Source organism: Streptomyces sp. NPDC058646, assembly GCF_042716875.1.
Classification (GTDB): Bacteria; Actinomycetota; Actinomycetes; order Streptomycetales; family Streptomycetaceae; genus Streptomyces.
Window position 1 is genome coordinate 107,724 of the sequence record NZ_JBHXRK010000016.1, and the last position, 52,868, is coordinate 160,591.

55 protein-coding genes, 1 pseudogene and 1 riboswitch (2 of these 57 cut by a window edge) are annotated in these 52,868 nt (G+C 73.4%); of the genes and pseudogenes, 27 read left to right on the forward strand and 29 right to left on the reverse strand.

The genetic code is table 11. From position 1 onward, the window contains the following. On the forward strand, positions 1-535 hold the 3' portion of the coding sequence (locus tag ACFWUZ_RS20685; protein ID WP_384374598.1) for a CBM35 domain-containing protein. 515 nt of this gene lie to the left of the window's left edge; only the last 535 of its 1,050 coding nucleotides appear in the window; its start codon lies beyond the left edge, outside the window; the stop codon is at positions 533-535. A 66-nt stretch (positions 536-601) separates the two neighbouring features. On the opposite strand, the gene ACFWUZ_RS20690 is transcribed toward ACFWUZ_RS20685, so the two are convergent. The 3 genes from ACFWUZ_RS20690 to ACFWUZ_RS20700 form a co-directional block, all read right to left on the reverse strand. Then, a complete protein-coding gene (locus ACFWUZ_RS20690; RefSeq protein ID WP_384374601.1) occupies positions 602-1,522 on the reverse strand; it encodes a 1-phosphofructokinase family hexose kinase in 921 nt (306 codons plus the stop codon). Between the two features lie 99 nt (positions 1,523-1,621). Beyond that, positions 1,622-2,785 (reverse strand): N-acetylglucosamine-6-phosphate deacetylase, encoded by a 1,164-nt coding sequence (gene nagA, locus ACFWUZ_RS20695; RefSeq protein ID WP_384374605.1) that lies wholly within the window; start codon positions 2,783-2,785, stop codon positions 1,622-1,624. After that, a complete protein-coding gene (locus tag ACFWUZ_RS20700; protein ID WP_384374816.1) occupies positions 2,785-3,717 on the reverse strand; it encodes an ROK family protein in 933 nt (310 codons plus the stop codon). The genes nagA and ACFWUZ_RS20700 overlap by 1 nt, the downstream gene beginning before the upstream one ends. 211 nt (positions 3,718-3,928) lie before the next feature. Here ACFWUZ_RS20700 and ACFWUZ_RS20705 point away from each other — a divergent pair, with 211 nt between their 5' ends. The 3 genes from ACFWUZ_RS20705 to otsB all read left to right on the forward strand — a co-directional run bounded on the left by ACFWUZ_RS20705 (position 3,929) and on the right by otsB (position 6,444). After that, a complete protein-coding gene (locus tag ACFWUZ_RS20705) occupies positions 3,929-5,227 on the forward strand; it encodes an extracellular solute-binding protein (protein WP_384374608.1) in 1,299 nt (432 codons plus the stop codon). 57 nt (positions 5,228-5,284) lie between these two features. Further along, on the forward strand, positions 5,285-5,521 hold the full coding sequence (locus tag ACFWUZ_RS20710; RefSeq protein WP_030031449.1) for a DUF3263 domain-containing protein: 237 nt from the start codon (positions 5,285-5,287) through the stop codon (positions 5,519-5,521). 74 nt (positions 5,522-5,595) lie between these two features. Further along, on the forward strand, positions 5,596-6,444 hold the full coding sequence (otsB, locus tag ACFWUZ_RS20715) for a trehalose-phosphatase (protein WP_384374611.1): 849 nt from the start codon (positions 5,596-5,598) through the stop codon (positions 6,442-6,444). Positions 6,445-6,858: 414 nt separating this feature from the next. On the opposite strand, the gene ACFWUZ_RS20720 is transcribed toward otsB, so the two are convergent. Continuing rightward, positions 6,859-8,313, reverse strand: a complete 1,455-nt coding sequence (locus ACFWUZ_RS20720) for a trehalose-6-phosphate synthase (protein ID WP_384374614.1) — start codon at positions 8,311-8,313, stop codon at positions 6,859-6,861. A 46-nt stretch (positions 8,314-8,359) separates the two neighbouring features. Continuing rightward, entirely contained in the window at positions 8,360-9,310 is a 951-nt protein-coding gene (locus ACFWUZ_RS20725) for a glucosyl-3-phosphoglycerate synthase (protein ID WP_384374617.1), read from the reverse strand. A 185-nt stretch (positions 9,311-9,495) separates the two neighbouring features. After that, positions 9,496-9,652, forward strand: a riboswitch (SAM riboswitch). A gap of 17 nt (positions 9,653-9,669) precedes the next feature. Here ACFWUZ_RS20725 and thrC point away from each other — a divergent pair. The 4 genes from thrC (at position 9,670) to groL (ending at position 13,830) form a co-directional block, all read left to right on the forward strand. Continuing rightward, positions 9,670-10,959 (forward strand): threonine synthase, encoded by a 1,290-nt coding sequence (gene thrC, locus ACFWUZ_RS20730; RefSeq protein WP_384374620.1) that lies wholly within the window; start codon positions 9,670-9,672, stop codon positions 10,957-10,959. A 36-nt stretch (positions 10,960-10,995) separates the two neighbouring features. Next, positions 10,996-11,271: a MoaD/ThiS family protein gene (locus ACFWUZ_RS20735; RefSeq protein ID WP_384374623.1), complete on the forward strand. Its 276-nt coding sequence runs from the start codon at positions 10,996-10,998 to the stop codon at positions 11,269-11,271. Between the two features lie 397 nt (positions 11,272-11,668). Continuing rightward, a complete protein-coding gene (locus ACFWUZ_RS20740) occupies positions 11,669-11,875 on the forward strand; it encodes a cold-shock protein (protein WP_030009783.1) in 207 nt (68 codons plus the stop codon). A 332-nt stretch (positions 11,876-12,207) separates the two neighbouring features. Beyond that, on the forward strand, positions 12,208-13,830 hold the full coding sequence (gene groL, locus ACFWUZ_RS20745) for a chaperonin GroEL (protein ID WP_266935216.1): 1,623 nt from the start codon (positions 12,208-12,210) through the stop codon (positions 13,828-13,830). Positions 13,831-13,952: 122 nt separating this feature from the next. On the opposite strand, the gene ACFWUZ_RS20750 is transcribed toward groL, so the two are convergent. After that, positions 13,953-14,204: a hypothetical protein gene (locus tag ACFWUZ_RS20750; protein WP_384374626.1), complete on the reverse strand. Its 252-nt coding sequence runs from the start codon at positions 14,202-14,204 to the stop codon at positions 13,953-13,955. 205 nt (positions 14,205-14,409) lie between these two features. On the opposite strand from ACFWUZ_RS20750, the gene ACFWUZ_RS20755 reads away from it, so the two are divergent. The 3 genes from ACFWUZ_RS20755 (at position 14,410) to ACFWUZ_RS20765 (ending at position 16,684) form a co-directional block, all read left to right on the forward strand. Then, the gene (locus ACFWUZ_RS20755) at positions 14,410-15,027 is read left to right on the forward strand and encodes a phosphoribosylanthranilate isomerase (RefSeq protein WP_384374629.1); all 618 of its coding nucleotides are present in this window, start codon (positions 14,410-14,412) and stop codon (positions 15,025-15,027) included. A gap of 69 nt (positions 15,028-15,096) precedes the next feature. Beyond that, positions 15,097-15,834, forward strand: a complete 738-nt coding sequence (locus tag ACFWUZ_RS20760) for a beta-glucanase (RefSeq protein ID WP_384374632.1) — start codon at positions 15,097-15,099, stop codon at positions 15,832-15,834. Between the two features lie 247 nt (positions 15,835-16,081). Beyond that, positions 16,082-16,684: a Uma2 family endonuclease gene (locus tag ACFWUZ_RS20765; protein WP_384374635.1), complete on the forward strand. Its 603-nt coding sequence runs from the start codon at positions 16,082-16,084 to the stop codon at positions 16,682-16,684. A 32-nt stretch (positions 16,685-16,716) separates the two neighbouring features. Here ACFWUZ_RS20765 and ACFWUZ_RS20770 read toward each other — a convergent pair whose 3' ends face one another. Further along, positions 16,717-17,049, reverse strand: coding sequence for a protease inhibitor I9 family protein (locus ACFWUZ_RS20770; protein WP_384374638.1), 333 nt, complete (start codon positions 17,047-17,049; stop codon positions 16,717-16,719). Between the two features lie 365 nt (positions 17,050-17,414). Between ACFWUZ_RS20770 and ACFWUZ_RS20775 the strand changes: the two genes are divergently transcribed. Both ACFWUZ_RS20775 and ACFWUZ_RS20780 read left to right on the forward strand, forming a co-directional pair. Further along, the gene (locus tag ACFWUZ_RS20775) at positions 17,415-18,617 is read left to right on the forward strand and encodes a S8 family serine peptidase (RefSeq protein WP_384374641.1); all 1,203 of its coding nucleotides are present in this window, start codon (positions 17,415-17,417) and stop codon (positions 18,615-18,617) included. Positions 18,618-18,929: 312 nt separating this feature from the next. Continuing rightward, a complete protein-coding gene (locus tag ACFWUZ_RS20780) occupies positions 18,930-20,111 on the forward strand; it encodes a S8 family serine peptidase (protein ID WP_384374644.1) in 1,182 nt (393 codons plus the stop codon). A gap of 4 nt (positions 20,112-20,115) precedes the next feature. Here the strand turns inward: ACFWUZ_RS20780 and ACFWUZ_RS20785 are convergent, their stop codons facing one another. Both ACFWUZ_RS20785 and ACFWUZ_RS20790 read right to left on the reverse strand, forming a co-directional pair. Next, positions 20,116-20,370 carry a DUF397 domain-containing protein gene (locus ACFWUZ_RS20785; RefSeq protein ID WP_384374647.1) on the reverse strand — a complete coding sequence of 85 codons (255 nt, stop codon included), beginning with the start codon at positions 20,368-20,370 and terminating at the stop codon, positions 20,116-20,118. Next, positions 20,354-21,190: a Scr1 family TA system antitoxin-like transcriptional regulator gene (locus ACFWUZ_RS20790; RefSeq protein WP_384374650.1), complete on the reverse strand. Its 837-nt coding sequence runs from the start codon at positions 21,188-21,190 to the stop codon at positions 20,354-20,356. Before ACFWUZ_RS20790 ends, ACFWUZ_RS20785 begins: the two co-directional genes overlap by 17 nt. 113 nt (positions 21,191-21,303) lie before the next feature. Here ACFWUZ_RS20790 and ACFWUZ_RS20795 point away from each other — a divergent pair, with 113 nt between their 5' ends. From ACFWUZ_RS20795 to ACFWUZ_RS20805, 3 genes are all read left to right on the forward strand, one after another. After that, positions 21,304-21,522, forward strand: a complete 219-nt coding sequence (locus tag ACFWUZ_RS20795) for a hypothetical protein (protein WP_384374653.1) — start codon at positions 21,304-21,306, stop codon at positions 21,520-21,522. Further along, entirely contained in the window at positions 21,519-22,037 is a 519-nt protein-coding gene (locus ACFWUZ_RS20800; RefSeq protein WP_384374655.1) for an amidase, read from the forward strand. Before ACFWUZ_RS20795 ends, ACFWUZ_RS20800 begins: the two co-directional genes overlap by 4 nt. A 114-nt stretch (positions 22,038-22,151) precedes the next feature. Further along, positions 22,152-22,487 carry a hypothetical protein gene (locus ACFWUZ_RS20805; protein WP_384374658.1) on the forward strand — a complete coding sequence of 112 codons (336 nt, stop codon included), beginning with the start codon at positions 22,152-22,154 and terminating at the stop codon, positions 22,485-22,487. 45 nt (positions 22,488-22,532) lie between these two features. On the opposite strand, the gene ACFWUZ_RS20810 is transcribed toward ACFWUZ_RS20805, so the two are convergent. Genes ACFWUZ_RS20810 through ACFWUZ_RS20820 form a run of 3 tightly spaced genes read right to left on the reverse strand, consistent with a single transcriptional unit; the run spans position 22,533 to position 26,079 of the window. After that, positions 22,533-24,098, reverse strand: a complete 1,566-nt coding sequence (locus ACFWUZ_RS20810) for a PTS transporter subunit EIIC (protein ID WP_384374661.1) — start codon at positions 24,096-24,098, stop codon at positions 22,533-22,535. 23 nt (positions 24,099-24,121) lie between these two features. After that, complete coding sequence (gene murQ / locus ACFWUZ_RS20815; RefSeq protein ID WP_384374664.1) at positions 24,122-25,069, reverse strand: N-acetylmuramic acid 6-phosphate etherase; 948 nt, start codon at positions 25,067-25,069, stop codon at positions 24,122-24,124. Between the two features lie 23 nt (positions 25,070-25,092). Next, entirely contained in the window at positions 25,093-26,079 is a 987-nt protein-coding gene (locus ACFWUZ_RS20820) for a MurR/RpiR family transcriptional regulator (protein ID WP_384374667.1), read from the reverse strand. A gap of 100 nt (positions 26,080-26,179) precedes the next feature. Between ACFWUZ_RS20820 and ACFWUZ_RS20825 the strand changes: the two genes are divergently transcribed. After that, positions 26,180-26,551 (forward strand): hypothetical protein, encoded by a 372-nt coding sequence (locus ACFWUZ_RS20825; protein WP_384374670.1) that lies wholly within the window; start codon positions 26,180-26,182, stop codon positions 26,549-26,551. Next, on the forward strand, positions 26,548-26,814 hold the full coding sequence (locus tag ACFWUZ_RS20830) for a DUF4031 domain-containing protein (RefSeq protein WP_384374672.1): 267 nt from the start codon (positions 26,548-26,550) through the stop codon (positions 26,812-26,814). Before ACFWUZ_RS20825 ends, ACFWUZ_RS20830 begins: the two co-directional genes overlap by 4 nt. Positions 26,815-26,836: 22 nt before the next feature. On the opposite strand, the gene ACFWUZ_RS20835 is transcribed toward ACFWUZ_RS20830, so the two are convergent. Together ACFWUZ_RS20835 and ACFWUZ_RS20840 are read right to left on the reverse strand one after the other, a co-directional pair. Next, positions 26,837-28,051: a Cmx/CmrA family chloramphenicol efflux MFS transporter gene (locus ACFWUZ_RS20835; protein WP_384374819.1), complete on the reverse strand. Its 1,215-nt coding sequence runs from the start codon at positions 28,049-28,051 to the stop codon at positions 26,837-26,839. 74 nt (positions 28,052-28,125) lie between these two features. Further along, complete coding sequence (locus ACFWUZ_RS20840) at positions 28,126-28,791, reverse strand: hypothetical protein (RefSeq protein WP_384374675.1); 666 nt, start codon at positions 28,789-28,791, stop codon at positions 28,126-28,128. 109 nt (positions 28,792-28,900) lie between these two features. Here ACFWUZ_RS20840 and ACFWUZ_RS20845 point away from each other — a divergent pair, with 109 nt between their 5' ends. Continuing rightward, a complete protein-coding gene (locus ACFWUZ_RS20845) occupies positions 28,901-29,596 on the forward strand; it encodes a copper homeostasis protein CutC (protein WP_384374678.1) in 696 nt (231 codons plus the stop codon). A gap of 165 nt (positions 29,597-29,761) precedes the next feature. On the opposite strand, the gene ACFWUZ_RS20850 is transcribed toward ACFWUZ_RS20845, so the two are convergent. After that, the gene (locus tag ACFWUZ_RS20850) at positions 29,762-31,735 is read right to left on the reverse strand and encodes a HelD family protein (RefSeq protein ID WP_384374822.1); all 1,974 of its coding nucleotides are present in this window, start codon (positions 31,733-31,735) and stop codon (positions 29,762-29,764) included. 433 nt (positions 31,736-32,168) lie between these two features. On the opposite strand from ACFWUZ_RS20850, the gene ACFWUZ_RS20855 reads away from it, so the two are divergent. After that, complete coding sequence (locus tag ACFWUZ_RS20855) at positions 32,169-32,354, forward strand: hypothetical protein (protein ID WP_384374681.1); 186 nt, start codon at positions 32,169-32,171, stop codon at positions 32,352-32,354. A gap of 316 nt (positions 32,355-32,670) precedes the next feature. After that, positions 32,671-33,057: pseudogene (locus tag ACFWUZ_RS20860) on the forward strand (glycosyltransferase 87 family protein); the annotation flags it as partial. Between the two features lie 165 nt (positions 33,058-33,222). Here ACFWUZ_RS20860 and ACFWUZ_RS20865 read toward each other — a convergent pair. Continuing rightward, on the reverse strand, positions 33,223-34,866 hold the full coding sequence (locus tag ACFWUZ_RS20865) for a DNA repair helicase XPB (protein WP_384374685.1): 1,644 nt from the start codon (positions 34,864-34,866) through the stop codon (positions 33,223-33,225). A gap of 176 nt (positions 34,867-35,042) precedes the next feature. Between ACFWUZ_RS20865 and ACFWUZ_RS20870 the strand changes: the two genes are divergently transcribed. Next, entirely contained in the window at positions 35,043-35,615 is a 573-nt protein-coding gene (locus tag ACFWUZ_RS20870) for a peroxiredoxin-like family protein (protein WP_384374688.1), read from the forward strand. Then, complete coding sequence (locus ACFWUZ_RS20875; protein ID WP_384374691.1) at positions 35,612-36,076, forward strand: N-acetyltransferase; 465 nt, start codon at positions 35,612-35,614, stop codon at positions 36,074-36,076. The genes ACFWUZ_RS20870 and ACFWUZ_RS20875 overlap by 4 nt, the downstream gene beginning before the upstream one ends. Here the strand turns inward: ACFWUZ_RS20875 and ACFWUZ_RS20880 are convergent. Together ACFWUZ_RS20880 and ACFWUZ_RS20885 are read right to left on the reverse strand one after the other, a co-directional pair. Then, positions 36,061-36,654: a DUF4291 domain-containing protein gene (locus ACFWUZ_RS20880; RefSeq protein WP_384374694.1), complete on the reverse strand. Its 594-nt coding sequence runs from the start codon at positions 36,652-36,654 to the stop codon at positions 36,061-36,063. The two genes, ACFWUZ_RS20875 and ACFWUZ_RS20880, sit on opposite strands and share 16 nt — an antisense overlap. A 164-nt stretch (positions 36,655-36,818) precedes the next feature. Further along, entirely contained in the window at positions 36,819-39,350 is a 2,532-nt protein-coding gene (locus tag ACFWUZ_RS20885; RefSeq protein WP_384374697.1) for a helicase-associated domain-containing protein, read from the reverse strand. An 86-nt stretch (positions 39,351-39,436) separates the two neighbouring features. Between ACFWUZ_RS20885 and ACFWUZ_RS20890 the strand changes: the two genes are divergently transcribed. Next, the gene (locus tag ACFWUZ_RS20890; protein WP_384374700.1) at positions 39,437-40,453 is read left to right on the forward strand and encodes a hypothetical protein; all 1,017 of its coding nucleotides are present in this window, start codon (positions 39,437-39,439) and stop codon (positions 40,451-40,453) included. Positions 40,454-40,498: 45 nt separating this feature from the next. On the opposite strand, the gene ACFWUZ_RS20895 is transcribed toward ACFWUZ_RS20890, so the two are convergent. Both ACFWUZ_RS20895 and ACFWUZ_RS20900 read right to left on the reverse strand, forming a co-directional pair. Next, entirely contained in the window at positions 40,499-41,356 is an 858-nt protein-coding gene (locus ACFWUZ_RS20895; protein WP_384374703.1) for a hypothetical protein, read from the reverse strand. Positions 41,357-41,365: 9 nt separating this feature from the next. Then, on the reverse strand, positions 41,366-41,866 hold the full coding sequence (locus ACFWUZ_RS20900) for a SigE family RNA polymerase sigma factor (protein ID WP_384374706.1): 501 nt from the start codon (positions 41,864-41,866) through the stop codon (positions 41,366-41,368). 201 nt (positions 41,867-42,067) lie between these two features. On the opposite strand from ACFWUZ_RS20900, the gene ACFWUZ_RS20905 reads away from it, so the two are divergent. Then, positions 42,068-42,685, forward strand: coding sequence for an HAD family hydrolase (locus ACFWUZ_RS20905; RefSeq protein ID WP_384374709.1), 618 nt, complete (start codon positions 42,068-42,070; stop codon positions 42,683-42,685). 13 nt (positions 42,686-42,698) lie between these two features. Here the strand turns inward: ACFWUZ_RS20905 and ACFWUZ_RS20910 are convergent, their stop codons facing one another. Then, positions 42,699-42,950, reverse strand: a complete 252-nt coding sequence (locus ACFWUZ_RS20910) for a hypothetical protein (protein ID WP_384374711.1) — start codon at positions 42,948-42,950, stop codon at positions 42,699-42,701. 239 nt (positions 42,951-43,189) lie between these two features. On the opposite strand from ACFWUZ_RS20910, the gene ACFWUZ_RS20915 reads away from it, so the two are divergent. Next, positions 43,190-43,573 carry a cold-shock protein gene (locus ACFWUZ_RS20915; RefSeq protein WP_384374825.1) on the forward strand — a complete coding sequence of 128 codons (384 nt, stop codon included), beginning with the start codon at positions 43,190-43,192 and terminating at the stop codon, positions 43,571-43,573. A gap of 74 nt (positions 43,574-43,647) precedes the next feature. Here ACFWUZ_RS20915 and ACFWUZ_RS20920 read toward each other — a convergent pair whose 3' ends face one another. From ACFWUZ_RS20920 to ACFWUZ_RS20935, 4 genes are all read right to left on the reverse strand, one after another. Continuing rightward, positions 43,648-44,514 (reverse strand): 1,4-dihydroxy-6-naphthoate synthase, encoded by an 867-nt coding sequence (locus ACFWUZ_RS20920; protein WP_384374714.1) that lies wholly within the window; start codon positions 44,512-44,514, stop codon positions 43,648-43,650. Then, a complete protein-coding gene (locus ACFWUZ_RS20925) occupies positions 44,501-45,226 on the reverse strand; it encodes a futalosine hydrolase (RefSeq protein ID WP_384374717.1) in 726 nt (241 codons plus the stop codon). The genes ACFWUZ_RS20920 and ACFWUZ_RS20925 overlap by 14 nt, the downstream gene beginning before the upstream one ends. A gap of 13 nt (positions 45,227-45,239) precedes the next feature. Further along, positions 45,240-45,725, reverse strand: a complete 486-nt coding sequence (locus tag ACFWUZ_RS20930; RefSeq protein ID WP_384374720.1) for a DUF2771 domain-containing protein — start codon at positions 45,723-45,725, stop codon at positions 45,240-45,242. Positions 45,726-46,255: 530 nt separating this feature from the next. Then, entirely contained in the window at positions 46,256-47,638 is a 1,383-nt protein-coding gene (locus ACFWUZ_RS20935) for an MFS transporter (RefSeq protein ID WP_384374723.1), read from the reverse strand. A gap of 360 nt (positions 47,639-47,998) precedes the next feature. Between ACFWUZ_RS20935 and ACFWUZ_RS20940 the strand changes: the two genes are divergently transcribed. Beyond that, positions 47,999-48,916: a DUF3027 domain-containing protein gene (locus ACFWUZ_RS20940; protein WP_384374726.1), complete on the forward strand. Its 918-nt coding sequence runs from the start codon at positions 47,999-48,001 to the stop codon at positions 48,914-48,916. An 82-nt stretch (positions 48,917-48,998) separates the two neighbouring features. Here the strand turns inward: ACFWUZ_RS20940 and ACFWUZ_RS20945 are convergent, their stop codons facing one another. The 4 genes from ACFWUZ_RS20945 to ACFWUZ_RS20960 form a co-directional block, all read right to left on the reverse strand. Further along, a complete protein-coding gene (locus ACFWUZ_RS20945; RefSeq protein ID WP_384374729.1) occupies positions 48,999-50,273 on the reverse strand; it encodes an acyltransferase family protein in 1,275 nt (424 codons plus the stop codon). A gap of 140 nt (positions 50,274-50,413) precedes the next feature. Continuing rightward, positions 50,414-51,370, reverse strand: a complete 957-nt coding sequence (locus ACFWUZ_RS20950; RefSeq protein ID WP_384374732.1) for an NAD-dependent epimerase/dehydratase family protein — start codon at positions 51,368-51,370, stop codon at positions 50,414-50,416. Between the two features lie 70 nt (positions 51,371-51,440). After that, the gene (locus ACFWUZ_RS20955) at positions 51,441-52,337 is read right to left on the reverse strand and encodes a glycosyltransferase family 2 protein (protein ID WP_384374735.1); all 897 of its coding nucleotides are present in this window, start codon (positions 52,335-52,337) and stop codon (positions 51,441-51,443) included. A 40-nt stretch (positions 52,338-52,377) separates the two neighbouring features. Then, positions 52,378-52,868 carry the 3' portion of a dTDP-4-dehydrorhamnose 3,5-epimerase family protein gene (locus ACFWUZ_RS20960; protein WP_384374737.1) on the reverse strand. It continues 115 nt past the right edge of the window, so 491 of the gene's 606 nt are visible here — the last part of the coding sequence; its start codon lies beyond the right edge, outside the window — the gene reads right to left on this strand; the stop codon is at positions 52,378-52,380.

A 52,868-nucleotide genomic window follows, 5' to 3' on the forward strand; every position in this document is an offset into this window, starting at 1 on the left:
CGGCAAGACCAAGGACGAGGGGAAGACCGAGGGCACGGGCCAGAACCCGTCGTCGGCCCCGCAGAACCCCTCCAGCCCGCCCCCGAGCGGCTCCCCGCAGCCTTCGGAGGCCCCGCTGCCCAAGGCGGACGCCTCGGGCGCCGGGATGGACCTCACCGGTGGCGCGACGCTGCTGGCCGCGGTGCCGGGCGCGAAGAGCGCGGGCGGCCAGTACGTCGGCAACTTCAACCAGGTCGGCGCGGCCGTCACCTGGACGGTCGAGGTGCCCAAGGACGGCGAGTACACCTTCCGGATGATCTACGGGGTGCCCGGCAAGGACGCCAACACGACGCTGACGGTCAACGGCACCGCGCAGAACCGTGCGCTGAACATGAAGAACTTCGCGAAGGCCGCCGAGGGCGACTGGGCGAAGGGGTGGACCAACACCTACGCCTACGTGAACCTCAAGAAGGGCACGAACACGATCAGGATCTCCTGCGAGCAGGGGAACTCGTGCGACGCGGCCATCGACCAGTTCGCGCTGGAGAAGCGCTGACCGGGCGCTGATCCGGCGTCGGTCCGGCGCTGACGCGGAGGCCGGCAAGGCCGCTTCCGCGGTCGGCTACTGAGGCTGCGTCACCTTCACCGACCCCCGTACCTCCTCGTAGGTGCGGGGGTCGAACTCTCCCGCCGCGGGGGCGGCGACCGTGGCCGCCGAGAGCGCGACCGCGCGGGTCAGGCGCTCCGGCCAGTCCACGCCCTCCACCAGGGCGGACAGCAGCCCGGCGACCGCGGAGTCGCCGGCTCCGGTGGGGTTGCCGGCCACGGTGCGGGGCGGGGCAGCCTGCCAGGTGCCCTGGGCGGTGGCGGCCAGCAGGCCCGCGGGGCCCAGCGAGGTGACCACCGCGTGGGCGCCCCGGCGGCGGGCGTCGCGGGTGGCGGGGAGCGGGTCGCGGGAGCCGGTCAGCTCGGCCAGTTCGGCGCCGTTCGGCTTGATCATCTCGGGGCGGGCGGCGACCCCGCGGCGCAGGGCCTCGCCGCTGGTGTCCAGCAGGACCGGGACCCCGGCCGCGTGGGCGGCCCGTACGAGCACGGCGTACGCCCCCACCGGGACGCCGGGCGGGAGGCTGCCGCACAGGGCCACCGCGCGGGCCCCGGCCAGCAGCTGCCCGTACCGGACCAGGAACGAGGACCACTCCTCGGCGGTGATCAGCGGCCCCGGCTCGTTGAACTGGGTCGTGTCGCCCGAGGCGTCGTCGACGACGGCCACGGTGCGGCGGGTGGTGCCCGCGCAGGGGACCAGGGCGTCCACCACCCCGGGGGAGGCGGCCAGCAGCTCCCGTACGAGGGAGCCGGCCGGGCCGCCCGTGAACCCGGTGGCCGTCACCTCGTGGCCGAGGGCGGCCAGGACCCGGGCGACGTTGATCCCCTTGCCGCCGGGGCGTTCGGAGACGGCGGTGATCCGGTGCGAGGCGTGCGGGAGCAGCCGCGGCACGCGGTACGTGACGTCGAGCGCGCTGTTGAGCGTCACGGTCAGGATCATGGGCTCCCCCGGGTCTGTCGCTGCCGGGATCATGCCAAAGAGAAGGCGGCCGGCCCAGTCCTGGGGCCGACCGCTCCGGTTCTTCCAGCCGCTTGGCCGTCAGATCGCGGCCCGCACCGCAGGGCTGACGACCCATTCGCCGCGCCGCATGACGCCCCGGACCCCGAACTCGGCGTCGAGGACGACGAGGTCCGCGTACTTGCCGGGCTCCAGCGAGCCGATCTCGTCGTAGAGGCCCAGCAGCTTGGCCGGGTTGGCGGAGATCGCCTGGACCACCGATTCCACCGGCAGCCTGTCGAGGGTGACCGAGCGCTTGAACGCGGTGTCCAGGGTCAGGGTCGAACCCGCGATGGAACCGCCCTCGACGAGCCGGGCCACACCCTGCCTGACCTCGACCTCCAGCTGGCCGAGGCGGTAGGTGCCGTCGCCGAACCCGGCGGCGTCCATCGCGTCGGTGATCAGCGCCACGCGGTGCGCGCCCGCGTGGTGGAAGGCCAGCTCCAGCATGGCCGGGTGCAGGTGGGTGCCGTCGTTGATCAGCTCGACGGTGATCCGCTCGTCCTCCAGCAGGGCCGCGATGGGGCCCGGGGCACGGTGCTCCATGCCCGGCATCGCGTTGTAGAGGTGGGTGGCCACGGTCGCGCCCGCGTCGATGGCCTCGCGCGTCTGCTCGTACGTGGAGTCCGTGTGGCCGATCGCGGCGATCACCCCGTGCTCGGCGAGCAGCCGTACGGAGTCCAGCCCGCCCGGCAGCTCGGTGGCGAGGGTGAACATGCGGGCGGCGCCGTGCGAGGCGTCGATCAGCTTGCGGACCTCCGCCGGGTCGGGGTCGCGCAGCAGGTCCTCCTCGTGCGCGCCCTTGCGGCAGGGGTTGATGAAGGGGCCCTCGAAGTGGATGCCCGCGATCTCGCCCTGCTGGGTCAGTTCGGCGAGGAGTCCGGCGCGCCGGGCGAGTTCGGCGAGGTCGCCGGTGACGGTGGAGGCGACCAGGGTGGTGGTGCCGTGCTCGCGGTGGGTCCGTACGCCCTTGAGGATCTCCTCGGCGGTGCCGGAGGTGAAGGAGGCGCCGCCGCCGCCGTGGTTGTGCATGTCCACGAAGCCGGGGACGATCCAGTGCCCGGAGAGGTCGACGACCTGCGCACCCTCCGGGGCGCTGCCGGCGATGCGGTCGCCCTCGACGATGACCCGTCCGTCGGCCACGGTTCCGGTGGGCAGCACCACCCTGGCGCCGGAGAGAACAGTGCTGTGCGCGCTTCCGGACATCAGGCAGGTACCTCCGTGGCGAGTAGGTCCCAGGCGAGCAGCCCTGCGCCCAGGCATCCGGCGGTGTCCCCGAGGGCCGCCGGAACGATGTGGGGGAGCCGCTGGAACGTCACGCGCTCCTCCACGGCCTTCCGTAGTGGTGTGAACAAGGTTTCCCCCGCCTCGGCGAGCCCGCCCCCGATGATCAGCGTGCGCGGGTCCAGCAGGGTGATCGCGGTGACCAGCCCGTCGGCGAGGGCGCCGACCGCGGCCAGCCAGACCTCGCGGGCGCGTGCGTCGCCGTCCTCGACGGCCTTGGCGCAGTCCGCGGCGTCCGCCTCCGGGTCGCCGCAGGCGGCGGCCCAGGCGCGGCTGACGGCGGAGGCGGAGGCGAGGGTCTCCAGGCAGCCGTGCTGCCCGCAGCCGCAGGCGGGGCCGCCGGGGCGGACCACGATGTGCCCGATCTCGCCCGCGTAGCCGTGGGCGCCCGCCTCGATGCGGCCGGCGATGCCGATGGCTCCGGCGATGCCGGTGCCCAGGGGGACGAAGAGGAAGCGGTCGGCGCCGCGGCCCGCCCCGATGCGGCCTTCGGCGAGCCCGCCCGTGCGGACGTCGTGGCCGAGGGCGACGGGGATCGAGCCGAGGCGCCTGCTGAGCAGCTCCCGCATCGGCACGTCGCGCCAGCCCAGGTTCGCCGCGTAGACGGCGATCCCGTTCTCGGCGTCCACGATGCCGGGTACGGCGACACCGGCGGCCGAGGCGGGGCGCCCGAAGCGCTCCCGGCCGGTGTCGAGCAGCTCGGCGGCGAAGGCCTGGATCGTCTCGACGACGGCGTCGGGGCCCCGCTCGCGGCCGGTGGCGCGGCGCGCCTCGTGGAGCAGGGTGCCGTCGGCGGCGACCAGGGCGGCCTTCATCCCGGTGCCGCCCACATCGAGGGCGATGACGTGTTTCACGGGTTTCACAGAGGACAGTCTCGCGTGCTCGACGGGGAAAGGTCTAGTCCATTGAGAGGGATTGTTGAGTGACCATACAAATTCGGGGCCGTGGTCGGGACGGGGGTCCGGACACGAACCGGACACGGGAGGGATCCGGATGTGGACGAGGCGCCAAAGTGGTGTAGACCTTACGTGGATCGTACGTACAACAAGGGGTGGATGGAGAACTGTGAAGGGCCGTTACCTGAGGCCGGCCGCGTCCGGTGCCGCACTGTGCCTGACCGCGACGCTCACCGGCTGCGGAGCCCTCGGCGGACTCACCGGGGACAACGAGGTGACCCTCCGGGTCGTGGCGGCCGATTACGGGGACAATCCGCAGAACTCGTCGGCGACGTACTGGAAGGGTCTCGCCGACGCCTTCGAGAAGGACCACCCCGGCACGAAGGTCGAGGTCAGCGTCTACAACTGGTCCGAGGTCGACGCCAAGGTCGCCGAGATGGTCAAGGCGGGCAAGGCCCCCGACATCGCGCAGATCGGCGCCTACGCCGACTACGCGGCCGACGGCAAGCTGTACTCCGTGGACGAGCTGCTCTCCGTCAAGACGGAGGCCGACTTCCTCGGCCCGCTCGCCGAGGCGGGCAAGGTCAAGCGCGTCCAGTACGGCATGCCCTTCGTGGCCAGCACCCGGCTGCTCTTCTACAACGAGAAGCTGCTCACCGACGCCGGCGTGCTCGCCAAGGACGCCAAGAGCGGCTGGCAGCCCAAGAGCTGGGCGGAACTGGAAGCCGCCGCGAAGAAGCTCAAGGGCGCCGGCGTCCAGACCCCCTTCGCGCTGCCGCTGGGCCGCGAGGAGGCGCAGGCCGAGACGATGATGTGGATGCTGGCGGGCGGCGGCGGCTACACCGACAACGAAGAGAGCTACTCGATCGACTCGCCCGACAACGTCAAGACGCTGGAGTTCCTCCGCGACAAGATGGTCGGCCAGGGCCTGACGGGCCCCGTCGAGCCGGGCAAGCTGGACCGCCGGGCCGCCTTCGAGGCCTTCACCCGCGGAGAGGTCGGCATGCTCAACGGCCACCCGACGCTCGTGAAGCAGGCCGCGGCCAAGGGCGTGAAGTTCGGCATGGTCCCCCTGCCCACCGCCGAAGGCAACGAACAGCCCGCGATGGGCGTCGCGGACTGGGTGATGGCCTTCAAGAACGGGCACAAGGCGGAGTCCGGCAAGTTCCTGGACTACCTGTACGAGGCGAAGAACGTGACCGCCTTCACCAACCAGTACGACCTGCTGCCCGTCACCACCAGCGGCTACCGGGCCATGGAGAGCGGCACCGGCGGGTCCGCCCCGCAGCTGAAGACCTTCCTGGCCGCGCTGCCCACGTCCCGGCTCTACCCCGTCGGCAAGAAGTCCTGGGCGGGGGTCAGCGAGGACATCAAGCAGAACATCGGCAAGACCGTCCAGCCGGGCGGGCAGCCCGCGAAGGTCCTGGACGAGATCGCGACGGCGGCGCGGGCGGCCGACCCGCGCTGACGCGGGGCGGTCCCGCCGCGCGGCGCCGGTGTCGGTGGGCGGCGTTAATCTGGCGGTATGACGGACGAGGGGCAGCTGACGGCCACGGAGGCCGCGGTGCTCGCGTACGAGGGACGCACCTGGCCCGGGCCCGGCGCCAAGGAGCGGGCGATACGGGAAGGGCTGGGGATGACCCCGGTCCGCTACTACCAGCTGCTCAACGCGCTCATGGACGATCCCCGGGCGCTGGCCCACGCCCCGGGCACGGTGAACCGGCTGCGGCGCATCCGCGAGGCCCAGCGGGCCCGGAGATGACCGGAGCGTGCCGCCTGCGGCGGGCGTGGCCTGCGCCATAGCCGTCGTGCGGCTGGGCCGTTAGGGTCGACCGTATGGGGAGCCATCCGCACGACTTGCCGATGCCCGTCACCGCCGCCGGACGCGAGGGACTCGAGGCCCTGCTCCGTGCACCCCGGCGGTCCGTGGTCGCACTCGACTTCGACGGCACCCTCGCCGACATCGTCCCGGACCCGGACCAGGCCCGCGCGCACCCGGGAGCCGTGCCCGCCCTGGCCGCGCTGGCCCCGGAGGTGGCCTCGGTCGCCGTGATCACCGGCCGGCCGGCGGGCGTCGCCGTCCGCTACGGGGGCTTCGCCGGGGTTCCCGGGCTGGAGCACCTGGTGGTCCTCGGCCACTACGGGGCCGAGCGCTGGGACGCCGTCACGGGGACGGTCCACGCCCCCGCCGAGCACCCCGGGGTGGCGGCGGTACGGGCCGAGCTGCCGGGGTTCCTGGAGTCGATCGGGGCCTGGCGGGGCACCTGGATCGAGGAGAAGGGCCGCGCGCTGGCCGTCCACACCCGCCGCGCCGAGGACCCCGACGCGGCCTTCGCGGCCCTGCGGGAACCGCTGGCCGGGCTGGCCGCACGGCACGGGCTGATGGTCGAGCCCGGCCGGGCCGTCCTGGAGCTGCGGCCGCCGGGGACCGACAAGGGCGTCGCCCTGACGGAGTTCCTCGCGGAGACCGGCGCGGAGGCCGTGCTGTACGCCGGCGACGACCTGGGTGACCTCGCGGCCTTCGCCGCCGTCGAGAAGCGGCGGACCGACGGGCTGCCGGGGCTGCTGGTGTGCAGCGGCTCGGCGGAGGTCCCCGGACTGGCTTCCCGGGCCGACCTCGTCCTCGCGGGACCGTCCCAGGTCGTGGCCTTCCTCGCCGCACTGGCCGCTGCGCTGCGGGCCTGACCCCTCCCTGCGGGCTGCAGCTCGGACCGCCCCCGCGGCGCCGTCGCCGGGGGCCGGCCCCCGGACCCCCGCGCCTCAAACGCCGGCGGGGCTGGGTGTGGCGTTGGGCTGGGCTGAAGACCCAGGGCTGCGGCCTGCGCCCCGCGCCTCAAGCGCCGGCGGGGCTGGGTGTGGCGTTGGGCTGGGCTGGGCTGGGTTTGGGGCCTGAAGATCCAGGGCTGTGGCCTGTGGCCTGCGCCTCAAGCGCCGGCGGGGCTGGGTTTGGCGTTGGGTCGGGCTGAAGATCCGGGGCTCAGCCCCGCGCCCCGCGCCTCAGGACTTCCCGCGGTTGGCAGGCGGGATCAGCCGAAGTTCAGCCTCGCCGGCGATTGAGGCGCGGGGTCTGGGGCGGAGCCCCAGGAAGGGGGCCCGGGGCTAGGAGAGGGCGTCCAGTTGGGCCTCGAACCAGGCGGCCGGGGGGAGGGTCGTGGCGGCGGCGGCCAGGCGCTTCGTGCGGTCGGCCCGCTCCGCCGCCGGCATGGACAGCGCCGCGTGCAACGCCTCGGCCGTCGCCGTGACGTCGTACGGGTTCACCGTCAGCGCGTGCTCGCGCAGCTCCTCGTACGCCCCGGCCCCGGTGGACAGCACCAGCGCGCAGCCCGCCTCCGACACCACCGGGATCTCCTTCGCGACCAGGTTCATCCCGTCCCGCACCGGGTTCACCAGCGCCACGTCCGCCATCCGGTACACCGCCAGCGAGCGCGCGAAGTCGTCCACCACGGACACCAGCACCGGCTGCCAGTCCGCCGTCCCGAACTCCGCGTTGATCTCCTCCGCGAGCTGCGCGACCGCCGCCGTGTAGTCCCGGTACACCTTCAGGTCCTGCCGGGACGGGTACGCGGAGGCCAGGTGCACCACCTCGCCCCGCCATTCGGGGTGCGTGGTCAGCAGCTCCCGGTAGGCGTGCAGGCCGCGCAGGATGTTCTTCGACAGCTCGGTGCGGTCCACCCGGGCGATCGTCCTGCGGCCCGCGACCTCGGCCCGCAGCGCGGCCAGCTTCTCGTCGACCTCCGGCCGGTGCGCGAGGGACCGCAGGTCCTCCGCATCGACCCCCAGCGCGTACACGGCGACGTCCGTCCGCTTGTGCCGCACCGGGCCCGACGGGCTCTTCTCGATGGAGCGGGCCCGCGAGGGCTCCTCGCCCGCCGGGAACCGCGGCGCGGCGATGCCCCGCTCGTCGTCCAGGTGCGCGCCGCCCATGAAGGAGTGCGCCCAGGCCCAGGTGTGGAAACCGACCACGTCCGCCCCGAGCATCCCCCACACCAGCCGGCTCCGGACGTCGTCCGGGAGCATGCCCAGGAACTCCGGCGACGCCCACGGCGTGTGCGTGAAGTGCGCGATCCGCAGGTCCGGCCGGAGCTCGCGCAGCGCGCCCGGGACCAGTGCCAGGTGGTAGTCCTGGACCAGGACCCGCGCCCCCTCGGCGGCCTCCTCGGCGAGGGCCTCCGCGAAGGCCTGGTTGTAGGCGGTGTACGACTCCCACTGCCGGCGGAACCGCGCGTCGAAGACCGGCTCGCGCGGGATGTCGTAGAGGTGGTGGTGGGTGAACCAGAGCACCGAGTTCGCGATGCCGTTGTACGCGTCGTCGTACACCGTGGGATCGATGTCCAGCATCCGGACGCCCGGCTCGGCCACTCCCCGCCGGACCGCCTCCCGGTCCGCCTCCGACAGCGCCGCGCAGATCCACAGCGCTTCCGGCTGCCGGGCCAGTGCGGCCGAGAGGCCGGAGACGAGACCGCCCCCGCCGCGGCGGGCACTGAGGGTGCCTTCGGCCGAGAGGTCGTAGGAGAGGGGGCCGCGGTTCGCTGCAACGAGTACCTGAGAAGCCATGCGGCCAACCTAGCCCGGCTCGTGCTCGCTCAAACGTGCGTAACCCTCACGCCACGCGGCGTCGCGCGTACTCCGTGATGCCCGCCATCGGAGGCCGCTCCTCGGTGTCCACCGGGTAGGTCCGGGGCACGAACCCGTGCGGCGCGCGCTCGAACTGGACGAGTTCCGGCCGTACGAGGTGCCCGCGCGAGAGGCGCACCTGCGCGGTGCGGTAGATCGCCGCGGCCATCCGGCCCAGCGCCTTCCCGTCCTGGTGCCGGTGGAGCCGTACGCCGACGTCCACCTGGGCCAGGGCGTCCAGCCCGACCGTGTGCAGGGCGTCCACCAGCAGGCCCAGCTCGACCCCGTAGCCCACGGGGAACGGCAGCCGTTCCAGCAGGCTGCGGCGCACGGCGTACTCGCCTCCCAGCGGCTGCACGAAACCGGCCAGCTGCGGCCAGTGCAGGTTCAGGAGGGGGCGGGCGACCAGCTCGGTCACCCTGCCGCCCTGCCCGGGGGCGTCGCCGAGCGGCCGGTCGTACATCGCCTTGACGAACTGCACGTCCGGGTCGGTCAGCAGCGGTCCGACGATTCCGGAGACGAAGGCGGAGGAGAAGTCCCGCAGGTCCGCGTCGACGAAGCAGACCACGTCCCCGGTGGTGGTCAGCAGTGAACGCCACAGCACCTCGCCCTTGCCGGGCAGGGCCGGTATCCGCGGCAGGATCCCGTCGCGGTGCACCACCCGGGCGCCCGCCTTCGACGCGACCTCCGCCGTGCGGTCGGTGGAGCCCGAGTCGATCACGACGAGCTCGTCCACCAGCGGGACCGGCAGTCCCTCGATCAGCTCGCGCCGGATCACCTCGACGATCGCGCCGACGGTCGGCTCCTCGTCGAGCGCGGGCAGCACCACGCTGACCGTGGTGCCCGCTGCCCGTTTCCGCTCCAGCAGCTGGTCGAGCGGTCGGTCGGCGGCGGACCAGGAGCGGTCGGCGAGCCAGCGCTCCACCTCTTCCAGCACTTTCAGCACTCCCTGCCGTTCGGCGGTTTGACCCCATTGAGATCCATCTCGCGGTTCGGACGGCTGTCTCAACCACCCGGGGCCTTCGGTTACAGTCTTGAACAACGCGAAGGACCATCGCATGTCGGGGGTCCTCGCGCACAAACGCCCGGGCGCGCCATAGAGCGCGCGGCCCGGTGCCATACCGCTCATCCAGAGGGGCAGAGGGACACGGCCCGTTGAAGCCCCGGCAACCCTCCAGTCGGTCTCGCGATCGCTACGTCAGCGACATCTGCGAGGTCCCCGGCTAGGGAAGGTGCCAATTCCGTCTCATGGCGAAGTGCGCCATGGGGAAGATGAGGAGAAAGGGCCTCGCCATCATGGCTGCACAGACTGTCGCCACCTCTGCCGACCAGGATTCTGTCGACCTCGGACCTGCCACCGGCCTTTCCTGTCGCGAGTGCGGCACCCGCTTCGGACTCGGCCCCATCTTCGCGTGCGCCGAGTGCTTCGGACCGCTGGAAGTCGCCTACGACCTCCCCACCGGCGACCCGGAGGCCCTGCGCGCCGCGATCGAGGCGGGCCCGAACAACATCTGGCGCTACGCCCCGCTGCTGCCCGTCCCCGCGGACGTGGCCTCCAAGCCCAGCCTGAACCCCGGCTTCACCAAGCTCGTGGACGCGGCCAACCTGGCCAAGGAGCTGGGTGTCACCGGCAAGCTCTACGTCAAGGACGACTCCGGCAACCCGACGCACTCCTTCAAGGACCGCGTCGTGGCCATCGCCGTCGAGGCGGCCCGCGCCTTCGGCTTCACGACCCTCTCCTGCTCCTCCACCGGCAACCTGGCCGGCGCCGTCGGCGCCGCTGCCGCCCGGGCCGGATTCCGCTCCTGCGTGTTCATCCCGCACGACCTGGAGCAGGGCAAGGTCGTCATGGCCGGCGTGTACGGCGGCGAGCTGGTCGGCATCGAGGGCAACTACGACGACGTCAACCGCTTCTGCTCCGAGCTCATCGGCGACCCGCTGGGCGAGGGCTGGGGCTTCGTCAACGTCAACCTGCGCCCGTACTACGGCGAGGGATCCAAGACGCTCGCGTACGAGATCTGCGAGCAGCTCGGCTGGCAGCTGCCCGACCAGATCGTCATCCCGATCGCGTCCGGCTCGCAGCTGACGAAGATCGACAAGGGTCTGCAGGAGCTCATCAAGCTCGGCCTCGTCGAGGACAAGCCGTACAAGATCTTCGGCGCCCAGGCCGAGGGCTGCTCCCCGGTGTCGGCCGCCTTCAAGGCCGGTCACGACGTGGTCCGCCCGCAGAAGCCGAACACCATCGCCAAGTCGCTGGCCATCGGCAACCCGGCGGACGGCCCGTACGTCCTGGACATCGCGCGGCGCACCGGCGGATTCGTCGAGGACGTCAACGACGAGCAGGTCGTCGAGGCCATCAAGATCCTCGCGCAGACCGAGGGCATCTTCGCCGAGACCGCCGGCGGCGTGACCGTCGGCGTGACGAAGAAGCTCATCGAGAACGGGCAGCTCGACCCGGCGCTGACCACCGTCGTCCTGAACACCGGTGACGGCCTCAAGACCCTGGAGGCGGTGGCCGCGGACAGCGGCCAGACCGCGACCATCCGCCCGAGCCTGGACGCCTTCCGCGCCGCCGGACTGGCCTGACCATCTCCTCCTGCTCCCCGGAAAGGCAGTAGCGCCATGAGCGTCAACGTCCGCATCCCCACCATCCTGCGCACCTACACCGGCGGCCGGGCCGAGGTGTCCGCCGAGGGTGCCAACCTGGCCGAGGTCATCGAGTCCCTGGAGAAGAACCACCCGGGCATCGCCGCGCGCGTCCTGGACGACCAGGGCAAGCTGCGCCGCTTCGTCAACGTCTACGTGAACGACGACGACGTGCGGTTCGAGGGCGGCCTGGAGGCCGTGACCCCGGACGGTGCCGGCGTCTCGATCATCCCGGCCGTCGCGGGCGGCTGACCTTCCCGTAGGTGACGCGCAAAAACGTAATTGCCCCCTCCGCTAAAAAGCGGAGGGGGCAATTCAGCTTGATTGGGCGCGGTAGGGTTGGGGAAGTCCCCTCCGCTGTTCTTGCCCGCCGCATATGAACGGGTCGCGTGAGGGTCGACATCGGGTCAATGTGCAAGTGCGGTATGGGGCTTTGGCGCAATATGCCTGGCCCGAGTTGCCCTGGGATATGGCAAATTTTCACTTTATTTCTGTGTTTCTGGGTGTCCAGAATTCTCGTGGGATTGACCTGTTGCAGACAGCACTCGCGCAGATACATTCAGCCTCGGTCGACGCGTTCCGACGCAAGTGATGACCCGGGACCGCGAAGTGCGTTCCTGCGCAAGGGCCAGTAATAGGGGAGTTAGGCATGGCTCAGGGCACCGTCAAGTGGTTCAACGCGGAGAAGGGCTACGGCTTCATCGCGGTCGACGGTGGTGCGGATGTGTTCGTCCACTACAGCGCCATCCAGATGGACGGGTACCGCACCCTTGAAGAGGGTCAGCGGGTCGAGTTCGAGATCTCGCAGGGCCAGAAGGGTCCGCAGGCGGACATGGTCAAGCTCGCACTCGGCTAGTCCTGGCGCGATCGACCGCCCACGCACTGTGTTCGACGTACGAGGGGCCCACATCCTGGACACGGGATGGGGGCCCCTCGTGCGTTGTGGCCGGTCGGCCCCTGTCCTGTCCGGTTCCTCGCCCGGCGTTGCCCGAAGCCGCTTGCACTCGCGGGGGGCGAGTGCTAATCATTGGCGTTAGCACTCTCCAAGCGAGAGTGCTACCAAAACGAGGACCGGGCCGGTGAGGCCCGCAGGTCCGGCGGGAAGGAACCGCCGGGCACGCAGGCCGTCCGTCGCGGGCGCGGGCGCGGTCCGGAGCAATCCACCCCTGTCCGGGAGGACCACTTCAGATGGCCAAGATCATTGCGTTCGACGAGGAGGCCCGGCGCGGTCTCGAGCGTGGGATGAACCAGCTCGCCGACGCCGTCAAGGTCACCCTTGGCCCCAAGGGTCGCAACGTCGTCCTTGAGAAGAAGTGGGGCGCCCCCACGATCACCAACGATGGTGTCTCCATCGCCAAGGAGATCGAGCTCGAGGACCCGTACGAGAAGATCGGCGCCGAGCTGGTCAAGGAAGTCGCCAAGAAGACGGACGACGTCGCCGGCGACGGTACGACCACCGCCACCGTGCTCGCCCAGGCGCTCGTCCGCGAGGGCCTGCGCAACGTGGCCGCCGGCGCCAACCCGATGGCCCTCAAGCGTGGTATCGAGAAGGCCGTCGAGGCCGTCTCCGCCGCCCTGCTCGCCCAGGCCAAGGACGTCGAGACCAAGGAGCAGATCGCTTCCACGGCTTCCATCTCCGCCGCCGACACCCAGATCGGCGAGCTCATCGCCGAGGCGATGGACAAGGTCGGCAAGGAAGGCGTCATCACCGTCGAGGAGTCGCAGACCTTCGGTCTGGAGCTCGAGCTCACCGAGGGCATGCGCTTCGACAAGGGCTACATCTCGGCGTACTTCGCCACCGACATGGAGCGTATGGAGGCGTCGCTCGACGACCCGTACATCCTGATCGTCAACTCCAAGATCGGCTCGGTCAAGGACCTGCTGCCGCTCCTGGAGAAGGTCATGCAGTCCGGCAAGCCGCTGCTGATCATCGCCGAGGACGTCGAGGGCGAGGCCCTGTCGACCCTGGTCGTCAACAAGATCCGTGGCACCTTCAAGTCCGTCGCCGTCAAGGCCCCGGGCTTCGGTGACCGCCGCAAGGCCATGCTCGGCGACATCGCCATCCTCACCGGTGGCACCGTCATCTCCGAGGAGGTCGGCCTCAAGCTGGAGAACGCCGGTCTCGACCTGCTCGGCCGCGCCCGCAAGGTCGTCATCACCAAGGACGAGACCACGATCGTCGACGGTTCGGGCGACAGCGACCAGGTCCAGGGTCGCGTCAACCAGATCCGCGCCGAGATCGAGAACTCCGACTCGGACTACGACCGCGAGAAGCTCCAGGAGCGCCTCGCGAAGCTGGCCGGCGGCGTGGCCGTCATCAAGGCCGGTGCCGCGACCGAGGTCGAGCTCAAGGAGCGCAAGCACCGCATCGAGGACGCCGTCCGCAACGCGAAGGCGGCCGTCGAGGAGGGCATCGTCGCCGGTGGTGGCGTGGCCCTGCTGCAGGCCTCCTCGGTCTTCGAGAAGCTCGACCTGTCGGGTGACGAGGCGACCGGCGCCAACGCCGTGAAGCTCGCGCTCGAGGCCCCGCTGAAGCAGATCGCCGTCAACGGTGGTCTCGAGGGTGGCGTCGTCGTGGAGAAGGTCCGCAACCTCACCGTGGGCTGGGGCCTGAACGCCGCGACCGGCGAATACGTCGACATGATCGCCGAGGGCATCATCGACCCGGCGAAGGTCACGCGTTCCGCGCTGCAGAACGCCGCGTCGATCGCCGCGCTGTTCCTCACCACCGAGGCCGTCATCGCCGACAAGCCCGAGAAGGCCGGTGCCCCCGCGGGCGGCGGCATGCCGGGCGGTGACATGGACTTCTGATCGGCCCCTGGCTGATCGGCTGTTCTCGAACCGAGGGCGGCACCCACTCCGGACGGAGCGGGTGCCGCCCTCGGGCGTTCCACCGGGCCCGCTCCGTACGGGAAGCCGCCGGGCCGCGCCCTTCAGAACGCCGTGTCGAGGGTGCAGCCGAAGGGAGCCGGTACGCGCAGCGCCTCGCCGAAGGACACCGTCGTACGGGAGCGGTAGCCGTGCGGGGACGGGTCGTGGAAGCAGGTGATCTCCACGTCCTGCAGGTCGACGACCAGGTAGACCGGGACGAGCAGGCCGTGGACGTCCAGCTTCTCGTTCCAGTCCGCGTCCTTCGCGGAGACCGACGTGAACTCGGCGACCAGCGACAGGGCCGCCCCGTCCACGGGAACTCGAAGAGGAACGGCGCGACGTCCGTCACGTGGTTCTCGGGAGCGTGGGGCTCAAGCTGTCGGCGCAGCGTGCGCATCGGGCGGTAGTAGCGCAGCTTGGACCACGGTGACACGACGATCTTCCCCCGGATGAGCTTGGCGCGTGCCCGGTACTCGGGACGGGGCGGCGGTGGGGGCCCGGGTTTGGTTGACTCGGGGCATGAGCGAGAGCAGTGCACCCTTCGTCAAGATCTGCGGGCTGAAGACCGCCCACGACGTCGACGTGGCCGTGGCGGCCGGGGCCGACGCCGTCGGGTTCGTCTTCGCGCCCGGCAGCCCCCGCACGATCGGGGCCGGCCTGGCGCGCGAGCTGGGCGGGCGGGTGCCCGCCGGGGTGCTGACCGTCGGGGTGTTCCGCGGGCAGCCTCTGGAGGAGGTGCGGCGTCTCGCCGAGGAGAGCGGGGTGCGCGGGGTGCAACTGCACGGGGACGAGGGGCCCGCGTACTACGGGGAACTGCGGGCCCCCGGCCGGACCCTCCTGCGGGCCACCGCCGGGCACGTAAAGCGCTGCGGCGAGTACGGCGAGGACCTGCTGCTCCTCGACGCCCCCGACCCCGGCTCCGGCAAGCCCTGGAACTGGGGCTCCGCGGAGTTCACCGCTCCCGAAGGGCACTGGCTGCTCGCGGGCGGGCTCACCCCGGACAACGTCGGGGAGGCCCTGCGCAGCACCGGCGCGTGGGGCGTGGACGTGTCCAGCGGGGTCGAAAGGGAGCGCGGGGTGAAGTCCCCCGACCTGATCCGCGCCTTCGTGCGCGCGGCGCACCACCGCGGCGACTGAACGCAGTCGTGCGATCACTCTCGGCGAGAACCGGTGGTTGAGCCGGTTCCCGCCGGGCACAGCACAGGCATGGTCTCGGAAACGCTCGGATGGCTGCGGCGCCTGTCCCGCCGCCTCGCCCCGCGGGCCGGCGGGGGCCTGGCCCCCTTCAGGCCCCGCCCCGCCCCCGTCTTCACCGCCGACTTCGCCTCCTCCGACCAGTGGGTCGCCGGCCGTTCCTGGGCTTATCCCGACGGCGGCCCGGTCAACCCGGGGGACAACAAGCTCGACCACCTCGTCGCCGACCCCGCCTACAGCCGCAGCGGTGTCTTCCGCGCGACGCTGCGCCCCGACGGCAACTGGGACGCCGGGCTGCTCACCACCGAGGGCAGCGAGGACGGGTTCATGGTGCGCACCGGCGACGTGCTGGAGGCGCGGGTCAGACTGCCGGTGGAGACGGGCGCCTGGCCCGCGATCTGGACCTGGCGGGACGGCGGCCAGGAGATCGACGTCTTCGAGTACCACCCCGACAACCCGGATCTGCTGGAGCTGTCCAACCACGTCCGCGAGGCGCACCGCTACCACCGCGACCCGTCGGTCCGGCCCGGCGCCTGGGTGGACCTGAAGGTCGAGTTCGGCCGCAACTCGGTCGTCTGGTGGGTCAACGGCGCGCGCGTGTACAGCGACCGCCGCGGCGTGGGCCGCACCTGGCACGCGTACCTGATCGTCAACCTGTCGGTGTCCGCCGGGAGGTACCACCCCGCACCCGGTCCGGGGCAGACGGAGATGTCGTACGAGGTCTCCCAGCTGCGGGTGTACCGCGGTTAGGCGAAGAGCACCGGGGCCGGCACTCCTCTGCTGGTCCCGGTGCTGGTCGTTGCCGCCAGTGCCGCCGTTGATGCCACCGCCATCACCCCGGGCGGAGCGGATGCCGTCTTCCGGATGCGGGCGATGGCGGTCGTCGGCGCGGAGGTAGCTGCGTGCGCCCCCCATCGTGGGACGCTGAGGGAAGCGGCCCGGGCCGCGAAACCGTCGATCTACGTTCATGCCATGGCCACAGGAGAGGGGACCCGCGATGACCGCAGCCGTGGTCGAACCCGGCCGGAGCGCCGGTGGCCGTGCGTGGGAGTACCTGCTGCAGAGCTGGCGTGAGCTGGACGTGCCGGAGGGCTGGAGCGCCGAGATCGACGGAGGACGGATCACCTTGGTGCCCCCGCCCCACCGACACCACGACGGGATCGCCGCCAGGGTGCAACGCGCGCTGTACGGCGTACTGCGACCGGACTGGGAGATCTATCAGACCCTCGGCATCCACATCGCCCCGCTGGGGAAGCTGTACATGCCGGACTTGGTGATCGCACCTTCGGCACTCGTCGAAGGCGTCGACGCGGACGTCAGTGATCCGCTGGACGCGGCCGAGGCGCTGCTCGTCGTGGAGATCACCTCCAGGGGCAACGCCGAGGACGACCGGAAGAAGAAGCTCTGGGCCCACGCCCATGCTCCGGTTCCGGTCTACCTGCTGATCGACCGCTTCGACGAGCACGGGCCCACGGCCACGCTGTTCACCGGTCCCGCGAACGGCGCCTACCGGCACACCGAGCGGGTGGCCTTCGGCGAGGTGCTGAAGCTCCCCGAGCCGTTCCCGGTCGCGCTGGAGACGGAGCACTTCCCCCACTGATCCGCCGGCGGCGCCGTCCCCGCCCGGGTGTTTCAGAAGATCCCGGAGCCGGACGCGGTGCCGTCCTGCTCGATGGACTCCACGACGGCGGTGGCCCGCAGCGCCTCGACCTGCTCGGGGGAGAGGCGGGCGGCGAAGCCGTTCGCCGCGTCGCGGTAGACGTGGAGCGGGGTGATCCCGTACGCGTCCGCGACGGCGGCCGGGTCGAGGCCGCGGTGCACGGTGACGATGTACGTCGGGTGGTCGGCGGCCGGCCGCGACACGGACCCGGACGCGGGCCCGGCGGCAGCGGCAGCGGACGCGGGCAGGGCGGTGACGGCGGCCAGGACGGCGACGGCCAGGGACCGGCTCGGACGGTTGCGCATGGGGCGAGGCCATCATGCGCCGAAGGCCTGGTCAACGACGGCCGGGGGTGTGGCGGGGGCACGGAGAGCGCACCCGCCGTGCGCCCCCCTGGAGTGGGCGAGGACCGTACGGGTGATCTTGCGGGGGCAGCCGCCCGTGCAAGGATCCGGGCGCGGCCCTGACGCCGCAGGGGATAACCCTGTCCGCAGCTTGTGCGACAGGGGGCGCAGAGGCGGGCGCCGGGGCATCGGCCAGGTGGGGGCGGTGGTTCAAGCCACCCGGAGGTGGCACCGATGGGAGGTCAGGGCCGCCTCCGCACGAGCACTCGATGCCGCGGGGGCGGCTCACCCACGTCGACCGTTCACCCCGCCAGGGAGTTCCTTCCATGCGCCCGCTCGCACGTGTGGCCACCGCCGCCCTCATCGCGTCGCTGGTCCCGGTCGCCGCCGGTACCGCCTCCTCGTCCGCAGCCGCTCCGGAGCCGACCCCCGCGCCGCTGAAGACCGCCGCCGACGCGGTGCCCGGCCAGTACATCGTGACCCTGGAGAAGGGCCAGGACGCGGCGGAGGTCGTGCAGCGGCTGGGCCTGAAGGCGTCGTTCATCTACACCTCGGCGCTGAACGGCTTCGCCGTCCCGCTGACCCCGCTCCAGCTGACGCTCGTCCGCAACAGCCTGGGCGTGAAGACCGTCGAGGAGGACGCCGAGGTCCAGTCGGTACCGAGGCCGAGCACCGCCCCGGGCACCCGTGCCCCGTCGAGCTCGTGGGGGCTGGACCGGATCGACCAGGAGAAGCTGCCGCTCGACAGCAACTTCACCGTCAACGGCAACGGCGCCGGGGTGACCGCGTACATCCTCGACACCGGCATCGACTACGCCCACACCGAGTTCGGCGGGCCCGACGCCACCCGTGCCGCCTTCGGCTTCGACGCCATGAACGACGGGCGCAACGGTCAGGACTGCCAGGGCCACGGCACGCACGTCGCCGGCACGGTCGCCGGCCAGACGTACGGGGTCGCGAAGAAGGCCGGTCTGGTCAGCGTCCGCGTCCTCGGCTGCGACGGCAAGGGCACCTACTCCGGGATCATCGCGGGCCTGGACTGGGTGGCCAAGAACGCCCAGCAGCCGGCCGTGCTCAACGGTTCCCTGGGCGGCGAACTGTCCGAGGCGCTGAACGACGCCGCGAACGCGGTCACCGACGCCGGCGTGCTGCCCGTGATCGCGGCGGGCAACTCCGCGGAGTCCGCCTGCACCGTCTCGCCGGCATCCGCGACCAAGGTGTTCACCGTCGCGGCGAGCAACCAGTGGGACGAGGAGACCTCCTTCTCCAACCACGGCACCTGCGTCTCCCTCTACGCGCCCGGCGAGGCCATCGTCTCCGCGAAGCTCGGCGGCGGCAGCCTGGCCCTGAACGGCACGTCCATGGCCGCGCCGCACGTCGCCGGTGTCGCCGTCCTCTACAAGGCCAAGAACCCCGCAGCGGCCCCGGAGGACATCGTCGAGTTCCTCGACAACGAGTCCACCAAGGACCTGCTGACCAGCATCAGCCCGGGCACCTCGAACAAGCTGCTCCGCACCGGCGGCCTCTGACCCGCTGGGCGTACGGGCACCCGGGCGCCGGCGGGTCCTGACGACTCCGGCCCCGGGCCGCCCGTACGGGTGAACTTCCTGCGGTCGTTCGTTCGGGGCTGCACCCTGGCGGTGGCCCGGAACGATCCTCCCTGCACCGCCCCGGCACGCCTCCCGCCGGCACCCCGCCCTGTCGGCCAGCCGGGGGGCAGTGGCTCAAGCCTTCTCCGGCCGGAACCCGATGGAGGAAGGGGCCGCTCCCCAGGAGCCGTCCGCCGGTGGAGGGCGCGGCTCGCCCACGCTGTTCCACACGCACTTCAGGGAGTTCCCTCCATGCGTCTGCTCGCCGCGCGCCTGACAACCGCCGCCATCCTCACGATGACCTCCGTGGCGGCCGGTTCGGCCTCCGCCGACACGCCGGAGCCCACCCCGGCGCCGCTGATCACCTCCGCGAACGCCATCCCCGGCCGCTACATCGTCACCCTCGACAAGTCCATCGACCCGGTGACGTTCGCTGCGGAGGTGGGGGTGAAGCCGACGTTCACCTACGCCGCGGCGCTCAACGGATTCGCCACCCCCCTCTCGGCGAACCAGCTGAAGGCCGCCCGGGTGACGCGCGGCGTGCTGGCGGTGGAGGAGGACGCGACGGTCACCGCCCCGCCGGTCCCCGCGGCCGGGGTCGGGACGAAGTCGCCGGCCGCCTCCTGGGGCCTGGACCGGATCGACCAGCGGCGCCTGCCGCTGGACGGCGACTTCAGCGCCGACACCAGCGGCCAGGGCGCGACGGCGTACATCCTCGACACCGGCATCGACTACACCCACCCGGACTTCGGTGGTCGTGCACGGCCCGGTTTCGACGCGATCGGTGACGGCCGCAACGGCGCGGACTGCAACGGCCACGGCACGCACGTCGCGGGCACGGTCGGTGGCACGACCTTCGGCGTGGCACGGAAGTCGACCCTGGTCAGCGTCCGCGTCCTCAACTGCGAAGGCTCCGGTTCCCTGTCCGGCGTCATCGCGGGCTTCGACTGGGTGGCCCGCAACGCCCGGCAGCCCGCCGTCCTGAACGCCTCCCTGGGCGGCCCCCGGTCGAACGCCGTCAACAACGCTGCGACCGCCGTGTCCGACCGGGGCGTGCTGCCCGTCGTCGCGGCGGGCAACGCGAACGTCGACGCCTGCACCATCTCGCCGGCCTCCGCCGCCCGCGTGGTGACGGTCGGGGCGACGAACCGGTTCGACGAGGAGACCGACTTCTCCAACTGGGGCGAGTGCCTCGACATCTACGCCCCGGGCCAGGACATCGTCTCCGCGAAGCGGGGCGGCGGCAGCGTCTCCCTGAACGGCACGTCCATGGCGGCGCCGCACGTCGCCGGGGTCGCCACCCTCTACAAGGCGCAGCACCCCAACGCGCTGCCCAACGAGGTGGCGAACTTCCTGGACGACGAGTCCACGAAGGACGTCGTCCAGAACCTCAGCGACAACAGCCCGGACAAGCTGTTCACCGACGGCCTCTGATCCCTCAGAGCGCCGCGACGAAGGTCGCCCAGGCCCGTGCGTGGAACACCACGTGCGGGCCTTCGGGCTGCTTGGAGTCCCTTACGGGGACGAGGTCGGGGTGGCCGGCGGCGACTTCGAGGCAGTTGCCGTCGCTGCCGTCGCTGTGGGTGGACTTCCGCCAGGTGGCCATCTCCAGGCAGTCACCGCCGGTTCCATCGCTGTAACTGGACTTGTGCCAACTCGCCGCTGACAGGTCGTACTCAGACATGCTCGTCATGCGCGTAATCCTCCGCCGCGGACTCGATCATGGCCAGCGATTGGATGGGTGACAGGGCGCTGGCTGTGAGGAGATCGTAGGTCAGCGAGTGACGGGTGACAGTGGCCGGATCGTCCAGCAGTACGCCGATTGCGTTCCCTTGAACGTACGCGAGTGGAGGAGCATCCTCGAAGGTCATCATCTTCAGGGTGCCCCCCATCGATGAGTGTGCGCCTGCGCTGAACGGCAGTACTTGGACGAAGATTCGGCGAGTGCGGATCAGGGCTGCGATGTGGCACATGGCCTCCGCCATTACCGCCCTGCTGCCGACCGTTCTGCGAAGGACGGCTTCGTCGAGGACACACCAAAACAGAGGGGTCGTTGGATCACTGAGGAGGGCGGCACGGGCCAGCCGGTTCGCCACCAACTCGGCGATGACCTCCTCTGTCGCCGTTGGCTGGTAGGCGAGGAAGACCGCCCGGGCGTACGCCTCTGGCTGAAGCATCCCTGGCAGTGCCAGGGGTGCGTATTCCCGGATCGTCTTGGCCTCCGCCTCCGCTTCGGCCGCCTCGGCGAAGTGGTTCGGGTACTTGGATTTGGCCAGGGCCCCGCAGTTGCGGGCGAAGAAGCCGTCCGTGTGGAGGATCTCGTCTATCTGGCGGGCGAACTCGATGTGCATGCGCCGCGTACCGGCTTCGAGCTGGCCGATGAACGAGCCGCTGACGAAGAGGGGTTCGCCCAACTCGGCCTGGCTCTTGCCGGCGCGCTCGCGCGCCACGCGGAGTTCGGCGCCGAGGAGGGCGCGGGGTGAGGAGGAGGGGTCGAGGTTCTTTCCTGGCATGGCAACTCCCTAAAACATGCGGGGTTGTTGCGGATCCGCACTTGAAAGGTTAGCGAGCGCGTCGCCACGCTGAGTGAAGAAGTTGAATACGCAGAGTAGAAAGGTGACATGTCATGGTGCTCACTCCACAGGAGCGGATGCAGGCGGCCGAGGAGGCCGTCGCACAGCTGAGGGAGTCCCTGGCGGGGGTGGGGGTGCTCTTCCCCTCGCTCGACGTGGAGCGGGTCTCCGCGGCGGGTTCGTACGGGCTGCCGCTGGTCGATCTGGGCCGCTGCAACCTGGACACCGCGCTCCGGCTGGCCGCCGTACTGCACGAGCGGGCGGGCGCGTGAACGAGGCGGTCGAGGCGGCGGAGTTCGCCTTCGAGCTGGGCTGGAAGCTGCGCGGTCTGGAGACGGCCCTGGCTCCGCGCGTGGACCGCGGGCCGGCGGCGGGGGACCCGCAGCCGCCCGTACCGCCCGGCCGGCAGCGGTTCACGCTGGTGCACTGTCCGGTGGAGGGCTATCCGGGGTTCGACGACCCCCGCTACGCGAGCCTCAAGGCGGACCCGCCGCAGGGGTGTGCGGTCGAGGACTTCGGCGGGGCCCTGGGGCTGCGGTGCGACCGGCCGGGCGGGCGGCTGCTGGACGCGGTCGCGGACGTGTGCGCGGAGATCCGTACGGGGCACGGGCTGCTGATGACCGGCCTCGGCGTCGACCGGCTGTGGGAGTGGTCCGAGGACGGTACGGACGGCTGGGGAGCCGAGATCGTGGGGCAGCTGCTGCTGATGGCGGCCGAGCGGGGCCCGAAGCTCGGCTACGGCGTGGGCGACCTCGGCCGGTTCCTGCGGGAGGCCGCCGGGGCGTGACGCGAAGACGCCGCGCCCGGCCGCGCAGCACCGGCGGCCGGGATGAAGCCCTCTCCGGCCCGGTGGGGGCAACCCCGCGGGCGGGCCGGGCGTCCTGGAGGGGGGGGCGGATCGATGACGGGGGGCGGGGACGTGGTGGAGCGGGACCAGGTGGGGGAGCGTTCGGGGACAGCGGGGCCGGTGGAGCAGGAGGTGAGCCACGCCGACAGCCTGCCGGCGCTGGTACTGCTCCTCCCCGCGTCGTTGCTGGTCCGGTACCTGGGGGAGCACGTCTGGGCGTACTGGACGGCCGTGGCACTCGGTGTGCTCGGTGTGACGGCGGCCGGGTTCGGGATCGCTGCGGCGGTCGGGAGCCTGCGACGGGGGCGGCGCAGGCTCCTCGCCGCGTACACGCTCGTCCTGCTCCTGGGTGCGTGCTCCGCGCTGGCGGTCCGGCTGTTCGGGGACTGACCCGGCCCCCCTCGTCCGGCCGCGGCCCCGGGACGGCCGAGCCGGTCAGTTCAGGGCCGGTTCCCTGGCGGGGCCGGTGGCCGGGGCCGGGCCGGGGTCGGTGTCGAGGTCGGCCAGCATCTGGTGGGTGAAGCCGAAGAAGTAGGTGGCGAGGAAGCCCACCAGGTAGCCGACGCCCAGGCCGCCCGCGTAGACGGTGAGGCTGGCGACCGGCCCCGAGGTGCCGTCCAGCAGGGGGAAGAGGGCCCAGCCCGAGGGGCCGATGGCGGTGGAGCCGAAGGCGATGCCGAGCTGGTGGGCGAGGCCCACGAAGGCGCCGCCGGCCGCACCGCCGACGCAGGCGGTGACGAAGGGGCGGCCCAGGGGGAGGGAGACCCCGTAGATCAGCGGTTCGCCGATGCCCAGGAAACCGGCGGGGAGCGCGGACTTGACGGTGGCGCGGATCGAGGCGTTGCGGGGGAGCCGGTAGTAGACGGCGACGGCCGCGCCGACCTGGCCCGCGCCCGCCATGGCGAGGACGGGCAGCAGGACGGTGTATCCGGACTGCTCGATGAGCGTGGTGTGCAGGGGGATGAGGGCCTGGTGCAGGCCCAGCATCACCAGGGGGAGGAAGAGGCCGCCCAGCACGAGGCCGGCGAAGGCGCCGCCGGTGGCGAGGAGCCAGTTGGCGAAGGTGCCGATGGCGGCGGAGACCTCCCCGGCGAGGAACATCAGGCCGAAGAGGGTGACGAGGCCGGTGACCAGGACGGTGAGGGTGGGGGTCACCAGGACGTCCAGGGCCTCCGGGACCCACTTGCGGCACCTCTTCTCGACCTGGACGGCGAGGAGGGCGGCCGCCAGGGCGCCCAGGACGCCGCCCTGGCCGGGGGAGAGCTGCTGGCCGAAGGCGTCGATCCTGGCGACGCCGGGGAAGACGATGACGGCGGCGACCGCGCCGCCGAGGACGGGTGTGCCGCCGAACTCCTTGGCCGTGTTGTAGCCGACGAAGACCGCGATCAGCGACATGAAGCCGGAGGCGATCGCGGCGAGGGCGGGGACCACGGCGGGCAGCCAGCCGAGGTTGGCGAGCAGGCCGTTCAGGCCCGCGATGACGCCGCAGCCGATCAGCGCCGGGATCAGGGGGACGAAGACGTTCGCGATGCGGCGCAGGAGCAGTTTGACGGGCGTCGCGTTCCTCGCCTTCCGGGCCTCCTTCAGCACGGCGCCCTGGGCGGCGAGTTCGTCCGCGGTGACGGGGTGGGGGGCGGCCGGGTCCGCGGGGGACGCCGCTGCGGAAGGGGCCGTCACCGCATCCGTGACGGGAGCTGCGGCGGGTACGGCCGAGCGGCCTTCCGCGACCAGGGCCTCGAACTCCGGGGTCACGCGGGCGACGGCGCCCGGGCCCAGGACGATCTGGTACATCCCCCAGCTGCCGCTGGGAGGTGCCCCCAGGTCCTCGACCACGCCCAGGACCGCGGGCAGGGCCCTGAGGGCCTCGTCCTGGACCAGGCTCCGGTCGCGGAGGGAGATGCGCAGCCGGGTCATGCAGTGCGCGATCGAGGTGACGTTGTCCGGGCCGCCGACCAGGGGGAGGATCGCGGCGGCTGTGGCGCGGTTCTTGTCCGTGGGCATGGGAGGTCGCCTTGGGTCGGAGGTCAGCTGGACCGGGTGGGGGCGGCGGTCGGGGCGGCGGCGAGGGCGGTGCGGAGGTGGCCCTGCGCCGCGGCGAGCAGTTCGGCGGCGCGCGGGCCGTCGACGCCGCCGAGGACGACGAGGATCGCGTTCTTGACCTCGCCGCCGGTGGCGGCCAGCGCGGCCTCGATCTCCTCGTCGGGCGCGCCGGTGGCGGTGGCCACGATCCGGCGGGCGCGGGCGTGCAGCTTCTCGTTGGAGGAGCGCATGTCGACCATCAGGTTCCCGTACGTCTTCCCGAGCCGGATCATCGTGATCGTCGAGATGAGGTTGAGGACGAGCTTCTGGGCGGTGCCGGCCTTCAGCCGGGTGGAGCCGGCGAGCAGTTCGGGCCCGACGACCACCTCGATGCCGTGCTCGGCGGAGGCGGCGAGCGCGGACCCGGCGTTGCAGGACAGCCCGACGGTGAGCGCGCCGAGCGTACGGGCGAACTCGACGGCGCCGATCGCGTACGGGGTGCGGCCGGAGGCGGAGACGCCGACGACGGTGTCCGCGGGCCCGATCCCCAGCGCCGTGAGGTCGGCGGCCGCCAGCTCCTTGGAGTCCTCGGCGCCCTCGACGGCCCGGACCATGGCCGAGGGGCCGCCCGCGATCAGGCCCACGACGTCGGTGGGGGCGGTGTTGAAGGTGGGCGGGCACTCGCTGGCGTCGAGGACGCCCATCCGGCCGGCGGTTCCGGCGCCCGCGTAGACCAGCCGGCCGCCCCCGGCCATGCGGGCGGCGATCGCGTCGATCGCGGTGGCGATCTGCGGGAGGGATCCGGCGACGGCGGCCGGGACGGTGGCGTCCTCGGCGTTCATCGTGCGGGCGATGTCGAGGGTGGACAGCCGGTCGATCCCGGCGAGTTCGGGGCGGACGGCCTCGGTGGTCAGCGTCTCCAGCTGGGCGCGGAGTTCGGCGTAGGCGGTCATGGGCGGGCTCCTCAGGACGTCCCTCAGCGACCGGTGCTGCGCCTGCCGGTCGGTACGGGAGTGTGGTGGCGGGGGGCGAGGGCCTCGTACGAGGCGGCGAGGGCGGGTGCGGCGGTCTCGTAGGTCTGCTGCGCCACGCCGACGAACAGGCAGTCCACGACGAGGAGCTGGCTGGTCCTGCTGGACATGGCGGCCGGACGCAGCCGGCTCTCGCGGGGGGCGGAGGTGGCCAGGACGAGGTCGGCGTAGTGGGCGACGGCGGCGCCCGGGCGGCCGGTGAGGGCGATCGTGGTGGCGCCGCGCCCGAAGGCGGCGCGCAGGGGTTCGATCACGTCGCCGGTGCTGCCGGAGTGGGTCACGGCGACGGCCACGTCGCCGGGGCGCAGCTGGACGGCGCCGGTGACGGCGAGGTGGGGGTCGCTGTGGGCGTGGGCGACGAGGCCGATGCGCAGGAGCTTCTGGGCGAGGTCCTGAGCGACGAGGCCGGAGGCGCCGACGCCGTAGACGTCGATGCGGCGGGCGGTCGCGAGGGCGGCGACGGCGGCGGCCAGCTGGGCGAGGTCGAGGCCCGCGGCGGTGTCGGCGAGGGTCTGGGCCTCCTCGTGGGCCAGTTTGGCGACGACGTCGGCGAGGGGGTCGTCGACGGCTATGTCGACGGTGACGGCGGGGGCGGCGCCGGATTCCTGCTGGGCGGCGAGGGCGGCCAGCGCCAGGCGCAGGTCGCGGTAGCCCGGGTAGCCGAGGAGGCGGGCGGTGCGGACGACGGTGGCCTCGCTGGTGCCGGTGTGCGCGGCGAGGTCGGAGACGGTCAGCCGGGAACAGCCGGCCGGGTCGGCGGCGACGGCTTCGGCGACGGCCTGCACGGAGCGGGTCATGGAGGGGGCGAGGGCGCGGACGCGGGCACGCAGCTCGGCGGGGGCCGGTGCGGGTGCGGCCGGGGAGGCGGGTGCGGTCCGGGGGGAGGGCGCGGCCCGGGCGGTGCTGAAAGTTTCTTTTGTGTTCTTGCTCACGCCTGAAAGCTATTTTCGCGGTGGCCGCGCGTCAAGGAGCCATGAGTACCGGCGGGAAGCGACCTTCGACGGTTGGGCCGTACGGGTCCACAATGGGCGCATGGAACCCGCGACCCCCCTGGAACAGGCGCTGCATGTCGCCCGTGCACTGGTTCTCGCCGACCTCGCCGCCGGCCAGGTCGCCGATGCCGATGTCGTCTCCCTCGTCGAGGACTCGGTCACGCACCGCCGGTGGTGGGTGGAGCAGTGGCCGGAGGGGGTCGACTACCTCCCCGGACTCGTCGCCCAGGACGTGCAGGACGCACTGCTGGAGAAGTACGGGCGCTGGCCGCTGTGCCCGGTCTGCTCGCACGGCGACCCGCACGCGCTGGACGTCGAGCCGGAACTCGGGCCCGATCCGCACTGGGTGTGCTCGGAGGCGGGCGTGAAGGTGGCCGCGGTCGGCGCCCTCGGGCCGGTCTTCGGCCGGTGACCGTCTACATCGACCCGCCGACCTGGCCCGGCCACGGCCGCATGTGGTCGCACCTGGTCAGCGACGTCTCGTACGAGGAGCTGCACGCCTTCGCGGCCTCCATCGGCTGCCCGCCGCGCGCCTTCGAGCGGGACCACTACGACGTGCCCTCGTACCGGTACGCGGACGCGGTCGGGGCGGGGGCGGTGGAGATCGGCAGCAAGGAACTCGTCCGCCGCCTCACGGAGGCGGGTCTGCGCCGGCCCAAGGGCCGCCCGGCGTAGGCGCCACTGTGACGACGAGAACCTAGACCTTTTCGGGGGTCCCGGCCGGGGTGGGGGTGTGCGAGGTGATCACGCGGGTCGTGCGGGGCGGTGTGCGGCGGTCCAGCCGCAGGGCGACCGCGGTGAGGCCGAGGGCGGTGAGGGTCATCGCGGCGCCCGCCCAGGCCGTGGCGGAGAAGCCGAGGCCCGCGTCGATGACGGTTCCGCCCAGCCAGGGGCCGCCGGTGTTGCCGAGGTTGAACGCGGCCGTGGTGGTGGCTCCGGCGAGGGTCGGGGCGGCGCCCGCGACGTTGAACATGCGGGCGTTGAGCGCCGGGGCGGTGAAGAAGGCCGAGAAGCCGAGCAGGAAGGACAGGGCGATCGCCGCCGCCTGCGCGGATGCGAGCAGGGCCAGCGCCGTCAGGAACACCGTCGAGGCGGTGATGCCCCACAGCAGCACGCCGAACAGGTGTGCGTCGGCCACCCGGCCGCCGAGGGTGGTGCCGGCGAGCGCGCCGAGGCCGAAGAGGCCGAGGATCCACGGGACCCAGTGCGAGTCCAGCCCCGCCACGTCCGTCAGCAGCGGGGACAGGTAGCTGAAGGCGCAGAAGACGCCGCCCGCGGCGAGCGCCGTGATGACGACGGACAGCCACACCTGGCGGTCGCGGTAGATGCCGAGCTCCCGCCCGAGGCGGGGCTTCTCGGCGGGCAGCGGGATCCTCGGGACGAGTACGAGGATGCCGGCGAGGGCGACGGCGGAGGCCGCGCCGACCGACCAGAACGCGGAGCGCCAGCCCAGGTGCTCGCCGAGGAAGGCCCCCGCGGGGACGCCGAGGACGTTCGCGATGGACAGGCCGCCGATCATGACGGCCATGGCGCGGGCCCGTTGGTTGCGCTCGACCATGGCGATGGCGACGGCCGCGCCGACGGCCCAGAACCCGGCGCAGGCGAGGGCCGAGACCACGCGGGAGGCGAAGAGGAGCTCGTACGAGGGGGCCAGCGCGCCCGCGACCTGCCCGAGGCCGAAGAGGCTGATGAGCGAGACGAGGGTGGTGCGGCGCGGCAGCCGCAGGGTGGCCACGGCCAGCAGCGGAGCCCCGATGACCATGCCGATGGCGAAGGCGGATATCAGCAGGCCCGCCTGCGGAATGGTGACGCCCATGTCCTCGGCGATGGGCGGCAGCAGCCCGGACAGCATGAACTCGCTGGTGCCCAGTGCGAAGACGGACAGGCCGAGGACGTAGACGGCGACGGGCATGCGGGGGCGTGCGGGGGCTTCGGGCATGTATCTCACCAACCGTCCCGAAACAGCTCCCATTCCCCGCGGATGTGTCAGGGCTGTGAATCCAGCAGGGCGAGCTCCGTGGCGAGGTTGGTCCGGGCCGCGCCCTCCCAGTGCGCGGCGCCGTAGGGGGTGCGGAAGAGCCGCGGCAGGCCGAGCAGCCCGCGCAGCACGGCGGCGCGGCCGGTGCGGAAGGCGTCGTCGGGGACGAACCCGTACTCGTCGCGGACGGCGGCGGCGTAGGCGGCGTAGTCCTGCGGGCTGCCGGCCAGGACCGCCAGGTCGGCGTCGCAGAGCACCTCGCCGTCGGTGTCGCCGGGGGCGGGGTCGTGGGTGACGGTGAGCCGGACCAGCCGGGCCACCTCGGCGGTGCGCGCGGGGCCGATGCCCAGCTCGGGCAGGGCGCGCTCGGCGAGGGCGGCGCTGCGCTCCTCGTTCTCGGAGCGGTCGGGGCGGTAGACGGCGTCGTGGAACCAGGCGGCGAGCCGGACGGCGGCGGGGTCGGCGGCGTACTGCTCCAGCTGGTCGATCCGCAGGAGGACGTGGGTCAGGTGCGCGGTGGTGTGGTACCGGCGCTGCGGCTCCGCCCAGGCCGTGAGGAGGCGGTCGGCGTAGGGGCCGGGGTCGGTGCCCGCGGTGGCGCCGGCCGCGGCGACGGTGTCCGCCCAGCGGGCGCGGAGGGCCGTGGCGTCGGTGTGCGGGGTGCCTGTGTCCATGCGCACATTGTGGGGGTGGCGTGATGGTGCTGGTGGAGCCGCGGCACCGGCCCGTACCCTGATATTGGACTAGACCTATTTTCGCCAGCTTTCCGAAGGATGGGATCGAATGAGCAACCGTGCGCTCCTGGAGGTGATCGCCCTCGACGCGGAGGACGCGGTCGCGGCCCAGGCCGGTGGGGCGGACCGACTCGAACTGGTCACCGACATGGCCGCCGACGGGCTCACCCCGCCGCGCGAGACCTTCGCGGCGATCAGGGCGGCGGTCGACATCCCGCTGCGCGTGATGCTCCGCAAGGCCGACGGGTTCGCGGCGGGCGACGCCGGGCAGCTCGCCGTCCTCACCGCGGAGGCGCGGGCGCTGCGGGCCGAGGGTGCGGACGAGTTCGTCCTCGGTTTCCTGCACCCGGACGGCAGCCCCGACCTCGACGCCGTCGAGGCGGTCGTGGCGGAGCTGGACGGCTGCCGGTGGACCTTCCACCGGGCGATCGACCGCGCGGCCGACCGCGACGGGCTGCGCAAGGCGCTCGCGGACCTGCCCGGGCTGGACACGTACCTGACCGCGGGCTCGGCGGCCGGGGTCGACGAAGGCCTGCCGGTGCTGCTCGCGGAGGCCGCGCGGCGGGGTGAGCCGGGGTACGGGGCGCGGATCCTCGTCGGCGGCGGCCTGACGCTGGGGCACCTGCCGGCGCTGCGGGCGGCGGGGATCGACGCCTTCCACATCGGTGGGGCAGCGCGGCCCGACGGGTGGGGGCGGGCCGTCTCCGCGGCGGCCGTCGCGGACTGGCGGGCGGCGCTGGCCTGAGCCGGGCCGCTGCCGCCGGCCTGGCGCCGACCCCGCGCGTCACGTCCCGGCGGGGCTGGAGTGGCTGAGCCCCGACGGTGCGGCGCCGTTGCCGGGGCCGGCCCCCGGACCCCCGCGCCGCAATCACCGGCGGGCCGGATCGGGGCGGTCCTGGCGGTGATGGGGTCAGGTCAGGGCTGGGGGGAGGGGGGTCTTGTGGAGGAGGGTCAGGCCTGAGACGGCTCGGGTGAGGCAGACGTAGAGGCGGCGCAGGCCGGTGCGTTCGTCCGGTTCGCCGTCGACGACCGCCGCGGGCTCGTCCAGGACCACGTAGTCGTACTCCAGACCCTTCGCCAGCGACGCCGGCACCAGCGTCAGCCGGGACTCGGCCGTCGTCTCCTCGCCCGGCGCCAGGTACGGCAGGCCCGCCGCCGCCAGGGCCTCCGCCAGGACCGGGATGCGGGCGTCCGCCGCGATCAGCCCGATCGAGCCCTCGTGCACCAGCGCGTCCCGGCACGCCGCGACCACCGCCGCCGTCAGGTCCGGGACCTCCTCGATCCGCAGCGACCCCGGGGTCTCGCGGACCGAGGAGACCGGGGCCAGCCCCGGCGAGATCGACGGCAGCAGGCGGGAGGCGTACGCGATCACCTCGCGCGGCACGCGGAAGCCCGCCGTCAGCTCCTCCACCACCGCCTGCGGCTTCCCCAGGTGCGTCAGGGCCTCGTCCCAGCTGCGGGTGGCCCACGGCGTGGTGCCCTGCGCCAGGTCGCCCAGCACCGTCGCCGAGCCCGTCGTGCAGCGCCGCCCCACCGCCCGGTACTGCATCGGCGACAGGTCCTGCGCCTCGTCGAGGACGACGTGCCCCAGCGAGTGCGTCCGCTCCACCAGGTCGGCGGCCTCGTCGATCAGGACCAGGTCCGCCGCCGACCACTGCGCGGACCTCACGCTCCGGAAGGGCTTGGGCCACTGCAGCAGCTTCTGCTCGTCCGCCGTCAGGACGTCCGCCGCGTGCCGCGCGAGGAAGTCGGGGTCGGAGAGCAGGCGCAGGACCAGCTTCGCCGGCTCGACCGGCGGCCACATCTCCTTCACCGCCGCCTTGACGGCCGCGCTCCGCGCCACCGCGTCCTGCACCCGGTCGTCGGGCGCCTCGCCCGCCTGCTCCATCCGTACGAGCACCGCGTGCGCGATCCGCTGCGGGAGGGCCTCGCGGGCGGCGCCGTAGCGGATGTCCCGGTCGAGGAGCTGCGTGACGAGCTCCTCCAGCTCGTACGCGGGGATGCGCCAGCGGCGGGAGCCGCGGACCACCATCAGCGCCTCGGTGGGCAGCGTGACGTGCGAGCGGACCGCCCGGCGCAGCACCTCCGCCATCCGCGCGTCGCCCTTGACCACGGCGGTCTCCGCCGGGTCGGCGCCGCGCACCTCCAGGCCCGCGCGCGCGACCAGGTCGTCGACGGTGGCCTGCTGGACCTCCAGCTCGCCCAGGGCGGGCAGGACCTGCTCGATGTAGTGGAGGAAGGAACGGTTCGGCCCGATGACCAGGGTGCCGGTGCGGGCCAGGCGGTCGCGGTGCGCGTAGAGGAGGTAGGCGACGCGGTGCAGGCCGACGGCCGTCTTCCCGGTGCCGGGCCCGCCCTGGACGCACACCGAACCGGACAGGCCGGAGCGGACGATCTCGTCCTGCTCGGGCTGGATCGTCGCGACGATGTCCCGCATCGGGCCGACGCGCGGCCGCTCGATCTCCTGCTGGAGCAGCTTGCTGACGGCGGCGGCCTCGGCCGGGTCGGACAGGTGCTCGTCCTCGTACGCCGTCAGTTCACCGCCCGTGTAGCCGAAGCGGCGGCGCAGCGCGACGTCCTGCGGGTCGTTCCTGGAGGCCCGGTAGAACGGCTGGGAGACCGGCGCGCGCCAGTCGATGACCATCGGGTCGCCGCCGGCGTCGTGGACGTGCCGGCGGCCGATGTAGAACTGCTCGCCCTCCGCCCCCTCGGCGAGGTCGGCGCCCGGTGCGTGCAGGTAGTTCAGGCGGCCGAAGAAGAGCGGGGTGTGGGCGAGGTCGGCGAGGGCCTTGATGCGGTCGTCGATCTGGGCCTGGAGGACGATCGCGTTGACCCAGTTCGCGGTGACGTCGCGGATGTCGAGGGACTCGACGTCCTCGCGCATCGCGCGGAGCGCCGAGCGGGAGGCGGCGAGGTGCGCGCGTTCGCGGGCGAGCGGATCCGGGGCGTGGGGCGTGGTGTCGGGGGCGTGCGCGGGCACGGGACTGCCTCCAGCTGCTGGGTGCGAAACAGACGGCCCGCCGGTTTCCGACCGGTGGGCGGCTCTCCCCGTACGTGCGGCGGGAGGCGGCAAGAGCGGAGATTCTAGCCATCGCGGCGGGGCGGCGCGAACGGATTACGGGGGCCCGGAGTCCCTTCGTGCGGGGCCTGCGTACGGGACCTCGGCACGGTTCTTCGCGTGGGACCTCCGTACGGGGCATCTCATACCCGGGTAGGGCCCCCAGGGGGAGTCATCGGCCGGGAGGGGGACGTCGAAGGCCCCGGGGTTCCGTCCCCGGGGCGATGTGCCGGGCATCGCCCGGACGCACCATGGATCCATGAGCACCGCACCCTTCACCCCGATCCAGGGCGGCCGCCCGCGCGGCGCCACCGCACTCTCCGAGTCCTCTGCCCACAGCGGCTTCGGCGGCGTCCTGCGCGCCGCGAAGGTGTTCGCGGCCGCCGCCGTGAGCGTCGTCGTGCTGGGTGAGTACGCCGAGGACGCGGGCGTCATACGCCGCTGAGGCCGGACCCGGGGCCCGGCCCCGTACACCGCAGCGGCCCGGCCGCCTGTCCGTGGCTTGAACCGGCGGAGGCGCGCCAGTGATCCACTAGGGTCGCGCCGTGACCCGCTCCACCGCCACCAGCCCTCCGTCGTCATCCCTAGCCGGCGTACTGGTCACGGGTCTGCTGCTCGTGCTCGGCGTCCTCGGCATCGCCCTGCGGATCCCGGCGGCGGACGCCGTCGCCGACGGGCTGTCCACCGCCGGGTGGAGCCCGCCGCCCGCCTACCCGCCGTTCGCGGCGATCCTGTTCACGCCGGCCGCCTGGCTGCCGCCCGTGCTGCTGCGCGCCGTCTTCGTCCTCGGCGACGCCGCCCTGCTCGCCCTGCTGGTCCTGCTCTCCTGCCGCCTCGCCGCACTGCCTGCCCGCACCGGGACCGTCCTGGCCGCGACCAGCGCCGGGCTGTGGCTGGAGCCCCTCCTCCAGGCCCCGCTGCCCGGCCGGATCGACCTGGCCCTGGCCTGCCTGGCCGTGTGGGACCTCGGCCGGCCCGGGGCCGCCCTCGGCAAGGGCTTCGCGGTGGGCATCGCCGCCGGGGCCTCCCCGGCCTCGGCGGCCGTCGCCGCGTACCTGCTGCTCACCGGCCGCGCCCGGGCCGGGCTGACGGCGCTGGCCGCCCTCGCCGCCACCGCGCTGCTCGGCCTGCTGGTCTTCCCGCAGGACTCCGCGGACTTCTGGGCCCGGCAGCTGCCCGCCACCGGCCGCGCCCTGCTCGCGGACTGGCCCCCGGCTGTGGGTCTGGGGCGTCCCCCTGCTGGCCGTCCTGCTCGCCGCGGCCCGCAGGACGGCCCGCCCCCGCCGGGACGCCGCCGCCCCCGGAGCGGACCGTCAGCCTTCGGCCAGCAGCTCGTCGGCGTCCATGATCCGGTAGGCGTAGCCCTGTTCGGCGAGGAAGCGCTGGCGGTGCGCCGCGAAGTCCTGGTCGATCGTGTCGCGCGCGACGACCGAGTAGAACCGCGCCTCGTGCCCGTCCGCCTTCGGCCGCAGCACCCGGCCGAGACGCTGCGCCTCCTCCTGGCGGGAGCCGAAGGTGCCGGACACCTGGATGGCGACGGTGGCCTCGGGCAGGTCGATGGAGAAGTTCGCGACCTTCGAGACGACCAGCACGCTGATCTCGCCCTCGCGGAAGGCGTTGAAGAGCTTCTCGCGCTGGGCGTTGGAGGTCTCGCCCTTGATGACGGGAGCGTCCAGGTGCTCGCCCAGCTCGTCGAGCTGGTCGATGTACTGCCCGATGACGAGGGTCTGTTCGCCCTGGTGCTTGGCGACGAGCGCCTCGGTGACCTTCCGCTTGGTCGCGGTGGTCGCGCAGAAGCGGTACTTCTCCTCCGTCTCGGCGGTCGCGTACGCGAGCCGCTCCGCCTCGGTCAGATTGACGCGGACCTCGACGCAGTCGGCGGGCGCGATGTAGCCCTGCGCCTCGATCTCCTTCCACGGCGCATCGAAGCGCTTCGGCCCGATGAGGGAGAAGACGTCCGACTCGCGGCCGTCCTCCCGGACGAGGGTGGCCGTCAGGCCGAGGCGGCGGCGGGCCTGGAGATCGGCGGTGAACTTGAACACCGGCGCGGGCAGCAGGTGCACCTCGTCGTAGACGATCAGACCCCAGTCCCGGGAGTCGAAGAGCTCCAGGTGCGGGTAGATGCCCTTCCGCTTCGTCGTCAGGACCTGGTACGTCGCGATGGTGACGGGCCGGATCTCCTTGCGGGTGCCGGAGTACTCGCCGATCTCCTCCTCCGTCAGCGAGGTCCGCTTGACCAGCTCGTGCTTCCACTGGCGGGCCGAGACCGTGTTCGTGACGAGGATCAGCGTGGTCGCCTTCGCCATGGCCATCGCCCCGGCGCCCACCAGCGTCTTGCCCGCGCCGCAGGGCAGAACGACCACACCGGAGCCGCCGTGCCAGAAGCCCTCGACGGCCTGCTGCTGGTAGGGGCGCAGGGCCCAGCCGTCCTCGGCCAGGTCGATCTGGTGCGCCTCGCCGTCCACGTACCCGGCGAGGTCCTCGGCCGGCCAGCCCAGCTTGAGCAGGGTCTGCTTGATCTGCCCGCGCTCCGAGGGGTGCACCGCCACCGTGTCGGGGTCCAGGCGCGCCCCGACGAGCGGGATGATCCGCTTGGACCGCAGGATCTCCTCCAGCACCGGCCGGTCGGTGCTGGTCAGCACCAGCCCGTGCACGGGGTGCTTGGAGAGGGTGAGGCGGCCGTAGCGCGCCATGGTCTCGGCGACGTCGACGAGCAGCGCGTGCGGGACGGGGTAGCGGGAGTACTCGACGAGCGCGTCGACGACCTGCTCGGCATCGTGCCCGGCGGCCCGGGCGTTCCACAGGCCGAGCGGGGTGATCCGGTAGGTGTGGATGTGCTCGGGGGCCCGCTCCAGCTCGGCGAAGGGAGCGATGGCGCGCCGGGCGGCTCCGGCGAGCTCGTGATCGACTTCGAGCAGGAGGGTTTTGTCGCTCTGGACGATGAGTGGACCATTCACGCGCGGCGCCCCGTTTCCTTCAGGTCAAACCTCCATGGTGCCGTACGGGCGCTGGGGCTGGGAACACGCCGCTCGGCGGGGTGTGCTCCGGCGGGGTCCGCAGCCGGTCGGCGCGGCGCATGATGCGTGGGGCGACCGGGGTAGGTGTACGGCCTGCGCCCACCGAGGAGGCCCTTGTGCAGCTGGTCACCGGTTCCGTCGTCCGTCCCCGCGCGCTCACCGCCGTCGTGGACGGTGCTCCCGTCGCCGTCCCGGACCCCGAGCACCTCGTGCACCTGCAGTTCCGCCGGTTCGCCGGCTGCCCGGTCTGCCACCTGCACCTGCGCTCGGTGGTGCGGCGGCACGCCGAGATCGAGGCGGCCGGGATCCGGGAGGTCGTCGTCTTCCACTCCGACGCCGGGGAACTGCGCGAGCACGTGGCCGGGCTGCCGTTCGCGGTGGTCGCCGACCCCGGCAAACGGCTGTACGCGGAGTTCGGCGTCGAGGCGTCCTACCGCTCGCTGCTGAGCCCGCGCGCCTGGTGGCCGATCCTGCGCTCCGGGGCCGCCGCCACGGCCGAGGTGGTGCGCGGCCGGGGAAAGCTGCCGTCGCGGTCCCAGCCCGGCGGGCGGTTCGGCCTGCCCGCGGACTTCCTGATCGCGCCGGACGGCCGGGTGGTGGCCGCCGGGTACGGGAAGCACGTCGACGACCAGTGGCCGGTGGAAAAGCTGCTGACGCTGGCGGAACGGGCCCGTACCGTCCCGGCATGAACGATGATCAGCAGACCTTCGTGCCGGCCGGCTTCGAGGTGCCGCGGACCCTCGAAGCGGACGGCTTCCGGCTGGAGCCGCTCGGGGAGCGGCACAACGAGCGCGACCTCGCCGCCTGGAGCGGGAGCATCGCCCACATCCGGGCCACGCCCGGCTTCGGCGGGGGGAACTGGCCGCCGCCGGAGGGCATGTCCCCGGAGGCCAACCGGGCCGACCTGGTGCGCCACGCGCGGGACTTCGAGGCGCGGACGGCGTTCACGTACAGCATGCTGGACGGTGACGAGGTCATCGGGTGCCTCTACATCCACCCGTCCAGGGCGGCGCCCGGCCGGGTCCAGGTCAGCTCGTGGGTGCGGGCCGACCGGGCGCCGCTCGACGCGGCCCTGTACCGGACGGTCAGCCGCTGGCTGCGCGAGGTGTGGCCCTTCGAGGCCGGACGGATCGACTACGCGCCGAGGTGAGGCAGCGGGCCCGCGGGGTACGGGGTCTCCACCGGCAGCAGGGCGCGGGCCGCCGCGTCGTCGCCGGCCCGGAGCAGGCCGTGGATCTCGCGGGCCAGCGGAGTGACGTCGCGGATGGAGACGGTCCACGCGTCGGCGTACGCCCGCGAGGCGGGCCCGGACAGGCCGAGCTGGAGCGAGCGGTGCGGCAGCGGGTTCAGGCGGAGGTCGCGCTCCGGGTCCCACTGGACGCGGACCGGGGCCGTGCGCAGGGCCTGCTGCCAGGCCTGCCGGTCCTCGTGGACGCCGGGGGCGTAGTGGGAGAGGCAGGCGCCGCGCAGGGCACCGTCGAAGCCCTCGCGGGTGATCTCGACCGCCAGGACGGTCTCCTGCTCGGCCTTGGTGGCCCAGCCGCAGCGGTACATCATCCACAGGAACGAGGGCTTGATCCACGTCATCCGGTCCCGTTTCCAGGCGGGCGGGAAGCGGCCGTCGCGGGCCGCCGGTTCGCCCAGGCGGGGGGCGTACGCCTGGTAGACGGTGATCGTGGTGGCCGTGTGCGCGGCGCGGATCCGGCGGGTGGGCGGCTGTTCTGGCATGGGTCAAGGGTCGGGGGCGGCGGGCCCGGCTCGCCAGCTGTTTTCCGGCGGGTGCGGCGCCGCGCCGGGGCGCCCGGCCCCCGCTGCTCAGCGACCGCCGGGAGGTGCCCCGGGACCGGCGTCGGCCGGCACCGAACCCGGCGCATCGCTCGGGCACGCCGGTGTCAGAGGTGTTCCTCCGCCAGTTCGGCGACCCCCGTGATCCGGTGCAGGGCGTAGGTGCGGACCTCGTCGGCCGTGTGGTCGTAGCCGGTGACGAAGCCGCCCTCCACCCGTACCGGGGCGATGACCCGCTGGCTCGCCGCGCCCTCCGCGTTCACGTAGCCGATCCACACCGCGGTCCCGGTCAGCGCGGCCGCCTGGACGGTCGCCAGGGTCTCCGCCGCGCTCGTGCGCGGGAGTTCGCCCGGGGCGCCCGTCGACGCCGCGGGCTCCTTGCGGACGACCGTCGCCGCCAGATCGCCCGCCCGGATCGCCCGTACGGCCGCCGCCAGCAGCGTCGCGTCCGGTACCGGCGGGCCGTCCGGGACCGGGACGGGGGCAGAGCGGGCCGGAGTGCGGTGTGCGTCGGCCCGGGACACCACGACGTCACCGGTACGGGACTCCGCGGCCGGCGCGTACCCCATGGCCCGCAGCCCGTCGAGCAGGACGGCCGGTTCGGCCTGCGCGGCCAGCACCGTCGGCGCGAGGCGGCGCAGCCCCAGCCCGGCCGACCGCTTGTCGGCGAGGATCTCGCCCAGCACGGAGTCGTCGTCGCAGCGGACGTACGAGGAGGCCGCGCCGACCCGCAGGTGCCCGTGCCGCCGGGCCACGTCGTCGATCAGGTAGGCCAGCGGCTGCGGGACCGGGGTGCGGCTGTGCTCCTTGAGGAAGGCGTGCAGGTCGGCGGCGGCGTGCCCGGCGTCCAGGGCGCGCCGTACCGACGCGGGCGTGAAGCGGTACACCGTCGCCCCGCCCTTGGACTCCACGTCGGCGAGCACCGCCAGGGTGTCCCCGAGCGGGCGGCGCAGCGGGCCGGGCGCCACGGCCGTCAGGTCGGCCTGGAGCAGCACGTGGTCCACCGGCTCCGGCAGCATCGGGGCCAGCAGCGGCGCCGGGTCGCGGTGTTCCAGCAGGGCCCGGCCGAAGGCGCTGAGCGCGCCGCGGCCGGTGACGCCGAGGACCTCCGCCTCGGCCAGGGCCCAGTGCGCGAGGCGGGCGCGCAGGTCGCTCGTCCCGCGTACGGGCCGCTCCCAGGCGAGCCGTTCCATCAGCACGTCCGGGTCGGCGGAGGCGCCCTCCGGCAGGTCGGAGAGGAGTTCCAGGACGCGGCGGCGCACCTCGGGGGCCGCGGAACGGTCCAGGTCGGCACCGAGCGTGGACAGGGTGCGGCCCTTGGCGTCCTGTTCGCCGACCAGGCCCGGCGCGCGGGTGGCCGGCAGCCAGGCCGCGACCAGCGCCGACCACCGTTCGGCGGGCGGGAGTTCGCACCAGTCGTCGAAGGCGGGGGTGGGCGCGTACCGCTCGTCGGCCTCCCCGTCGCCGGCCAGCAGCCCGGCCGCGTAGGCCAGTTCGATCCAGAAGGACGCGGAGGCCTCGGTGGTGTCCAGCGTGGCGGCGGTCCGCTTCAGGTCCCGTACGGACAGCCCGCCCGCCCGCAGCACCGGCGGACCGGCGTGCTCCCAGGACTTCACCAGCTCCTCGACGGTGGACAGCGCGGCCAGCGCCTGCCCGGCGGCGTTGGCGTCCACAAGCTGTGGACGGTGCTCGCGGTGCGGGGCCACCGGCGGGGCCTCCGGCGCGGTGTCCCGGTGCGCGAGACCGCCGCGCAGGTGCAGGGCCACCTCGCGGGGCAGGACGACCGTCCGCGCGGTGGCGGGCAGCAGCAGGCCCCGGTCGCGCAGCCAGCGCACCGGCGGCGTGGGGTGGGGGGTCACCTCCCCGTAGGGCGGGCCCCACACGAGCCGCCCCAGCACCTGGTGGGCCTCCGCCGGGGCCTCGTCCAGCAGGGCGGACATCCGCTCCGGGTCGGTGAACAGGGCGGTCAGCGCGGCCACCGCGGACACCGGGTCGTGGGTGGCGGGCAGCCCGGCGGCCACCACGATCTCCTGGATCCGGGTCGGCGACATCCCGGCCGTGGCCTCGGCGACGGTGGGCCCGAGGCCGGTCGGGGAGGGGCGCTGGGCCGAGGGCGCGAGCAGTTCGCGGGCCGTGCGGACCAGCCGCAGCCGGTCCCCGTCGCCCCACACCAGGGCCTGGTCGCGCAGGGTCTCCAGGGCGCGGGGGAGGGCGGCGCGGGCCGGTCCGCCGCCGGTGTCCGCGCCGAGGTGGCCGGTGAGCAGCGCCTCCAGCACGGGGTACGGGCAGGGCTCGGGGGCGACCGCCAGGGCCTCGGCGGTCTGCAGCGCGAACCGGTCGAGGCGGTCCAGGGCCCGCACGACCGAGGCCCGGGTCCCGGCGCGGGTGGCCAGCTGGGTCACGTCGCCCGGGACCGGGCTGATCAGGTCCGGGCGGGCCCGCAGCAGGGCGGCGAGGGCCGCGTCGTCGCGGGAGCGCAGGGCCTCGGCGAGGGAGCGGGGGGCGCCTTGGCCCGTGGCCCCGGCCGTACTTCGGCCCGCGCTCGTCCCGGCACTTCCCGCAGCGCCTCCCGCAGCAGTGCTTGCCTCAGGCACAGTCGCCTCCTGGTCGCGTCGGCCGGTCAGTCGGCCGGTCCCCATCCGGCCAACGGTATCCGCTGTGCCCGGGACCGCTCCACGGGCGCACGCGCTACGGTTCCGGCAGGCGGTACGGGAGGAGCCGGGGCATGGGCATCGAGAGCGACCATCTGGTCTACGAATATCTGAGCCGCGTCGGGGACTTGGCGCAGCGGCGGCAGCTGTCCTCCGGCGACCGGATGCGGCTGGTGGCGGGGTTGCGGGACGAGATCGACCGTCGGCGCGCCAAGTACGAACCGGAGACCGCGGCCGCCGTACGCCGCATCCTGGACCGGATCGGTACGCCCGAGGAGGTCCTGGACACCCTGGGGGCCGCCGGTACCCCGTCGGCGGCGGAGCCCGCTTCCCCGGCCGTTTCCGTCCCGGCCGTGCCCACCCAGCGGGGCCCGGGCCGCCTGCGCCGCAGGAGCGCGGCGGAGCCGGCTGCGGCGGCGGAGCCGGTGAACGTGCCGCCGCACCTGGCCGGGCTGGACGAACTCGGGCCCTCCGGCGGGGACGGACCCGACTGGTGGCGCGTCGCCCCCGGCCCGTACGGGGCGGGCCCGCAGGTGGAGGGCTTCGCCGGCGGCATCGAGATCCCGGACCTGTACGAGGAGGGGCGGCCGGAGGAGGACGCGGCGAAGCCCGCCCCGGCCGGGCCGGCGGCGGCTCCTGCCACGGCGGGGGAGCGCGGGCGGACCCTCGTACGGTTCCTGCGCGAGCGGCGGCGGGCGCGGCAGCAGGCGCAGGAGGCGAAGCCCGCACCGCAGGCCCCCGCCCCGGCCGCGGCCCGGCCCCGGCCGAATGCGTTCCTGCTGCTGGCGGCGGCCGTCCTCGTCGCCGGCGTGGTCAGCGGCTCCTGGCTGCTGCTGGTGGTCGGCTGGCTGCTCCCGTACGCCTCGCGGCTGCTGGCCCCCGCCGAACGCAAGTGGGCCGTCTTCGGTCCGCCGGGCCTGGTCGTCGCGGGGGCGGGGGTGTGGCTGTGGGGGCGGATGAACGGCAAGTGGGGCGAGACCCTGGCCGAGGACGAGCTGAGCGGGGCCCTGACGGGCATGTGGCCGTGGCTCCTGCGGGGCGCGGGCCTGGCCTCCGCGGCCTACCTCGTGTGGCGGGCCCGCCGCCGCTGACCCCCGGGCCGGCAGGCCCGCCCCGCTCCCGCCCCGCCGTCCCGTTCAGCCGCCTTGGACGACGGTCTGCTGCTCCTCCATCGGGCGGCTGTCGGCCGTCCTGACCAGGCCGAGGAAGGCGGGGTCCTGGGCCACCGCCAGCATCTGCTCCTTGGTGACGGGCGCCGAGACCGTGGTGCCGGTGTCGGGGCGGACGGACAGCAGGACGTCGCTGGCGCCGTAGCGGAAGGAGACCCGGGACGCGATGAGGCCGCCGTCCTCGGGCGAGGTCGCCGCGGTGGCCTCGATGCCGCCGGGCAGGGTGGCCTTCTTGCAGGTCTGCCCCTTGACCTCGATGCAGGTCCGCCGGCCGTCGCCCCTCCCGCTCGCGGGCCGTACCGAGAAGATGACGACGAACGTGTTGCCGTCCTTCGTGGCCTGGTACTGACGCACCGTGAGATCGGTCCGCTGCACGGTACCGACCGCCTCGGGCAGCAGGTCCTGGAGCACGGTGACGGCCTGGTCCTGGAAGTTCTCCTGCCGGATCCGCTCGGCGGGCGGCAGCTGCGCCATCGAGGACTCGCCCGGGGACGGTTCGATGTGGACCGGCGGCGGCGGACCGGAAGCGGACGGTGAGGCCTGCGCCGGCGCGGAGGCCGACGGGGACGCGGCCGCCTCGGTGACGCCGTCGGCCGTGCCGGCGCCGCCCGGCAGCGCGGCGGCCCCGGCCACGCCGAGCACGGCGACGGCCAGCACCCCGCCGCCGATCGCCGCCCGCAGGCGGGCCGTGCGGCGCCGCCCCTGGGCGCGGGCCGGGCCCGCCAGGTCGGGCAGCGGGGGCAGTTCCCCGGCCGTGCGTTCCATCGCCTCCCGCAGGAGCAGGACGGCCCGGTCCTCGTCCGTGAGGTGTTCGTTGGTGCCCATGACGTCTCCTCAGCTCTCGGTGGCGTAGATGTGGTCCTCGCCGAGCTGCGTGCGCAGCTTGGCCAGGGAGCGCGAGCACTGGCTCTTGACCGTTCCCTCGCTGCACCGCAGCAGCTGGGCGACCCGCTCGGTGCTCAGGTCCTCCCAGTAGCGCAGGACGACCACGGCCCGGGCCCGCGGCGGAAGCGAGGCCAGTGCGGCGAGCAGGGTGACCCGCAGCTCGGCGTGCTCGGACGGGGGCGGCGGTGCGGCGTGCGTGTGGGCCAGCAGGTCCCGCAGCCGCCGTCTTCGCTCGGCGAGGAAGGTGCGGGTCAGGACGGTCCTGGCGTACGCCTCGGGATGGTCGGCGGCGGACACCCGCCGCCAGTGCTGGAACAGTTTCGCGAGCGTCGTCTGGGTCAGATCGCGGGCACTGTCGGCGTTCCCGCACAGCAGGTACGCGGTCCGGTACAGCCTTCGCTGACTGGCCCGGGCAAAGGCCTCGAAGTCGTGCTCGGTGCCTGGCGGCATCCGCCCTCCCCTTCACATCGTGTCTCTCACCCCGGTCCTGAGTGCTGCCGCACGGAAAAGGTTGAGCACGGATCCGGGGGTCTCGCCCTGTGGGCGGCACCGCCCCGAAGGAGGCCGGAATGTCACGTATTTCACGATCCGGTAAGGCGGACCTCAGCCGGTGTTCCCCTCCCGGCGGCACGCCTCGGCACAATGGCCGGTATGAACCTCACCGTCGGCTTCGACCTCGACATGACCCTCATCGATTCGCGCCCGGGCATCAGGGCCGCGTACCTGGCCCTGTCGGCCGAGACGGGCACGTTCATCGACGCGGACGAGGCGGTCACGCGGCTCGGCCCGCCGCTGGACGAGGAACTCGCGTACTGGTTCCCGGAGGCCGACATCCCGGCCGTGGCTGACCGCTACCGGGAGATCTACCCCGCACACGCCATCGAGCCGACCCCGGCGATGCCGGGTGCCCGCGAGGCGATCGAGGCCGTCCAGGCGCTCGGCGGCCGGGCCATCGTCGTCACCGCCAAGCACGAGCCCAACGCCCGGCTGCACCTGAAGCACCTCGGCATCGAGCCCGACGCCGTCATCGGCTGGCTCTGGGCGGAGGCCAAGGCCGGTGCGCTGCGCGAGTACGGGTCGCAGGTCTACGTGGGCGACCACGTGGGCGACGTCCGCGGGGCCCGTACGGCCGGTGCGCTGTCGGTGGCGGTGCCGACCGGTCCGTGCCCGGAGCCGGAACTGCTGGCCGCCGGCGCCGACGTGGTCCTCCCGGACCTGACCGCGCTGCCGCAGTGGCTCGACCGGTACGTGGCCGGGCAGGCGGCCTGACGGCCCGGCCGGGTCAGGCCTGCGACTCCCGGGCCGCGCGGCGCTGCGCCGCGGCCGAGCGGAGCACGCCCGCCGCCGAGACGGCGAAGCCGACGCCCATGAGCATGCACACGGCCCACGCGTACGACGGGAACGGGTCGATGTCCAGGAACAGCGGGGCCATCGTCGCGAGCGTGGCCACGGCGCCCGCGATGAACACGATGCCGCCGGCCTTGACCAGTGCGTCGCCGGGGCGCGGTTCGTCGGCGTGAGAAGTGTCAGTCACCGCACCAGGGTAGTTCCCGCCGCACCGGGGACCGGTCGCGGTGCGGCGGAGGCCCCCGCACCCGAGGTACCCCCAGGGGACGAGATCCGGGCAGAGGGGCTTCGGCCATGCTTGACGGGGTGCTTGTGAGGGGAGACTCTTCACAGCGGGAGCAGGCAGTCACGGCCCTGGTACACGGATACCCTGACCTGCTGAGACATGTTGGTTCGGTTTCGGGTATGTGAGACGGGGTGCGTGCTTTGCCCACCGGCAAGGTCAAGTGGTTCAACAGCGAGAAGGGCTTCGGCTTCCTCTCCCGCGACGACGGCGGCGACGTCTTCGTCCACTCGTCGGTGCTCCCCAGCGGCGTCGACTCCCTCAAGCCCGGCCAGCGCGTCGAGTTCGGTGTCGTCGCAGGCCAGCGCGGGGACCAGGCGCTCTCGGTGACGGTGCTGGACCCGGCCCCGTCCGTCGCGGCCGCCCAGCGCCGCAAGCCCGACGAGCTCGCCTCGATCGTGCAGGACCTGACGACCCTGCTGGAGAACATCACGCCGATGCTGGAGCGCGGCCGCTACCCCGACAAGGTGCACGGCGCGAAGATCGCCGGCCTGCTGCGCGCGGTGGCCGACCAGCTCGACGTCTGACCGCACGGGCCACGAAGCCGCCCCGCCGCTCCCCGTGAGCGGCGGGGCGGCCCCGTCCCCGTACGCCTTCAGGGCTACGGGAAGTCCAGCGCGCCCGGCGCCACCGCCGGCACCAGCCCCTCGGCCGCGGCCCGGGTCAGCAGCCCCCGCACCGCCGCATAGCCGTCCTCACCGAGGTCCGCGGTGAACTCGTTGACGTAGAGCCCGATGTGCTGGTCGGCGACGGCCGGGTCCAGCTCCTGGGCGTGGGCCCGCACGTACGGGCGGGAGGCCTCCGGGTCGTCCCAGGCCATCCGCACCGACGTCCGGGCCGCCTCCGCCAGGGCGCGCAGCCGCTCCGCGCCCAGCGCCCGCCGGGCGATGATCGCGCCGAGCGGGATCGGCAGACCCGTCGTGGACTCCCAGTGCTCGCCCATGTCGGCCAGGCAGTGCAGTCCGTAGTCCTGGTAGGTGAACCGGGCCTCGTGGATGACCAGTCCGGCGTCCACCCGGCCGTCGCGCACCGCCGGCATGATCTCGTGGAACGGCAGCACGACCACCTTGCCGATGCCCTCGGGCAGCACGTCCGCGGCCCACAGCCGGAACAGCAGGTAGGCGGTGGAGCGTTCGCCGGGCACGGCGACGGTGGCCCCCGCCAGGTCCGTGCCCGGCTCACGGGTCAGCACCAGCGGGCCGCAGCCGCGCCCCAGGGCACCGCCGCAGGGCAGCAGCGCGTACTCCTCCAGCACCCAGGGCAGGACGGCGTACGAGACCTTCAGGACGTCCAGTTCGCCGCGCTCGGCCATGCCGTTGGTGAGGTCGATGTCGGCGAAGGTGACGTCGAGGCCGGGCGCGCCCGGGACGCGGCCGTGCGCCCAGGCGTCGAAGACGAACGTGTCGTTCGGGCAGGGCGAGTACGCGATCCTCAGCGGGTCGCGGTCGGCGGTGTCACCGGTGCTCATGGCGTTCTCCCCAGTTCGCGAGTACGGGTCCCAGCACGCGGAAGCCGTCGGCGAGCGCGGCGAGCGCGTCGCCGATCCGCCAGGCGGCGCGGTCGCGCGGACCCACGGCATTGGACACGGCCCGGAGTTCCAGCACGGGCAGCCCGTGCGCGGCAGCCGCCTCGGCGACCCCGAAGCCCTCCATGGCCTCGGCGCCGGCCATCGGATGCCGGGCGAGGAGCCCGGCGGCCCCGCCGGCGGTCCCGGTGACTGTGGAGACGGTGAGGACGGGCGCGAGGAGCGCGCCGGTGACCTCGGCGGCGCGGGCGGCGAGCTCAGCGGGCGGCAGGTGCACGCTGCGCCCGAAGCCGAGGGCCTGGACGTCCAGGAAGCCCTCGGGGGTCTCGGCGCCCAGGTCGGCGGCGACGATCGCGTCCGCGACCACGAGGGAGCCGACGGGCGCGGCGGGGGCGAACCCGCCGCCGATGCCCGCGGAGACGACGAGCGAGTGGTCGGCGAGGGCCAGGGCGGTGGCGGTGCCGGCGGCGGCGGCCGCCGGCCCGACGCCGGCGGCGAGCACGTCGAAGGCGATGCCCGGGAGGTCCCGCCGGGTGATGAGGTACCCGCCGGGAAGCGTGCGCGGCTCAGGACCGGGAGAGTCCGGATGAGGGGTGAGACCGGTGAGGACGGAGTCTGCCTCCGCCGTCACCGCGGTCACGACGAGCACGCGCACGGGTGCCGCCCGGTTACTTGAGCTTGAGGTTGAAGGACCAGACGGAGAGGGGCTTGCCGTCCTCGGCCACCTGGACGATGGCCAGCTTCTTCGAGGCGGGGGCCTCGCCCTGGCCGCCGGTCGCGAAGACGTCCGCGCCGGGGAAGCTGCGGTAGGTGTTCGAGGAGGGCTCGGTGATCGGCTGTCCGTCGAGGACCGCCTGCCACTTCTTGCCGTCCTCGACGACCTCCGGCTCCACGCCGAGGCGCAGCGTGTCGCCGCGGGTGTAGTCGATGGTCTTGGCGTCCTTCAGGCCGCCGAGGCACTCCTGGACCTTGTCCGTGGAGAGCTCGGTGCGGTCGTGACAGGCGGACTCGGCGGACACCGAGGAGGTGCCGACGGTCACGGTCGCCAGTGGAGTCGGCTTGTCGCAGGCCGAGAGGAGGAGGAGGCCGGCGGACACGGCTCCGAGGGCCGCGACGCTGCGGCGGGCCCTACCCGAGAAAAGCGGTGCGGTCATGAGCCGAAGGCTATCGGGCCCTTGGGCTGCGCCGCTGCACGGGGTCCCACCGGCCGTGTCCCGGCGGCATCGGGCTCGGCCGGGGCCGGGGCCGGCCTGCGCGGCGCCGCTCCCCGGGGCTCCGCCCCCTGGATCGCCGGGGGGGGGCTGGATTCGGCCGGGGTGGGGCCGGTGGGTCGGCCTGCCGCGGGGCGGGTGCGGCGCCGTTGCACGGGGCTCCGCCCCGGACCCCGCGCCTCAATCGCCGGCGGGGCTGGATGGTGCCCGGGTGGGGTTGGATTCGGGCTGGCCGGTGGGTCGGGCTGCGGCGGGGCTGGGTGGGGCCCGGGTGGGGCCCGATTCGGGCTGGCCGGGGGGTCGGGCTGCGGTGCCGTTGCGCGGGGCTCCGCCCCGGACCCCGCGCCTCGATCGGCGGCGGGGCTGGGTGGGGCCCCGGTGGGGCCGGTCGGCTCTCTCCGGGGGGATCCGGTCTGGGCGGGGCCGGTCGTCCGCCTCGCGGGAGGGGGTGATCAGGCCGTGCCGGGGGCGGGTCAGGCGACTCGGGGGCGGGGGGTGCCCGGGTGGTGGGGGTGGGGGGCCGAGAGGAAGCCGCGGATGGCCATCGTCGTGCCCAGGGCCACCACGGCCGCGGCGACGACCATGCCCAGGACGCCGTTCAGCGGCAGGGCGATGCCGATCGCGCCGCCCAGCACCCAGGCCACCTGGAGCAGCGTCTCCGAACGGGCGAAGGCGGAGGTGCGCACGGCCTCCGGGACGTCCCGCTGGATCATCGCGTCCAGCGAGAGCTTCGCCAGGGCCTGGCAGAAGCCCGCCGTGGCCGCCAGCACGGCCATGAAGAGGCCGCTGAAGAGGACCGCCGCCAGGATCGCCACGCCGAGGGTCACCGACAGCACCGAGGCGACGATGGCCTCCGGGGCCCGCGCCCGCAGCCACGCGCCCACCGCCGTCCCGCACGCGTTGCCGACGCCCGCCGAGACGCCCACGATGCCCAGCGACACCGCCGCGCTCTGTCCCCCCAGGGGGTGCTCGCGCAGCAGGAACGCCAGGAAGAAGATCAGGAAGCCGGACAGCGCGCGCATCGAGGCGTTCGCCAGGAGACCGCACAGCACCGAGCGGCTGACCGTGCGCAGGCCGGGCCGCTTCGAGTGCGCCTCGTGCGTGGAGAGCCGGGCCCGGCGCTCGCCCTTGGCCTCGTCCACCTTGTGCGGCAGCGTGAAGGCGGCGAAGGTGCCGCACAGGAAGACCACGCAGGCCCCGTACAACGGCCACTGCGGCCCTATCGCGTGCAGACCGGCCCCGACCGGCGCCGCCGCGCCCGTGGCGAGCAGACCGGCCAGCGTGACCCGGGAGTTCGCCTTGACGAGTGAGAAGTTAGGCGGAAGAAGACGTGGCACCACGGCGCTTCTGACCACCCCGTACGCCTTCGACGCCACCAGGACGCCCAGCGCCGCCGGATAGAGCTCCAGCCCGCCCGTCGCCACCGCGCCCGACATCATCACCGCCAGCAGCGCCCGGGCCAGCATCGCGGCCGCCATCGCGGCCCGCCGCCCGTGCGGCAGCCGGTCCAGCAGCGGCCCGATCACCGGGGCCAGCAGGGTGAAGGGCGCCATCGTGATCGCCAAGTACAGCGCGACCCGGCCGCGGGCCTCGTCCGTGGGGACGGAGAAGAAGACCGTCGAGGCCAGCGCCACCGTGATCATGACGTCGCCGGCGCCGTTGATGGCGTGCAGCTCGATCAGTTTGCCGAGTCCGGACTCGCCGGCCCCGTGCGCGTGCGTGGCCCGCCGGATCCCCCGCGCCGTACCGGTGATGGGCAGGTGCAGGGCACGCCCCAGAGCCCGGCCGGCCCTCCTGGCCGGTCCCGGGCCGTCGACGGACGACCGTACGGGTGCCACCTCGCCATAGTGCCCCACAGGGCCCGCGCGGACCCCTCCCGGCGCGTCGCGGGCGTCCGGCCGGCCACGGTCCGGTACCCGGACGGTGCCCGCCGGGTGCCCGTTCGTTCCGCGAATCGGACCTTGCATGTGGGCGCAGGGCTTCGGAGGAGGTAGCGTGCGTAGCGCGCCACCGGCGGTTGCTCTTGGCCGCGCGCCTCTTCGTGATCCCGCAGAATGGAATCGCAGGCAGGTGCGCCCGAGGCCGATCGGGTGCGGACGTCGACGCGGCCCTCTGGTCCGCTCCGCCCGCGCCACGTACGGACAGCACCGACGGGTCGTTGTGGACGACAGTACGGACGGCGCACACGTGAGACGGCGTAGGAGAGAACGAGACCAGTGAGTGCTGCGACGACGCGAAGCCGTACCCCGCGTACCCCCGACCGCCTGTGTGTCGAGGCGGTAGAACTCGCCCGTGCGGCGGCCGAGGAGGCCGCCTTCCCCGGAGTGGTGGGCGAGCACTCCTCCGTCGTGGCGGAGGGCGACCGGGTCGTCACCCACTACTTCGAGTGCAAGGAACCCGGCTACCGGGGCTGGCGCTGGGCCGTCACCGTGACCCGCGCCTCCCGCGCGAAGAACGTCACCCTCGACGAAACGGTGCTGCTGCCCGGCGACGACGCCCTGCTCGCCCCCGAGTGGGTGCCGTGGAGCGAACGGCTGCGCCCCGGCGACATGGGCCCCGGCGACCTGCTGCCCACCGACGCCGAGGACCTGCGGCTGGAGCCGGGCTGGTCGGGCGAGGACGCCCCGCCGCCGAACTCCGTGGTCTCCCCCGAGATGGCCGAACTGGTCGAGGCGGAGGACGCCGACGTCACCGACCGCACCGTGGTCCCGGTGCGCGGCTCCATCACCTCCGTCGCCGAGGAACTCGGCATGCGGCGCGCACGCGTCCTGTCCCGGTACGGGCTGCACAGTGCCGCCGACCGCTGGGACGATTCGTTCGGGGCGAAGACCCCGATGGCGCAGGCGGCACCCGCCTCGTGTGTGTCCTGCGGCTTCCTCGTCGCGATCGGCGGCTCGCTCGGCCAGGCCTTCGGCGTCTGCGCCAACGAGTTCAGCCCGGCCGACGGCCGCCTGGTCTCCCTGTCGTACGGCTGCGGCGGCCACTCCGAGGCCGCCGTCATGCCCGCGCCGCTGCGCCCCGCGCCGCCGGTGCTCGACTCCATGGCCACGGACGAGTTCCCGCTGCGCCCGGCCCCCGACACCGGCTCGGTCCCGGTCTCGGACCTCCAGGCCGCGGACCTCGGCCACTCCTGAGGCACCGCCCCCGCGTACGACCGCGCCCGCCCGGGCAGGACCCGGGCGGGCGCGGTCGTGACGGTACGGGTACGGGTGCGGGTCAGGCGGAGACCGTGGAGGACTGCTCCGGCTTCGCCTCGCCGGGCGCCGGGACGGGTGCCGTGGCGGCGGGCTGCTCCGGGGCGGTGGCGGCCGGGCCGCGCTGCAGCTTCCGTACGAACCAGGGCGTCCAGTTCTTCAGCTTCATCGCGGGCGACTCGACCAGGTGCCAGGACAGGGCCGCCAGGGCCACCGTGCCGGCCATCGCCAGCAGCAGGAAGACGGGCTTGCCGTACTTGGCGTAGCCCATCAGGGCCAGCGCCTGTTCGACGGTGAATCCGTAGATGTAGATGCCGTACGAGTAGTCGCGCTTGCGGCCGACCTTCTGGAAGGGGCTCGGCAGCCGCACCGCGAGCCAGAGCAGCAGGTAGGCGAAGGCGGGGTAGCCGAAGACGAAGACGCCGCCGAAGAGCAGGGTGGCGCCGAGGACGACGGCGCACAGCGCGGCCAGTCCGTCGTGGATCGGGAGCCGGTCGCGGTACAGCTGGAAGCAGGCCCCGATCAGGAACACGAAGCACAGGTGGACGACGAAGTGCACCGACATGCTGCCCAGCAGCGGCACTTGCACGGCCGACGCCATGTCACCGGGGATGCCGCGCAGGGAGGGGGCGGTGAGCCAGTCCCGCAGGATCAGCAGGCCCAGGGCCCCGGCCAGCAGCGGGACGAACCTGCGGGCCCGGCGCAGGACTCCGCCGGCGGCCAGCAGGCCCACCATGACGTAGCAGAAGATCTCGTACTTCAGCGACCACAGGGCGCCGTTGACGCTCCCGTCGAAGTTGGTCCCGCGGGCCTTTCCTTCGGCCACCACCCCGGATATGTCCCAGTGGGTGCTGATGGAGGTGTTCCACATGCCCTTGAGGTAGCTGAACGGACCCTCGGCGTGGTTCCAGTAGCCGTTCACCGAGCCGTGCAGCCAGTAGTACAGCGCGGGCAGGATCAGCAGCGAGGACACGAGCAGCGAGCCCCACAGGCCCGGCAGGATGCGCAGGGCCCGGTGCCAGGCGTAGCGGCCGGAGGTGGACCGCGCCCCACTGCCCGTGATCATGAAGCCGGACAGGACGAAGAAGCCGATCACCGCCATCTTCCCGACGTCGGTCTGCTCCCCGCTCCAGCGCCACAGCGGGTCCAGCGGGCCCCAGCCGAGCGGCCACACGTGCGAGAGCACGACCGACGAGGCGAGGACCAGTCTCAGCACGCCGAAGCTGTTGGCCCGCGAGGAGTACAGCTCGGCGAGGGTTCCGCGGTGGCCGGGCAGGACGGGTGCTCTGCGAGACATAGGGGGTCAGGCTTCCTGGGAGGGGGTAGCGCCGGGAGGCCGGCTCGGCGTGGGGGCCTACGGGGGCCTCGCGGGATCCTACCGACGGGCGGCGCCGTGCTCCTGGCGCGTGCCCGGATTCGGTCCGGCGGACCGGGAGGTCAGTCCCGGTCCGCGGAGGCGGCCGTCCACAGCTCGGCGACGGCGTCGCGCAGGCTGCGGACCGGCTTCCAGTCCAGGGCGCGCTCGGTGGCGCCGATGTCCAGCTGGTGCCATTCGGTCTCGGGGCCGGTGCCGTCCGGGGCGGGGACCTCGGTGATCCGCGTGGGCACGCCGCTCTCCTCGATCAGCAGCTCGACCAGTTCACGGGCGGAGGTCGCCCGGCCCAGGCCGAGGTTGAGGACGGGCGGGCAGGGGCCCGCCGGGGCGAGGGCGGCGACCATGGCGTCGACCCCGTCCTGGAGGTGGAGGAACTCGCGCTGCGCGGTCAGCGGCATCAGGGACAGTTCGGCGACGGTACCGGCGGCCCGCGCCTCGGCCAGCTTGCCGGCCATGACGCCGAGCAGGCTGTGCGCGGGCTGCCCGGCCCCGACGACGTTGCCCAGGCGCAGGACGACGGCGTCCAGGCCGTCGTCACGGACGGCCGAGGCGATCAGCTCGGTGGCCTGGAGCTTGAGCTGCCCGTAGACCGTCGAGGGCCGTGCGGGGGAGTCCTCGGTCCAGGTCTCGCCGACCGGGAAGAGCCCGTACTCGTGCACGGTGCCGATCTGCACGAGCCGCGGCGGCGTCGCCATCGCGTCGAGGGTCTCCAGCAGCCGGCTGACCATGCCGAGGTTGGCGGGGACCATCTGCTCGTCCGTCAGCCCCCACATGCCGCCGGCCGCGTTGACGACGACGTCGACGCGGTGCGCGGTGAACAGCTCCGCCAGCTCGGCCGGCGCGTCGACGGTGAGGTCGAAGGCGGCGAACTCGCCGGGCAGTGCGACGGCCGGCTGCTTGCGGGCGACGGCCAGCAGGCCGTGGCCGCGCTCGTGCAGGGTGGCGCACAGCCTGCGGCCGATGAAGCCGGTGGCCCCGAGGACGGCCACGCGGGGCAGGGACGGGCTGGTGACGGACATGGGCGGGGGCTCCCGGGGGTCGCAGGGGTGGGCGGACGGGGCGCGCGGCGCGGGGCCGCGCGGCGTCCGGTCAGCGGTGGTCGTTGCCGACGACGTGCCGCAGCAGGGTGCGGGCACCCTCGCTCTGCTTGTTCTTCAGGGCGCCGGGCAGCATCGTCGCCGCGTGGATCCGGGAGGACAGGTGCAGCCGGGAGGCCTTGGCGGCCTTCGTCCAGCCCTGCGCGTCCAGCCGGTCCGCGACGTCCATGAAGAAGCGGTTGGCCTCCTCGAAGCGCCGGCCGGTGAAGGCCTGCTGGGAGGAGATGCTGACCGCGTGCCTGCGGTACTGGAAGCACAGGGTGTCGGAGATCAGCATCCGCTCGCCGGCCTGGATCAGGTCGATCTCCAGCGCGAGGTCCTGCGTGACCTCCAGGTTGTCCCGCAGGCCCGCCTTGCGGACCGCTTCGGTGCGCCAGCAGATGGACGGGAAGTACAGCCAGTTCCCGCGCAGCAGGCTGGTGGCGAGCTGCTCGCCGCCCATCAGCAGCTCACCCTTGACGCGGGGTGCGTACAGCCGCTTCTTGGACTGGTCGACCAGTCCCTCGGTGGGCTTGCCGTTGCCGTCGATCACCTGGACACCGGGCTGGACCATGCCGACGCCGGGGTGCCGGGCGAGGGCGGCCCGCACGGTGGCCACGTAGTTCGGCAGCATGATGTCGTCGGTGCCCATCATCACGAAGTGCTCTTCGCGGACCAGGCCCAGGCACTTGCGGTAGTTGCCCGTGACGCCGAGGTTCTGCTCGTTGCGCTGGTACGAGACCCGCGGGTCGTCCAGCTCCGCGAACCAGCCCGGGACGTCCGGCTCCTTGCCGTCGTCGACCACCACCAGCCGCCACTCGGGGTCGCTCTGGGCCAGGATGCTGCGTACGGCGGCCTGCATCAGGGCCACGTCGCCGTAGTAGGGCAGCATGATGTCGAGAGTTGTCATGGGCGGCGCACCAGGGGTTTCGGGAGGGACGGGACGGGGCTCAGCTGCCGTCGCTCAGCGACCGGCGGTGGCGCAGGCAGGCGTCGTAGTCGGGCAGCAGACCGGACGCGAGGGCCTCGGCGAGCGAGGGCGCGGCCGCGTCGCGGGCCGACAGCTGCGAGGCGGCGCCGGACGGCCAGTCGATCGCCAGATCGGGGTCGAGCGGGTGCACGGAGTGCTCGGCGGACGGGTTGAAGGTCTCCGAGCACAGGTACGACAGCGTCGCGTCGTCGCTCAGCGCGCAGAAGCCGTGGCCCAGCCCCTCCGAGATGTAGACCGCGCGGCGGTCCACGTCGTCGAGGCGCACGAACTCGTAGGTGCCGAAGGTGGGCGAGCCCACGCGCAGGTCGACGATCACGTCGAGGACGGCGCCGCGCACGCAGGTCACGTACTTGGCCTGGCCGGGCGGGACGTCGGCGAAGTGGATGCCGCGCACGACGTCCTTCGCCGACACCGACAGGTTGCCCTGCGCCAGGCGCAGCGGGTGTCCGA

What these genes read in the sequence shown, in the direction of transcription:
- ACFWUZ_RS20690 (WP_384374601.1), bottom strand. Translation starts at nt 1,522, where the DNA reads ATGATCCTGACCGTGACGCTCAACAGCGCGCTCGACGTCACGTACCGC.
- nagA (WP_384374605.1), bottom strand. Translation starts at nt 2,785, where the DNA reads ATGTCCGGAAGCGCGCACAGCACTGTTCTCTCCGGCGCCAGGGTGGTG.
- ACFWUZ_RS20710 (WP_030031449.1), top strand. Translation starts at nt 5,285, where the DNA reads ATGACGGACGAGGGGCAGCTGACGGCCACGGAGGCCGCGGTGCTCGCG.
- otsB (WP_384374611.1), top strand. Translation starts at nt 5,596, where the DNA reads ATGGGGAGCCATCCGCACGACTTGCCGATGCCCGTCACCGCCGCCGGA.
- ACFWUZ_RS20720 (WP_384374614.1), bottom strand. Translation starts at nt 8,313, where the DNA reads ATGGCTTCTCAGGTACTCGTTGCAGCGAACCGCGGCCCCCTCTCCTAC.
- thrC (WP_384374620.1), top strand. Translation starts at nt 9,670, where the DNA reads ATGGCTGCACAGACTGTCGCCACCTCTGCCGACCAGGATTCTGTCGAC.
- ACFWUZ_RS20735 (WP_384374623.1), top strand. Translation starts at nt 10,996, where the DNA reads ATGAGCGTCAACGTCCGCATCCCCACCATCCTGCGCACCTACACCGGC.
- ACFWUZ_RS20740 (WP_030009783.1), top strand. Translation starts at nt 11,669, where the DNA reads ATGGCTCAGGGCACCGTCAAGTGGTTCAACGCGGAGAAGGGCTACGGC.
- groL (WP_266935216.1), top strand. Translation starts at nt 12,208, where the DNA reads ATGGCCAAGATCATTGCGTTCGACGAGGAGGCCCGGCGCGGTCTCGAG.
- ACFWUZ_RS20755 (WP_384374629.1), top strand. Translation starts at nt 14,410, where the DNA reads ATGAGCGAGAGCAGTGCACCCTTCGTCAAGATCTGCGGGCTGAAGACC.
- ACFWUZ_RS20760 (WP_384374632.1), top strand. Translation starts at nt 15,097, where the DNA reads ATGGTCTCGGAAACGCTCGGATGGCTGCGGCGCCTGTCCCGCCGCCTC.
- ACFWUZ_RS20765 (WP_384374635.1), top strand. Translation starts at nt 16,082, where the DNA reads ATGACCGCAGCCGTGGTCGAACCCGGCCGGAGCGCCGGTGGCCGTGCG.
- ACFWUZ_RS20770 (WP_384374638.1), bottom strand. Translation starts at nt 17,049, where the DNA reads ATGCGCAACCGTCCGAGCCGGTCCCTGGCCGTCGCCGTCCTGGCCGCC.
- ACFWUZ_RS20775 (WP_384374641.1), top strand. Translation starts at nt 17,415, where the DNA reads ATGCGCCCGCTCGCACGTGTGGCCACCGCCGCCCTCATCGCGTCGCTG.
- ACFWUZ_RS20780 (WP_384374644.1), top strand. Translation starts at nt 18,930, where the DNA reads ATGCGTCTGCTCGCCGCGCGCCTGACAACCGCCGCCATCCTCACGATG.
- ACFWUZ_RS20785 (WP_384374647.1), bottom strand. Translation starts at nt 20,370, where the DNA reads ATGACGAGCATGTCTGAGTACGACCTGTCAGCGGCGAGTTGGCACAAG.
- ACFWUZ_RS20790 (WP_384374650.1), bottom strand. Translation starts at nt 21,190, where the DNA reads ATGCCAGGAAAGAACCTCGACCCCTCCTCCTCACCCCGCGCCCTCCTC.
- ACFWUZ_RS20795 (WP_384374653.1), top strand. Translation starts at nt 21,304, where the DNA reads ATGGTGCTCACTCCACAGGAGCGGATGCAGGCGGCCGAGGAGGCCGTC.
- ACFWUZ_RS20805 (WP_384374658.1), top strand. Translation starts at nt 22,152, where the DNA reads ATGACGGGGGGCGGGGACGTGGTGGAGCGGGACCAGGTGGGGGAGCGT.
- ACFWUZ_RS20810 (WP_384374661.1), bottom strand. Translation starts at nt 24,098, where the DNA reads ATGCCCACGGACAAGAACCGCGCCACAGCCGCCGCGATCCTCCCCCTG.
- murQ (WP_384374664.1), bottom strand. Translation starts at nt 25,069, where the DNA reads ATGACCGCCTACGCCGAACTCCGCGCCCAGCTGGAGACGCTGACCACC.
- ACFWUZ_RS20825 (WP_384374670.1), top strand. Translation starts at nt 26,180, where the DNA reads ATGGAACCCGCGACCCCCCTGGAACAGGCGCTGCATGTCGCCCGTGCA.
- ACFWUZ_RS20835 (WP_384374819.1), bottom strand. Translation starts at nt 28,051, where the DNA reads ATGCCCGTCGCCGTCTACGTCCTCGGCCTGTCCGTCTTCGCACTGGGC.
- ACFWUZ_RS20840 (WP_384374675.1), bottom strand. Translation starts at nt 28,791, where the DNA reads ATGGACACAGGCACCCCGCACACCGACGCCACGGCCCTCCGCGCCCGC.
- ACFWUZ_RS20845 (WP_384374678.1), top strand. Translation starts at nt 28,901, where the DNA reads ATGAGCAACCGTGCGCTCCTGGAGGTGATCGCCCTCGACGCGGAGGAC.
- ACFWUZ_RS20850 (WP_384374822.1), bottom strand. Translation starts at nt 31,735, where the DNA reads ATGCGCGAGGACGTCGAGTCCCTCGACATCCGCGACGTCACCGCGAAC.
- ACFWUZ_RS20855 (WP_384374681.1), top strand. Translation starts at nt 32,169, where the DNA reads ATGAGCACCGCACCCTTCACCCCGATCCAGGGCGGCCGCCCGCGCGGC.
- ACFWUZ_RS20875 (WP_384374691.1), top strand. Translation starts at nt 35,612, where the DNA reads ATGAACGATGATCAGCAGACCTTCGTGCCGGCCGGCTTCGAGGTGCCG.
- ACFWUZ_RS20880 (WP_384374694.1), bottom strand. Translation starts at nt 36,654, where the DNA reads ATGCCAGAACAGCCGCCCACCCGCCGGATCCGCGCCGCGCACACGGCC.
- ACFWUZ_RS20885 (WP_384374697.1), bottom strand. Translation starts at nt 39,350, where the DNA reads ATGGGGACCGGCCGACTGACCGGCCGACGCGACCAGGAGGCGACTGTG.
- ACFWUZ_RS20890 (WP_384374700.1), top strand. Translation starts at nt 39,437, where the DNA reads ATGGGCATCGAGAGCGACCATCTGGTCTACGAATATCTGAGCCGCGTC.
- ACFWUZ_RS20895 (WP_384374703.1), bottom strand. Translation starts at nt 41,356, where the DNA reads ATGGGCACCAACGAACACCTCACGGACGAGGACCGGGCCGTCCTGCTC.
- ACFWUZ_RS20900 (WP_384374706.1), bottom strand. Translation starts at nt 41,866, where the DNA reads ATGCCGCCAGGCACCGAGCACGACTTCGAGGCCTTTGCCCGGGCCAGT.
- ACFWUZ_RS20905 (WP_384374709.1), top strand. Translation starts at nt 42,068, where the DNA reads ATGAACCTCACCGTCGGCTTCGACCTCGACATGACCCTCATCGATTCG.
- ACFWUZ_RS20920 (WP_384374714.1), bottom strand. Translation starts at nt 44,514, where the DNA reads ATGAGCACCGGTGACACCGCCGACCGCGACCCGCTGAGGATCGCGTAC.
- ACFWUZ_RS20930 (WP_384374720.1), bottom strand. Translation starts at nt 45,725, where the DNA reads ATGACCGCACCGCTTTTCTCGGGTAGGGCCCGCCGCAGCGTCGCGGCC.
- ACFWUZ_RS20945 (WP_384374729.1), bottom strand. Translation starts at nt 50,273, where the DNA reads ATGTCTCGCAGAGCACCCGTCCTGCCCGGCCACCGCGGAACCCTCGCC.
- ACFWUZ_RS20950 (WP_384374732.1), bottom strand. Translation starts at nt 51,370, where the DNA reads ATGTCCGTCACCAGCCCGTCCCTGCCCCGCGTGGCCGTCCTCGGGGCC.
- ACFWUZ_RS20955 (WP_384374735.1), bottom strand. Translation starts at nt 52,337, where the DNA reads ATGACAACTCTCGACATCATGCTGCCCTACTACGGCGACGTGGCCCTG.